The organism is Vibrio sp. RW (genome assembly GCF_027587105.1).
In the GTDB taxonomy this organism is placed as follows: domain Bacteria; phylum Pseudomonadota; class Gammaproteobacteria; order Enterobacterales; family Vibrionaceae; genus Vibrio; species Vibrio toranzoniae.
Window position 1 is genome coordinate 1 of record NZ_JAPPTM010000012.1, and the last position, 56,867, is coordinate 56,867.

Annotated in this window: 56 protein-coding genes and 2 pseudogenes (1 of these 58 running past the window's edge); 37 read left to right on the plus strand and 21 right to left on the minus strand. The window is 44.3% G+C overall.

The window, feature by feature from the left end:
* Positions 1-341 precede the first annotated feature (341 nt).
* Positions 342-1,103: a transporter substrate-binding domain-containing protein gene (locus OCT63_RS12230; RefSeq protein ID WP_017056974.1), complete on the minus strand. Its 762-nt coding sequence runs from the start codon at positions 1,101-1,103 to the stop codon at positions 342-344.
* Between the two features lie 310 nt (positions 1,104-1,413).
* Between OCT63_RS12230 and OCT63_RS12235 the strand changes: the two genes are divergently transcribed.
* The 7 genes from OCT63_RS12235 to OCT63_RS12265 all read left to right on the plus strand — a co-directional run bounded on the left by OCT63_RS12235 (position 1,414) and on the right by OCT63_RS12265 (position 7,837).
* On the plus strand, positions 1,414-2,247 hold the full coding sequence (locus OCT63_RS12235; protein WP_017631022.1) for an AraC family transcriptional regulator: 834 nt from the start codon (positions 1,414-1,416) through the stop codon (positions 2,245-2,247).
* 104 nt (positions 2,248-2,351) lie between these two features.
* On the plus strand, positions 2,352-3,080 hold the full coding sequence (locus tag OCT63_RS12240) for an AzlC family ABC transporter permease (protein ID WP_269983816.1): 729 nt from the start codon (positions 2,352-2,354) through the stop codon (positions 3,078-3,080).
* Positions 3,081-3,082: 2 nt separating this feature from the next.
* Positions 3,083-3,412 carry an AzlD domain-containing protein gene (locus OCT63_RS12245; RefSeq protein ID WP_269983817.1) on the plus strand — a complete coding sequence of 110 codons (330 nt, stop codon included), beginning with the start codon at positions 3,083-3,085 and terminating at the stop codon, positions 3,410-3,412.
* An 81-nt stretch (positions 3,413-3,493) separates the two neighbouring features.
* Complete coding sequence (locus tag OCT63_RS12250; protein ID WP_269983818.1) at positions 3,494-4,276, plus strand: ribonuclease H family protein; 783 nt, start codon at positions 3,494-3,496, stop codon at positions 4,274-4,276.
* Between the two features lie 407 nt (positions 4,277-4,683).
* On the plus strand, positions 4,684-5,610 hold the full coding sequence (locus OCT63_RS12255) for a glycosyltransferase family 2 protein (RefSeq protein ID WP_269983819.1): 927 nt from the start codon (positions 4,684-4,686) through the stop codon (positions 5,608-5,610).
* Positions 5,611-5,626: 16 nt separating this feature from the next.
* Positions 5,627-7,063 carry a lipopolysaccharide biosynthesis protein gene (locus OCT63_RS12260; RefSeq protein ID WP_269983820.1) on the plus strand — a complete coding sequence of 479 codons (1,437 nt, stop codon included), beginning with the start codon at positions 5,627-5,629 and terminating at the stop codon, positions 7,061-7,063.
* 339 nt (positions 7,064-7,402) lie between these two features.
* Positions 7,403-7,837, plus strand: a complete 435-nt coding sequence (locus OCT63_RS12265) for a GNAT family N-acetyltransferase (protein WP_269983821.1) — start codon at positions 7,403-7,405, stop codon at positions 7,835-7,837.
* Between the two features lie 143 nt (positions 7,838-7,980).
* On the opposite strand, the gene OCT63_RS12270 is transcribed toward OCT63_RS12265, so the two are convergent.
* The 3 genes from OCT63_RS12270 to OCT63_RS12280 form a co-directional block, all read right to left on the minus strand.
* Positions 7,981-8,526 carry a glutathione peroxidase gene (locus tag OCT63_RS12270; protein ID WP_269983822.1) on the minus strand — a complete coding sequence of 182 codons (546 nt, stop codon included), beginning with the start codon at positions 8,524-8,526 and terminating at the stop codon, positions 7,981-7,983.
* Positions 8,527-8,641: 115 nt separating this feature from the next.
* Positions 8,642-9,967 carry an ABC1 kinase family protein gene (locus OCT63_RS12275; RefSeq protein ID WP_269983823.1) on the minus strand — a complete coding sequence of 442 codons (1,326 nt, stop codon included), beginning with the start codon at positions 9,965-9,967 and terminating at the stop codon, positions 8,642-8,644.
* A gap of 236 nt (positions 9,968-10,203) precedes the next feature.
* Positions 10,204-10,590 (minus strand): thiol-disulfide oxidoreductase DCC family protein, encoded by a 387-nt coding sequence (locus OCT63_RS12280; protein ID WP_161753173.1) that lies wholly within the window; start codon positions 10,588-10,590, stop codon positions 10,204-10,206.
* A 161-nt stretch (positions 10,591-10,751) separates the two neighbouring features.
* Here OCT63_RS12280 and OCT63_RS12285 point away from each other — a divergent pair, with 161 nt between their 5' ends.
* From OCT63_RS12285 to OCT63_RS12300, 4 genes are all read left to right on the plus strand, one after another.
* Positions 10,752-11,309 carry a DUF1439 domain-containing protein gene (locus tag OCT63_RS12285; RefSeq protein WP_060468094.1) on the plus strand — a complete coding sequence of 186 codons (558 nt, stop codon included), beginning with the start codon at positions 10,752-10,754 and terminating at the stop codon, positions 11,307-11,309.
* 142 nt (positions 11,310-11,451) lie between these two features.
* Entirely contained in the window at positions 11,452-11,892 is a 441-nt protein-coding gene (gene soxR, locus OCT63_RS12290; RefSeq protein WP_060468093.1) for a redox-sensitive transcriptional activator SoxR, read from the plus strand.
* A gap of 143 nt (positions 11,893-12,035) precedes the next feature.
* The gene (locus OCT63_RS12295) at positions 12,036-12,416 is read left to right on the plus strand and encodes a VOC family protein (RefSeq protein ID WP_060468092.1); all 381 of its coding nucleotides are present in this window, start codon (positions 12,036-12,038) and stop codon (positions 12,414-12,416) included.
* Between the two features lie 137 nt (positions 12,417-12,553).
* Entirely contained in the window at positions 12,554-12,967 is a 414-nt protein-coding gene (locus OCT63_RS12300) for a globin (RefSeq protein ID WP_060468091.1), read from the plus strand.
* Between the two features lie 23 nt (positions 12,968-12,990).
* Here the strand turns inward: OCT63_RS12300 and OCT63_RS12305 are convergent.
* Positions 12,991-13,104: pseudogene (locus OCT63_RS12305) on the minus strand (LacI family DNA-binding transcriptional regulator); the annotation flags it as partial.
* On the minus strand, positions 13,105-13,590 hold the full coding sequence (locus tag OCT63_RS12310; RefSeq protein ID WP_060468090.1) for an Lrp/AsnC family transcriptional regulator: 486 nt from the start codon (positions 13,588-13,590) through the stop codon (positions 13,105-13,107).
* A gap of 121 nt (positions 13,591-13,711) precedes the next feature.
* On the opposite strand from OCT63_RS12310, the gene OCT63_RS12315 reads away from it, so the two are divergent.
* Positions 13,712-14,311, plus strand: a complete 600-nt coding sequence (locus tag OCT63_RS12315; RefSeq protein ID WP_161686207.1) for a LysE family translocator — start codon at positions 13,712-13,714, stop codon at positions 14,309-14,311.
* A 117-nt stretch (positions 14,312-14,428) separates the two neighbouring features.
* Here the strand turns inward: OCT63_RS12315 and ahpF are convergent, their stop codons facing one another.
* Both ahpF and ahpC read right to left on the minus strand, forming a co-directional pair.
* Complete coding sequence (gene ahpF, locus OCT63_RS12320) at positions 14,429-16,021, minus strand: alkyl hydroperoxide reductase subunit F (RefSeq protein ID WP_269983824.1); 1,593 nt, start codon at positions 16,019-16,021, stop codon at positions 14,429-14,431.
* Positions 16,022-16,249: 228 nt separating this feature from the next.
* Positions 16,250-16,807, minus strand: a complete 558-nt coding sequence (ahpC, locus tag OCT63_RS12325) for an alkyl hydroperoxide reductase subunit C (protein WP_016798107.1) — start codon at positions 16,805-16,807, stop codon at positions 16,250-16,252.
* A 468-nt stretch (positions 16,808-17,275) separates the two neighbouring features.
* On the opposite strand from ahpC, the gene OCT63_RS12330 reads away from it, so the two are divergent.
* Both OCT63_RS12330 and OCT63_RS12335 read left to right on the plus strand, forming a co-directional pair.
* Complete coding sequence (locus tag OCT63_RS12330) at positions 17,276-17,767, plus strand: VOC family protein (RefSeq protein ID WP_269983825.1); 492 nt, start codon at positions 17,276-17,278, stop codon at positions 17,765-17,767.
* Between the two features lie 362 nt (positions 17,768-18,129).
* Positions 18,130-18,582, plus strand: coding sequence for a septal ring lytic transglycosylase RlpA family protein (locus tag OCT63_RS12335; RefSeq protein ID WP_269983826.1), 453 nt, complete (start codon positions 18,130-18,132; stop codon positions 18,580-18,582).
* Between the two features lie 75 nt (positions 18,583-18,657).
* Here the strand turns inward: OCT63_RS12335 and OCT63_RS12340 are convergent, their stop codons facing one another.
* Positions 18,658-20,352 (minus strand): amidohydrolase, encoded by a 1,695-nt coding sequence (locus tag OCT63_RS12340; RefSeq protein WP_269983827.1) that lies wholly within the window; start codon positions 20,350-20,352, stop codon positions 18,658-18,660.
* Between the two features lie 124 nt (positions 20,353-20,476).
* A complete protein-coding gene (locus OCT63_RS12345; protein ID WP_167514255.1) occupies positions 20,477-20,653 on the minus strand; it encodes a hypothetical protein in 177 nt (58 codons plus the stop codon).
* Between the two features lie 52 nt (positions 20,654-20,705).
* Between OCT63_RS12345 and OCT63_RS12350 the strand changes: the two genes are divergently transcribed.
* Both OCT63_RS12350 and OCT63_RS12355 read left to right on the plus strand, forming a co-directional pair.
* The gene (locus tag OCT63_RS12350) at positions 20,706-21,668 is read left to right on the plus strand and encodes a helix-turn-helix transcriptional regulator (RefSeq protein WP_269983828.1); all 963 of its coding nucleotides are present in this window, start codon (positions 20,706-20,708) and stop codon (positions 21,666-21,668) included.
* Positions 21,669-21,854: 186 nt separating this feature from the next.
* On the plus strand, positions 21,855-22,373 hold the full coding sequence (locus tag OCT63_RS12355) for a lipocalin family protein (protein WP_269983829.1): 519 nt from the start codon (positions 21,855-21,857) through the stop codon (positions 22,371-22,373).
* Between the two features lie 100 nt (positions 22,374-22,473).
* Here OCT63_RS12355 and OCT63_RS12360 read toward each other — a convergent pair whose 3' ends face one another.
* Both OCT63_RS12360 and OCT63_RS12365 read right to left on the minus strand, forming a co-directional pair.
* A complete protein-coding gene (locus tag OCT63_RS12360; RefSeq protein ID WP_060468082.1) occupies positions 22,474-22,848 on the minus strand; it encodes a hypothetical protein in 375 nt (124 codons plus the stop codon).
* A 73-nt stretch (positions 22,849-22,921) separates the two neighbouring features.
* Positions 22,922-23,227 carry a monooxygenase gene (locus OCT63_RS12365; protein WP_269983830.1) on the minus strand — a complete coding sequence of 102 codons (306 nt, stop codon included), beginning with the start codon at positions 23,225-23,227 and terminating at the stop codon, positions 22,922-22,924.
* 174 nt (positions 23,228-23,401) lie between these two features.
* Between OCT63_RS12365 and OCT63_RS12370 the strand changes: the two genes are divergently transcribed.
* Complete coding sequence (locus OCT63_RS12370; RefSeq protein ID WP_060468080.1) at positions 23,402-24,298, plus strand: LysR family transcriptional regulator; 897 nt, start codon at positions 23,402-23,404, stop codon at positions 24,296-24,298.
* A gap of 22 nt (positions 24,299-24,320) precedes the next feature.
* Here OCT63_RS12370 and OCT63_RS12375 read toward each other — a convergent pair.
* A pseudogene (locus OCT63_RS12375) lies at positions 24,321-24,419 on the minus strand (TetR/AcrR family transcriptional regulator); the annotation flags it as partial.
* A 655-nt stretch (positions 24,420-25,074) separates the two neighbouring features.
* Here OCT63_RS12375 and cyoA point away from each other — a divergent pair.
* The 6 genes from cyoA to OCT63_RS12405 all read left to right on the plus strand — a co-directional run bounded on the left by cyoA (position 25,075) and on the right by OCT63_RS12405 (position 30,849).
* Positions 25,075-25,971 carry a ubiquinol oxidase subunit II gene (cyoA, locus tag OCT63_RS12380; protein WP_161679112.1) on the plus strand — a complete coding sequence of 299 codons (897 nt, stop codon included), beginning with the start codon at positions 25,075-25,077 and terminating at the stop codon, positions 25,969-25,971.
* Positions 25,972-25,976: 5 nt separating this feature from the next.
* Positions 25,977-28,058, plus strand: a complete 2,082-nt coding sequence (gene cyoB / locus OCT63_RS12385; protein WP_123923863.1) for a cytochrome o ubiquinol oxidase subunit I — start codon at positions 25,977-25,979, stop codon at positions 28,056-28,058.
* Positions 28,048-28,665 carry a cytochrome o ubiquinol oxidase subunit III gene (gene cyoC, locus OCT63_RS12390; protein ID WP_016786087.1) on the plus strand — a complete coding sequence of 206 codons (618 nt, stop codon included), beginning with the start codon at positions 28,048-28,050 and terminating at the stop codon, positions 28,663-28,665. Before cyoB ends, cyoC begins: the two co-directional genes overlap by 11 nt.
* On the plus strand, positions 28,665-28,976 hold the full coding sequence (gene cyoD / locus OCT63_RS12395) for a cytochrome o ubiquinol oxidase subunit IV (protein ID WP_010439794.1): 312 nt from the start codon (positions 28,665-28,667) through the stop codon (positions 28,974-28,976). Before cyoC ends, cyoD begins: the two co-directional genes overlap by 1 nt.
* 8 nt (positions 28,977-28,984) lie before the next feature.
* Positions 28,985-29,854: a heme o synthase gene (gene cyoE / locus OCT63_RS12400; RefSeq protein WP_161748745.1), complete on the plus strand. Its 870-nt coding sequence runs from the start codon at positions 28,985-28,987 to the stop codon at positions 29,852-29,854.
* A 128-nt stretch (positions 29,855-29,982) separates the two neighbouring features.
* Complete coding sequence (locus tag OCT63_RS12405; RefSeq protein ID WP_161686193.1) at positions 29,983-30,849, plus strand: DMT family transporter; 867 nt, start codon at positions 29,983-29,985, stop codon at positions 30,847-30,849.
* Between the two features lie 81 nt (positions 30,850-30,930).
* Here the strand turns inward: OCT63_RS12405 and OCT63_RS12410 are convergent, their stop codons facing one another.
* A complete protein-coding gene (locus OCT63_RS12410) occupies positions 30,931-31,425 on the minus strand; it encodes a peptidylprolyl isomerase (protein WP_060468075.1) in 495 nt (164 codons plus the stop codon).
* 328 nt (positions 31,426-31,753) lie between these two features.
* Here OCT63_RS12410 and OCT63_RS12415 point away from each other — a divergent pair, with 328 nt between their 5' ends.
* Positions 31,754-32,710, plus strand: coding sequence for a glycosyl transferase family protein (locus tag OCT63_RS12415; RefSeq protein WP_136980092.1), 957 nt, complete (start codon positions 31,754-31,756; stop codon positions 32,708-32,710).
* Positions 32,711-32,817: 107 nt separating this feature from the next.
* Here OCT63_RS12415 and OCT63_RS12420 read toward each other — a convergent pair whose 3' ends face one another.
* Positions 32,818-33,114 (minus strand): hypothetical protein, encoded by a 297-nt coding sequence (locus tag OCT63_RS12420; RefSeq protein ID WP_136996546.1) that lies wholly within the window; start codon positions 33,112-33,114, stop codon positions 32,818-32,820.
* A gap of 418 nt (positions 33,115-33,532) precedes the next feature.
* Between OCT63_RS12420 and OCT63_RS12425 the strand changes: the two genes are divergently transcribed.
* From OCT63_RS12425 to udp, 4 genes are all read left to right on the plus strand, one after another.
* Entirely contained in the window at positions 33,533-33,949 is a 417-nt protein-coding gene (locus OCT63_RS12425) for a CBS domain-containing protein (RefSeq protein ID WP_060468072.1), read from the plus strand.
* A 142-nt stretch (positions 33,950-34,091) separates the two neighbouring features.
* On the plus strand, positions 34,092-35,552 hold the full coding sequence (locus OCT63_RS12430) for an MATE family efflux transporter (RefSeq protein ID WP_269983831.1): 1,461 nt from the start codon (positions 34,092-34,094) through the stop codon (positions 35,550-35,552).
* Between the two features lie 154 nt (positions 35,553-35,706).
* Complete coding sequence (locus OCT63_RS12435; RefSeq protein WP_269983832.1) at positions 35,707-38,058, plus strand: zinc/cadmium/mercury/lead-transporting ATPase; 2,352 nt, start codon at positions 35,707-35,709, stop codon at positions 38,056-38,058.
* 300 nt (positions 38,059-38,358) lie between these two features.
* Positions 38,359-39,117, plus strand: coding sequence for a uridine phosphorylase (gene udp, locus OCT63_RS12440; RefSeq protein ID WP_269983833.1), 759 nt, complete (start codon positions 38,359-38,361; stop codon positions 39,115-39,117).
* Positions 39,118-39,310: 193 nt separating this feature from the next.
* Here udp and OCT63_RS12445 read toward each other — a convergent pair whose 3' ends face one another.
* The gene (locus OCT63_RS12445; RefSeq protein ID WP_161673457.1) at positions 39,311-40,477 is read right to left on the minus strand and encodes a DUF1887 family protein; all 1,167 of its coding nucleotides are present in this window, start codon (positions 40,475-40,477) and stop codon (positions 39,311-39,313) included.
* Between the two features lie 195 nt (positions 40,478-40,672).
* On the minus strand, positions 40,673-42,664 hold the full coding sequence (locus tag OCT63_RS12450; protein ID WP_060468068.1) for a methyl-accepting chemotaxis protein: 1,992 nt from the start codon (positions 42,662-42,664) through the stop codon (positions 40,673-40,675).
* Positions 42,665-42,941: 277 nt separating this feature from the next.
* On the opposite strand from OCT63_RS12450, the gene hinT reads away from it, so the two are divergent.
* The 7 genes from hinT (at position 42,942) to OCT63_RS12485 (ending at position 49,411) form a co-directional block, all read left to right on the plus strand.
* Positions 42,942-43,292, plus strand: a complete 351-nt coding sequence (gene hinT / locus OCT63_RS12455) for a purine nucleoside phosphoramidase (protein ID WP_004736268.1) — start codon at positions 42,942-42,944, stop codon at positions 43,290-43,292.
* 196 nt (positions 43,293-43,488) lie between these two features.
* Positions 43,489-44,880 carry a COG3014 family protein gene (locus OCT63_RS12460; RefSeq protein ID WP_161673455.1) on the plus strand — a complete coding sequence of 464 codons (1,392 nt, stop codon included), beginning with the start codon at positions 43,489-43,491 and terminating at the stop codon, positions 44,878-44,880.
* Complete coding sequence (locus OCT63_RS12465; protein ID WP_017057019.1) at positions 44,880-45,263, plus strand: YcfL family protein; 384 nt, start codon at positions 44,880-44,882, stop codon at positions 45,261-45,263. Before OCT63_RS12460 ends, OCT63_RS12465 begins: the two co-directional genes overlap by 1 nt.
* 114 nt (positions 45,264-45,377) lie before the next feature.
* Entirely contained in the window at positions 45,378-45,968 is a 591-nt protein-coding gene (gene lpoB, locus OCT63_RS12470; RefSeq protein WP_017057020.1) for a penicillin-binding protein activator LpoB, read from the plus strand.
* 155 nt (positions 45,969-46,123) lie between these two features.
* Positions 46,124-46,978, plus strand: coding sequence for a phosphotransferase (locus OCT63_RS12475; protein WP_161686184.1), 855 nt, complete (start codon positions 46,124-46,126; stop codon positions 46,976-46,978).
* A gap of 111 nt (positions 46,979-47,089) precedes the next feature.
* Complete coding sequence (ycfP, locus tag OCT63_RS12480; protein ID WP_161679121.1) at positions 47,090-47,629, plus strand: alpha/beta hydrolase YcfP; 540 nt, start codon at positions 47,090-47,092, stop codon at positions 47,627-47,629.
* Positions 47,630-48,121: 492 nt separating this feature from the next.
* Complete coding sequence (locus OCT63_RS12485) at positions 48,122-49,411, plus strand: NAD(P)/FAD-dependent oxidoreductase (RefSeq protein WP_060468063.1); 1,290 nt, start codon at positions 48,122-48,124, stop codon at positions 49,409-49,411.
* A gap of 111 nt (positions 49,412-49,522) precedes the next feature.
* On the opposite strand, the gene OCT63_RS12490 is transcribed toward OCT63_RS12485, so the two are convergent.
* From OCT63_RS12490 to OCT63_RS12505, 4 genes are all read right to left on the minus strand, one after another.
* Complete coding sequence (locus OCT63_RS12490; protein WP_161686182.1) at positions 49,523-50,068, minus strand: GNAT family N-acetyltransferase; 546 nt, start codon at positions 50,066-50,068, stop codon at positions 49,523-49,525.
* Between the two features lie 132 nt (positions 50,069-50,200).
* Entirely contained in the window at positions 50,201-50,968 is a 768-nt protein-coding gene (locus OCT63_RS12495) for a peptidoglycan binding protein CsiV (protein ID WP_161686180.1), read from the minus strand.
* A 63-nt stretch (positions 50,969-51,031) separates the two neighbouring features.
* Positions 51,032-54,493 (minus strand): transcription-repair coupling factor, encoded by a 3,462-nt coding sequence (gene mfd, locus OCT63_RS12500; RefSeq protein WP_161686177.1) that lies wholly within the window; start codon positions 54,491-54,493, stop codon positions 51,032-51,034.
* Positions 54,494-54,499: 6 nt separating this feature from the next.
* Complete coding sequence (locus OCT63_RS12505; protein ID WP_060468059.1) at positions 54,500-55,069, minus strand: hypothetical protein; 570 nt, start codon at positions 55,067-55,069, stop codon at positions 54,500-54,502.
* 227 nt (positions 55,070-55,296) lie between these two features.
* Between OCT63_RS12505 and lolC the strand changes: the two genes are divergently transcribed.
* Together lolC and lolD are read left to right on the plus strand one after the other, a co-directional pair.
* Positions 55,297-56,505, plus strand: coding sequence for a lipoprotein-releasing ABC transporter permease subunit LolC (gene lolC / locus OCT63_RS12510; protein WP_161679126.1), 1,209 nt, complete (start codon positions 55,297-55,299; stop codon positions 56,503-56,505).
* Positions 56,498-56,867, plus strand: partial view of a lipoprotein-releasing ABC transporter ATP-binding protein LolD gene (gene lolD / locus OCT63_RS12515; protein WP_269983834.1) — the 5' portion only. 323 nt of this gene lie beyond the right edge of the window; 370 of the gene's 693 nt are visible here — the first part of the coding sequence; it begins with the start codon at positions 56,498-56,500; its stop codon lies off the right edge, out of view. The genes lolC and lolD overlap by 8 nt, the downstream gene beginning before the upstream one ends.

A 56,867-nucleotide genomic window follows, 5' to 3' on the forward strand; every position in this document is an offset into this window, starting at 1 on the left:
AATAGAAATTTCAAGCCTATTAATGACTTTATACACTATATGAAGAATAAAATTGATTACCTCTAACATATACTATTTACCATTAGATAGAGTGAACGGTGTATTAATCGAAATTTTTTAATTCAGCTGATCTTAGGCTCCTTGACCGCAGTGGATTCTAGTTCAGTGGCAATCAATTTAGATGTACTCGAATCATGGTTGACGCACCATTTGTAAGCAGCATATAAAAAGCCGCTTTTATAAGCGGCTTTTTGCTATCTTTAGCTTCTACGATACTATCTATTCAAAGCTAATCAAGAAGTGTAATCAACCATTTTTTGCATCATTTAAATGTCATCCTGCTAATCGTAAATACTGTATGTAAAATATTTACTCGCGATTTTTTGATGTTGACCATTGTCGATAAGCTTTTGTATGCCACTATCGATAAGGTCTTTTAGTTCGTTATCTTGCTTTCTGACTGCTACACCAATACCACGACCAAACCATTTCTCTTCTGTGAACTTAGGGCCTGTAAAGTGGTAGTCCTTGCCTTGTTCTGTTTCAAGGAAACCAGCATTTAGTCCTATTGAACCACCAAACACAGTATCGAGACGACCATTCAACAAGTCTGTAAATGCTTCATCGAAGGTACCGTAGCGGCGAATATCTATATCCGGGTATATCTCAGAAAGGTACTTATCACCAATTGTTGCACGTTGAACTCCGATAGTTAGGTCATTCAAGCTGTCGTCACTCATATTGATCTCTCGATCTTTCTTCATCACGAAACGAGTTGGGACTTTGGCGTATGGAATGGTGAAGTTAACTTTCTTTTCACGCTCTTCGGTAATCGTCATGGCTGCAATTATCGCATCGTTCTTACGACTCAATAGTGAAGGGATAATACCGTCCCAATCTGTTTTGGAGATGATGCACTTTACCCCTAATTCGATACACAGCGCGTTGGCTAAATCGACCTCAAACCCCTCTAGTTTTCCGTCCTGTGTTGTCCAACTGAACGGTGGGTAGGCCCCCTCAACAGTAAAGCGAATTTGCTGCCAATCTTTGGCGTATGTGAGTGCAGAGAATACACTGACGAATGCAACGAATATCCATTTCATTTTTATTTCCTTATAGTAATAATGGCTGTAGATAGTTAACTACTTGTTAATATTTATCAATGCGGATGAACATCGATGTGAACTAAGGCATAAATGTATAAACGATGGGTCTGATTGACTCTCTGATTTGCCAATTTTTCGTCAACCACTTATATCAAGCTCTCTCCTAATCAGAAGTGGTTATCGAGCACTCGAAGCGCACTATAAAAAATTGTGTTAATGACCAAATGCGCAATTTTGTACAAAAGCTGAAAGAGCCTATAGAGTAGACTGATAAGTCGCTCGATACTTAACAGGCTTGGGAATTGTTATGGAGAACAAGAAACGTTCTAAAGAAAAGGCCGAATATAAGATCACAGAAGAACTCGGTGGCCTTGAAATCCTGAATGCTGAATATGAAAAGCAGAACTTCTCACGCCATAGCCACGAGGGTTACACGCTTGGTGTTATTGAGCAGGGTGCTCAACGTTTCTATCGAACGGGCGGGCATCATGTCGCACCACAAGATGCCATTATCTTGGTAAACGCCGATGAAGTGCATAGTGGACACTCCGCCACTGAAGGTGGTTGGGCGTATCGCGCCATGTATCCACTTCCTGAGCAACTTGCCAAAATCACTCAAGAGCTTAACTTACCCAATTACGGCGCGCCTTACTTTCCAAGAGCGGTGGTTGAAGACCCTGAACTCGCTAACCAATTAAGGCTAGTGTTCAATGCGATTGATGAATCGGATAATCGTTTGTTACGTGAAACCTTGATGTACGGGATGTTAGTTAAGCTGATTAGTCGACATGGTAAATCAAGCCTTAAACCTCAATTAGATGGCAAAACTCAGCGTCAGCTTGTTTTGGTGAAAGAGTTCTTAGATGATTTTCCACAAGCTGATGTGTCCTTAGAAGAGTTGTCTAAACTGGCGGCTTTAAGCCCGTTCCATTTAGTGCGTTCTTTCCAAAAAGAGTTCGGTCTTCCGCCACACGCGTATCAGATCCAGTCTCGGCTGAGGCTATCTCGCAAGTTATTGAAGCAAGGACATACTATTTCTGATACCGCTCAAGAGTGTGGCTTTCACGACCAAAGCCATTTTCATCGACACTTTAAAAAAGCCAATGGTTACACGCCGGGTCAATACATCAAAATGCTCTAAATCAGACACGTTAATTCGGTTTTTAAATCGAGCAAGTTTGTACAATCGAACTCACCCAGGTGTTTTTACATTGAATAGCCAATGTGAAGAGAGAAAAGAATAATATGGATAATCAAAAGATGGATAGGCGTACTCAGTTATGGAAGGGCGTTTTAGCTGGAATACCGCTGAGTATTGCTGTGATCCCATGGGGGATTCTTGCGGGCTCATACGCAATAGATGCCGGATTGAATCAGCTTCAAGCACAAGCGATGTCAGCGATTCTGTTCGCAGGCTCAGCACAATTGGTCGCGGCTGGCATGTTTAAAGCGGGTATTGGCCTCGGCACTATGTTATTAACCACCTTTTTCATCACCTCAAGGCACTTTTTATACAGTGTATCGATGCGCGACAAAATCAGTCATCTTCCTACGCGTTGGCGTTTGTTGCTCGGCTTTTGGCTCACTGACGAACTGTTTGCGATATGCAGTGGGCAATCTCAACAAGAGTTTGAGCGTTGGTACGCGGCGGGCGTGGGTGGCGGTTTTTATCTGGTTTGGAATATCGCGAGTTTCGTTGGCATAGTCGCAGGAAGCCAAATCCCGTCACTCAATGAAATCGGTCTCGACTTCGCGGTAGCTGCGACGTTTATCGCGTTGGTTTTTCCATTAATCAGAACATTGCCTGTTGTCGTGTGTGTTGTGGTTTCATTGGTTACTTCGGTTGCTATGGCGGTCAACAACGTTGAAGGTGGACTCATGATTGCAGCGATTGCTGGCATGTTAGCGGGCTTTTTCAGTGAGTCGCTTCAAGAGCGACACAATGGCAACAAGCCAGCAGTGGAAGGGAAATAGAGATGATTTGGTTAACGATATTACTCATGACGGCGATTGTGTTCTTTAGCCGGTATCTGTTTCTTGAGCCTGCAATCCCGCTTCGCTTAAATCAAACTGCTCGACGTTTGCTACGTTACTCAAGCCCTGCGGTTCTGACTGCGATTTGGGGACCAATTGTTTTCGCACCAGAGCAAATATTTTGGCCAAGCCTAGAGAACCCTTACTTGATTGGCGCGGTGGTGACAGGCCTGTTGATATGGAAAACAGGCAATGTACTACTAACGATCGGTGTCAGCATGGCGGTGTTCTTGTTCTACAATCTTGTCGCGGTTGAATATCTTTTTAATTGATTGACCTTGCAACGCATGGCGTGGTGACTTCTAATGTCTTTATTCACTATTTGTGTATTTAGGTTTTGGTAAGGAGTTAATTTGGCTAAGAAGTATTATGTGGTTTGGAAAGGTCGTAAACCGGGTATTTTTACCACTTGGAACGAGTGTAAAGCTCAGGTTGATGGCTTTACAGGCGCGAGATATAAATCGTTTCCAACACTAGGCGAAGCAGAGTCTGCTTTCGGTGGTAAAGCGTCTTCTGCATCTCAATCGAGTTCAGGTGCTAAGCCTGCATTTTCGAAGCCACGTACAGCCACTAAAGCGAAGGTTCCGCCTCTTTCTCAGCAGCAAATCGCTGAAATGCCTTTCGATATCAAGATATATACAGATGGGGCTTGTGAGCCAAACCCTGGTGAAGCGGGTACAGGCTTAGCGGTCTACTTGAAGAATGAGCTAACCGAGTTGTGGTATGGCTTGTATCAACCAATGGGTACTAATAATACCGCGGAACTGCAAGGTTTGAAGCAAGCACTCATCCTTGCAAAAGAAAAGCGGCAAGCGGGTTTGTCAGTTGCGATTTATTGTGACTCGAAATACTCGATCGACTGCATTACTAAGTGGGCATCAGGTTGGGAGAAAAAGGGTTGGACGAAGTCGGGCGGTGAGATCAAAAACCTTGATATCATTAAGCCTGCTTATGCACTTTACCAAGAACTCGCATCTCAAATTACCATCCACCATGTTAATGGTCACGTAGGTATCGAAGGCAACGAACTGGCCGACCGTATGTCTATTGTGGCGATTTCTTCTAAAGAGCAAAACTTGAGTCGATATTCAGAAACTGACGACCTTACTGAAATCTTAGCTCTGCGAGCTGGTTAAGAAGGGTCGATAATTAAAATATAACTAACCAAGCGCTACAGTTTTCTTCAATGTAACGCTTGGTTTTTTGTTCCTATCTATTTATTAAGGCTATTCACCAATCTAATAAGCTGGGTTCTCTATTCTGTGAGATAACGCTTGTGCTTGCTTAAATGAGTTGAAGCTTTGCTCGACTCTTGTTCTTGCCTTCATCCCATTTCTGTTTCTGAGGTCTATCACCTGGATACTCGTCATCTTTTCAAAATGGTAATCAATTTGACATTGTAAGTTTATTTACTATTTGTCTTCTTCGTCATTTTGCGAATCGGTACTTAGATGGCTGATATTATTGTGATTTATTCACTGGAGCTGTACGGCACAGAACATGCAACGTTAGTGGTATAACGTGTAAATATGAGAGCGTCATCATGGTTAAAGTGAGTGTCATTATCCCGACCTATAATTGTTTAGACTACCTACCGAAAGCGATTGGCAGTGTGCTTAAACAGACATATCACGACGTTGAGTTGATCATTATCGATGATAATAGCAATGATGGAACGTCAACGTATCTCGCGTCGATAGATGATGAACGCATTATTACTATACCTACTTTGGGCGTTGGGGCACCTCAAGCGAGAAATCTTGGTATTGAGAAAGCGACCGGAGAATACATCGCTTTCTTAGATGCGGACGACTTCTGGTTTCCAGAGAAAATTGAGCGCCAACTTGAGTTTCATCAGCGATACCCTGATCTGGCGATGAGCTTTACCAATTACGAACACCTAACTGAAGATTACGACGTCATTGTTGACTGCTTTAGTTATTGGTCACAATTTCAAGACCAAGACGAGTTGTTCATCAATATAGAAAACCCTTTAGAGTTTATCATCGAAAACAACGTGATTGGGACCTCGACCGTTATGGTCAAGGCTGAGGTGTTTGCTCAAACTGACAGTTTTAATGCAGACATCAAGTACGGTGAAGATTGGGAGTTATGGCTCCGAATGAGTGAAAACCATCAGGTAGGTGTGTTGAATTCGGTGCAGGTTGGTTACTTAATGAGAGCGACCTCGGTAACCCAAACTGAAAACCTCAAACTTAGGAACTTGCAGTCAATAGAATCCATTCTCCAACGCTATCAAGACGATAGCGAACGTTGGAACCTGCCACAATCTAGCTTCAATATTGCCAAGGCGAGAATACTTGAAGGTTATGCTGACTATTATCGAGGTTTACAGCAGAACAGACAGGCTGTGGCATATAGCTTCCGTTCTTTGGTCATGTCACCTCAAAAACGAACATTGCGACACCTAATTGGAGACTGTAAAAGTTTCCTAAAGCTAGCTTGGTAAGGAATAGGTGACGACTATGGGTTCATTAAAGCAGTCGGCTTATTACGCCATCGGAATATTGATGATGAAAGGGATCTCATTGGTAATGATCCCGTACATTACGCACAATATGACGTTGGCAGAGTATGGTTCCTTAGAAGCCATTGTCTTGCTGGCAGACATTGGGACGATATTGTTCAGCTTCGGCATTGTCGATGCCATGTATCGTTATGTAGGTGTCGCCAAAGGTGATGAAAAGCGAAAGTTGGTCTCGAACTGCTTCACATTGAGTGTGTTGGTTTGCGTGCTTGGGGGCGCCTTGATTGCCCTCAGTATGCCGTTGTTAATCTTAATGTTGCCTGTTGAATTCCAGCCTTACCAGATACTGCTTCTGCTTATTCCTACCATGCTCGATGGGGCTATTTCTATCCCGCTGACGCTGATGCGAATGAATGCGATGGCGAAACGTTTTTGCATGCTCAATGTGTTGAAAGCGGGCGTTCAAGCCATCATGACTTTTGTTTTGCTTGAGGCTGGATATGGTATTGATGGTGTGTTGATCTCAGCTGCGGTATCCAGTGTGTTGCTGATGGTTTGCTTAGTGCGTTATCAATGGCAAGAGATGGGATCTTTTGGTTGCTTCAAATACTCCGCGAAGATCTTAAAATTTGGACTGCCCGTTTTGGTTGGCGGGGCATCAATGTATATGATCATGGGGCTCGACCGCTGGGTGATGGCAAGCTTCGTCGGTGTCGAAGAACTCGCGATTTATGCGGTTAGCGGCAAGTTCGCCTTGATTCTTGGTTTGTTGCTACAGCCTTACGCGCTTTGGTGGTTTCCAAACCGCGTCGCTATGCTTCAACAGCCGGGTGGCAGCAAAATGTGTGCAGATAGGGCGTTAGTCGGAGTGAACCTCGCCATTGTTTTAGGTTCGTTGATGATTCTAACGGTACCCGGATTTATATCTCTCATTTTACCGAGCAGTTATCACTACGCGGGGACCATTGTTGTCTCGCTGCTTGCGATTAGCGTTATCAAAAATGCAGGTGATTATTTGAATCTGGGTTGTTTTAGCGGTGACTCAAGCCAATCGCAAATGTGGATTCAAAGTGGATGTGCGATCTTGGCGGCCATTGGCTATTTTACAGTGACGCCTATTTATGGCGTGTGGGGTGTTGTCGCGGTTCTGTGCGCAACTTATATTGTGCGGCTCATGCTTCTGTATTTTGTCAGTCAAACGATGGAACCATTACCTTATGAACACAGTAAGTGGGTAACCGCAGTCAGCATCGCACTCGTGGCGATAGCGAGTGATCAACTTCTGGGATTGGTGTTGGTTGATGTCCATGGCTTTATCCTTGGAACGGCTGTTGGTCTAATTACGCTGGTGGCCTTTGTGAAATACTCGGTGATCGTTATTCCTCAAACTCTGCTTGATAAATTGACGCTCGGCAAGTGTTCGCATATCAGCTAAAAGCATGTCATTCGGGCTATTCAGTGTTTCGTTAAGCGAGAAAAAGCCGAATAACCACAATAAAATGCTGTGTATAACCTTTTGGATTAGAACGTATTTATAGGTTAACTATGGAAAGAGGTATGAATAAGTAGATGTTGCTCCTTTCTCATTTTCGTGAAGCTTTAGTAAAGCAATTAATAGTCATGAAAAGCTGGATCATAATATAAGTCACGAATATATTAGTCGCGCGTAACAACCCTGAGGCTTCAAAGTACAGCCATTGATTAAGAGTGAAACTACTAACTTGGTTGGCTTCAGTTGAAGGGTGGTTGTAGTCAAATCGATTAAGGTCTATCTATGAATATTACTTGTGCGGAAAAACAAGAATTGGCTGATATTTACCAGCTTGAACATGCTTTGTTTGGCGATCATGCTTATCCATTGGTTTTCTTTCGTCAGGCATTTGATTGCTGGGGAAAGGGCTTGTTGGTAGCGAAACAGGAGTTACAGGTTGCGGGTTATGTATTAATGACACCAACGAACAAACCACAAGAGTACTGGATTCTGTCATTGGCCGTTGAGAGTCACTATCGAGGAATGGGAATAGGTCGTTCATTGATGGATCAGGCGATAGCTGAATTGGATCAAGACTCCAAGGTAATGCTCACCGTGGATCCAAATAATGCATCGGCTTGTGCACTCTATGCATCGATGGGGTTCTCTACTATCACACAAGAAGAAAACTACTTTGGTGATGATGAGTCAAGGTTGGTGATGCAGCTCATCACCTAGGTTAAAGGCTCACAGATCTAGGTCAACATCACGATAGCGTGCATTAACACGACGCTAAATAAGAACCGACATCTTATGTCAAGGTAGCTATTGGGCCCTTGGCCAGGTATTACGGGGTTAAGTTGTCGCCATGTAATTAGAACTCATAGCTGCTGCTCAATTGCATTTTTGAGTGTCGCGCTCACGGGGGATGTTGAGCTAGGGAAGGTTGCCACCACTTTGCCTTCTTTGCTTATTAGGAATTTGTAGAAATTCCATTTGGGCGTCACACCTGCTTGCTGCTGTATTTCTGCAAACACTGGGTTAGCGCTACTGCCAGATAGTGATGCTCGAGCCATCATAGGAAAGGTTACACCGTAGTCGAGGTAACAGATTTTGGCCGACTTCTCCTCGCTTCCTCTATCTTGGCGAAAATCATTACTTGGAAAACCGATAACCGTGAAGCCTTGGTCTTTGTAGGTTTGATGAAGCTGCTCGAGTTGTTCAAACTGTGGTGTGAATCCACATTGGCTCGCGGTATTAACCACTAAAAGAGTTTTGCCTTGAAATTCATCACACAAGGAGATTTCTTCGGTTGAGTTTAACAAGCGTTGTTTGCCATTAAGTATCTCGGGGCAACTCGCTGCAAAAGCGATAGAGCTTGTTAGGCTGGTAATCAATACGGTTAAGCAAAGTAGTGAACATTTCATAGGTTTGGCTCATTTTAGTTGGCGTAATGGTTATTACTCTTGAGCACGTTGAAATGATCACTTTGCTCATTATTTACTGTCGTTTTTACAATCGTTTTCACTATCTTTTTTGGTATCACTTTTGCTCATCTGCGATGAGATATGGAGCGACCAAACGACTGATGTTCACTTTCGCACCAAGGCGAGCGGCTAACAGGTACATGCCACCGATTTTACGGTGTAGGAACAGCGCATCGGCGGGAGGTGTATGCCAATACTCTTGCTCCATGCTCAATATGGTGCCAGCTTCACGAAGTCGCTGTGCCAAACCACTGGCTTTGAAATCGTACTCTTCGTCAACCAACATCGGCTCACAGGCCATCTTTACGAGGTTTAGAATCGCTTGGCGTTGATCGGGGAGAATCGTCTCGCTAAAGAATCCAATTTGCTCTAACGCTTGGTTGAGCTCTTGTTCATCGAGATTGATCACAGAGGTAAAGGCTAAGCGATAACCCTCGCTGAAGCGGTCGCTGTATTCACGGGTTGCTCCAAAGTCTAGCAGTCCAATCTGTCGGGTGCTTTCAACGTAGAGGTAGTTGGCAAAATTGGGGTCGGTTTGCACCATTTTGAAATCGAACAACTCTCTGAACAGAAGCTCAAGCAAGCTATGCATCACAAAGTCACGGGTGCTTTGGTCGTAACTTTCTATTTGTTCTATCGAGACGCCTTCGATGAAATCCATGGCGAGCACCGATTCTGAAGAGACTTGCGGATGAATCTTAGGTACCACGAAGTGAGAATGCGCTTTTAACGCATCATGGTAACGAGTCGCGTAGTCAGCCTCTCGAGCATAGTCCGCTTCATCGTGGAGCTGTTTCTTTGCCTCTTCTAACAAGCCTTTGTAGTCGACCGACTTTGGTATCAAGCCAACAATATTGAGCAGTGTGCCTACGTTATCTACATCACTGTCGATGCTTTTTCGAATGCCTGGGTATTGGACTTTGACAGCGAGTTTGTCCCCCGCATCACTGTAGGCTTGGTGAACCTGGCCGATGGAGGCACTGGCAATCGGTTTAAAGTTGAAGGAAAGGAATTCGGTTTTCCAATGGCTTCCGAGCGAGCTTTCTAACACTTGATTGAGCTGCTTGGTTGGCAGTGGGTCAGCGTCGGAGCGCAGACGAGACAGAATGTCAGCGAGTTCAGGTTCTAGGACATCGCCCGCATCCATTGACAGCATTTGTCCTAACTTCATCGCCGCGCCGCGCAGGTGTGCGAGTTGATCGGTCAAGCGAGCAATGTTTTGTGGTGTGAGCAGTAAGTCTTTTGTTTTGGGCCTGTTGCCTTGTGCGATTTGCTTGGTGCCTTCCGTTAGCACGTTGCCCGCAACCCTTGTCGCCAGTGAGGCAAACTTACTGAGTCTTGAAATGCGATGGGTAGGTAGATTTCTTTCTTTTGCCGACATAAAGGTTCTCACTTAGTTATCAAGACTCACTACAAAGTTCTATAAATCATTACCCAACCGAATGTTTTGTTGTGGTAATTTGTCTCGCGAAACAGTAAACAGAATTTAAAGGACAAAACATGAAGTTTATTTGGTTAAAAGTCGCGGTTACCGTTTTAGTTTTTGCTGCTCTGTTTGGTGTGGTGTATTACAAAGTTGCGAGTGGTATGTCTTAATTCCAATGCAATTTAATACAGCTATTTAGTGCAGCTGTTACCGTCGCAACGTGACTTTCCGGTTAGCCAGAATGAAATTTTATATCGATTCTTGGCAAACCGTAGATAGCACCAATCTGCCATTGGCTTGAAAATCGTCCAACGTAACGGAGCATACAGCCACCCTTTGCCAACCAGCTTCCATGCTTGGTAGGTTACGTCTAAACCGAGCAGCAGCTTTCCGTTTTCGTCCAGTGCATGCAAAATCGTATTGGCTGCCTCAGCATCTATTTGCGGGTAGTTTGAAAACGCTTCACTGTAGATATCGATGGTCTGGATTTGATTTTTGGTATCAGATTTAGTCAGTGCTGCCATCTCTTTTGCACAAAGTGGACAGCTTCCATCGTAAAATATCGTTAATGCAGTCATTGCTTGCCTTACTAATTTTGTCTATATCAATCTATACGACATCACCATTTAGGTGGATCATTCTACACAGCTATCCGACACTGTCATTGTGACAACTATTTTACAGTGTCTTTTCGAGTAACATCCGTTTCATGCATTTACAAATTAAGAGCTTATCTCTAATGACAACAAAGTTAACGAACCGTTTGATTATAGCTGTAACTGCCCTGATGCTCAGTGGTTGTGTTAGCTACAGTATTACTGAGCAAGACATGACGAAATATCTGCAAGACTCAGTGATGTTAGAGCAAGAAGTTGGTGTTGAAAGCGTCATGTATGCACAAGTGGCCGTTGATGATCTAGAAGTTAAAATCGGGCGAGCAGAGAGTCAGCGTGTTTCTGTTCTGGCGAATACCAATGCAAAAGTTCAGGTGTTTAACATGCCGAATATGGGGTTGGATCTTGATATCGAATTCAGTGCGACTCCCGAATACGACAAAGAGAGTGGCGAAGTGTACTTAAAATCGCTGCGGCTAGAGCGCTTTGATGAAAAAGGGCGGCAGCTTTCTCCTGAAGTCGAGAAACTACTTAAACCTGCGGTGTCTATGATCGGTTTTGCCTTGTCTCAGTTACCCGTTTACAAATTGGATAGCAACAAGGTGCAAGAGCTATTGCTCAAATCATCGGAACCTAATCTGGTGATCAAAGACAATAAGTTGATTATCGAACTATTTGACTAACTTTTTCTAAATTTATCTAAGCTGTTTTTTATTGTGTTTGCTTCCAAAGTTTTGGACTCTTAATTGGTGGCAATCAGAACCTATCTTTATTATGAAGTTAAAGTGAACTTAATCTATTGGTGACTTCAAGGATATTTTAACAATGAAAAACATTATATACCTAACGATTGGTCAACTGTCGGACCGTAGTGGTGTCGCACCTTCAGCCTTACGCTTCTACGAAACTAAGGGATTAATTGCGTCGATTCGAACCAATGGTAACCAGCGTCGCTATCAGTCTGCGATGCTTAGACGAATAGCGCTGATACAAGTCGCTCAGTCGATAGGTTTCACGCTTGAAGAAATCACCGATGAGCTATCGACGTTACCGATGAACCATACGGCGACTAAACATGATTGGGAGCTTGTGGCTAAGAAGTGGCAAGGGCAGCTCGATAGTAAAATGGCGCAAATTAAGTCGTTACAAGAGAACTTAACCGGTTGCATCGGTTGCGGCTGTTTGAGTATGCAGAAATGCCAATTACTAAACCCTGAAGACATCCTGCATGACCGAGGGCAGGGCGCTCAGCGTATTGTTGATTAGCTTTTATTTCGCTTGGGATATCGAACCAAATTTGAGGCTTTTATCAATAAGTTGAGCTGTGATGGTAAAGAGTGTCTCGTGTAGACAAATAGGAATTAAGGGTCTAGTTTAGGACGTTCTTTCACTATAAGAAGAGGTTAGTTATGTTCAGCCATGTTTTTCTCGGTACCGAAGATATTGAACGCGCGAAGTCTTTCTATGACCCAATTATGAAGGTGCTTGGTTACAGCGAAGGTTCTGTCGATCCTAAAGGGCGTTGTATTTACGTGAGCCAAACCGGTGTACTGGGTTTAACTAAACCGATTGATGGCCAGCCTGCCACGTATGGCAATGGGATGACGATAGGTTTTCTAGCAACCTCACCAGAAGTCGTCGATGAGTGGCATCGTATTGGTGTAGAAAACGGGGGGACAAGTATTGAAAATGGTCCAGGAGTGAGGGGAACCGATGAGCGCCGCCTTTACTTGGCTTACTTACGAGACCCTGATGGAAACAAGATCTGCGCCACTCACTTTATGCCATAGTTCACCTGATGCCATAGTTCACTTTATGCCACGGTGGCGTATTATTAGGTTATGTTGATTGTTCAGAGCTTGTGAATTATGGCTCTGAACTTGTCTGTTTCACTGAAGACTCACAAATATTGCAAAGGATCTGCCAGATGACACCAAATGAACTGTTTTATGAGAGTTTTGAACGTTGCCGGATCGACCAAGAGTTTCTGGAAACATTTTTGGCCGATTTCTGTGAGCACAACCCTAGGTTTTCAGAACGTTTTGAAAACATAGGGTTAGAGCAACAAACTAAGATGCTCAAAGCCTCGATCATCTTGATTTACAACTCTTCTGGTTTACCGAGTGTAAGAAACTCGGTTAAAAAGCTTGGTAAGCGACATAAAGATTTGGGGATGGATATCTCTGAACAAGAGCTTAACGAATGGTTTAACTCATTGCTGAATACAGTCAAAAAATACGATCCCCTTTACGATGAAAGCGTCGAGCAAGCTTGGGCCCAGACTCTTGAACAAGGGCTAAATATCATGAAAAAAGAGTGTGTAGTTAAGTCAGAATCATAGACATTTTCTTATCTGGAATCTTTTTACTTAATTTTAAGCATGGTATGACGTTCGACAAATTGAACTGGAACTACGAGTTTTACAAAGCTCGTCTCTTGCTCTTGAATTTGGCTTACGACAATTTTTACTGACTCACGCTATTCTTCTAGAGGAAGTTGATAACTGTTCTTCAATTCTTTCACTGATATGTTGGATTGAATCGCACTCACACCTTTTACTCGTCTTATTGAGCTAATGCGCTCAAAATACTCTTCCAAGTCTCTGGCTAGCACCTGAACCATGTAGTCTGCACCACCTGCAATGCAGTGACACATCGGAATCCAATTAGTCACCTCGACAAACTCTTCAAACGGTTCTGTGTTTTCAACTTCGTGGTTGCCCAACGTCACTAAGGTAAAGCCAGCTACATGAAAGCCAAGTTTCTTGCGGTTTAGCTTGGCGGCGTAACCATCGATATAGCCTGTCTCTTCCATGCGTTTCCAACGGCGCCAACACGGGGTTTCGCTGAGGTTAACTTTCTCGGCGAGCTTACTGTTGCTCATACGTCCGTCTTGTTGGATGTGTCCTAAGATGGTGATATCTGTATCATCCAACACTTCACGAGTGGATTCTTTCTTTTTCATGGTCAATTTGAAGAAATTCTGCTCAAGTTTGGGCTAATAGTAGCCTATATAGCAATTTAATTCCTAATAGAATCTGTAAACTCTCTCCCTATCAATATTTATCTACTAGGAGTGAGAGGAAATGAGCTCTCAATTAATGCTGGCGTTCTTGCTATTTTCAACGTCGATTGCAATTACACCTGGGGCTGGCAATATCGCATTACTTGGGATTTCAAGTCGTTATGGGTTTGCCGCAACTTTGCCTTTTATCTCTGGAAACGCTTTTGGCATCATCATCGTACTGGCGGGTTCTAGCGTCGGTTTGGTGAGCCTATTCACTCTTTACCCTGAGCTATACAACATTTTGAAGTACGCGGGCGCGGCTTATTTGCTGTTCATGGCATGGTCGATTGCGAATATGCAAATCGAAGAGAGCACCACCGATAATCGTTCGGGCTTTGTGTCGGGTGTGTTGGTTCAGGTGTTAAACCCTAAAGGTTGGATTGCTTCGTTAACTGTGTTTTCTCAGTTCATCACTCCGAACGCAGACTATCTGATTCAAGTGGTGACCATTATTGCTGGCATGGTGATCACGGGCGTACCGTGCATGTTGGTGTGGGCGTATTGCGGTACGATGCTTAAAAAGCTGCTTCAATCACCAAAACAGATGATGGTGGTAAACCGTTGTTTGGGCGGAAGCTTAGCGATGGTGGTTGCTTTCATGCTTTATCAACCGGCGTAAATCACAAAGAAAAAAACCACTCCTAAATCCATAGGAGTGGTGTCTAAAAATCGACTAAGTGGTTAACAATAATTAGTAAGTTAACAAGAACGTTTTAAGGAATGTTTGCTTAAAAGATTAAGCGGTTTCAGCCTCTTTAACCGGAGCTGAGTTACGGATTAGGTGGTCAAACGCACCTAAACTTGCTTTAGCACCTTCACCCATCGCAATGATGATCTGTTTGTAAGGTACGGTTGTTACGTCACCTGCTGCGAATACACCTTTCATTGATGTTGCGCCATGGGCGTTAATCTCAATCTCACCGCGTGGTGATAGCTCTACCTTCGTTCCCTTCAACCATTCGCTGTTTGGCATTAGGCCGATTTGAACAAAGATACCCGCGAGTTCGATCTGTTTCAGTTCGTCTGTGTTGCGGTCTTTATATTCCAGACCCGTTACGCGATTTCCATCACCCAATACTTGTGTGGTTTGAGCCATCTTGATGATTTCGATGTTTGGCGTTGCGTTCGCTTTGTCGATAAGCACTTGGTCAGCGCGCAGTGTATCTGCAAATTCAAGCACGGTTACGTGTTCCACGATACCTGCTAGGTCGATAGCGGCTTCAATACCTGAGTTACCACCGCCGATAACCGCTGTTTTCTTGCCTTTGAACAACGGACCGTCACAGTGTGGGCAGTAAGCAACGCCTTTGTTGCGGTACTCTTGCTCACCCGGAACGTTCATTTCACGCCAGCGTGCACCTGTACTTGTGATCACCGTACGAGCTCGCAGTGTTGCGCCGCTCTCTAGCTCAACGTGGATGTAGCCGTCTTCCGTGTCTTCTGCAGCAATGATGTTCGCAGCGCGCTGCTCAGTCATTACTTCAACACCGTACTCTTTTACGTGCTCTTCTAGGCTAGCCACTAGCTTAGGACCCGTCGTTGCTTTCACTGAGATAAAGTTCTCAATTGCCATGGTATCCATTACTTGACCACCGAATCGGTCAGCAACTACACCCGTGCGAATGCCTTTACGTGCTGCGTAGATAGCTGCTGAAGAACCAGCTGGGCCACCACCTACAACTAACACATCAAACGGTGCTTGTTGGTTTAGGTTTGCTGCTTTCTTTTCAGCTGCACCTGAATCAACTTTGTTAAGGATTTCAGCCAATGACATACGACCTTGACCAAATAGCTCCCCGTTAATGAACAAGCTTGGCACTGCCATGATGTCGCGCGACTTCACTTCTTCTTGGAATGCAGCGCCGTCAATCATGGTTGTCTTAACCAGAGGGTTAATCGCCGACATCATGTTGAATGCCTGAACCACTTCTGGACAGTTTTGGCACGATAGTGAGATGAAAATCTCTACATTCAGCTCTTGATCTAATTCTTGAATTTGTTCGATTACATCAGCTTCAAGCTTGATAGGGTGACCACCACTGTGAAGCAGTGCCAATACCAGAGATGTGAACTCGTGACCCATTGGTAAACCCGCGAAACCGATCGCAGTGCCTTTTTCTTGGTTCACGACCTGCATGATAGGGCTTCGAGTGCTTGCGCTATCATCGCGAGTCACTTCAATTTTGTTCGTTAAAGACGCGATATCGTTCGCTAGGTCTTGGAGTTTGTTTGCGGTATCGCTGTCATCTAGGCTCAGCACTAACTGAACATTGGTTTTTAGGTTTTCTAGGTATGCTTTTAGCTGCTGCTTCATTGCTTGATCTAACATAATCGTGCCTGCTCTTAAATTCTGTGCCTTGGTATTGACCAATACCTTCTTGCTGAAAAAGGAAAATAAAAAGGGGGCGCAAGTCGGCAAATATTGTGGTGTTGATGGTGTGAAAGGGTGGCGCGCAACTGCCCTTTAGGAGGGGGGCCGAAGCGCGCCTGTAGAACCGTTTAACTGTTCTGCTTTATTTGTTCTTTCTTAGCTGTTCTTGTTTGAACTAGGCTTAGATTAAATCTTACCTACTAGGTCTAGAGATGGAGCTAGAGTCTCTTCGCCTTCTTTCCATTTAGCTGGGCAAACTTCACCTGGGTTAGCGGCTACGTATTGAGCTGCTTTAACCTTGCGTAGTAGGTCTTCAGCGTCACGGCCAATACCTTCAGCAGTGATTTCCATTGCTTGGATAACGCCTTCTGGGTCGATTAGGAACGTAGCACGGTCTGCAAGGCCTTGACCTTCACGCATAACGTTGAAGTTGTTTGTGATGTTGCCAGTTTGGTCACCTACCATGAAGTATTCGATAGTGCCGATTTTGTCAGAAGTATCGTGCCATGCTTTGTGAGAGAAGTGCGTGTCTGTTGATACTGAGTAAACTTCTACGCCGCGAGATTGAAGCTCTGCGTATTTGTCTTGTAGGTCAACTAGCTCAGTTGGACATACAAACGTGAAGTCTGCTGGGTAGAAGAAGAATACAGCCCACTTGCCTTTAACGTCTTGCTCAGTGATTTCTACGAATTCGCCGTTTTTGAATGCTGTTGCGTTGAATGGTTTGATTTCTGTGTTGATCATGTTGGACTCTCTTTCTGATTTATCGTGTTTAACGCTATCCCGCGTCGATGGAGATATATTGCATTCGCATCGGAAATTAGTGAAATCGGACATTTCTATAGATTCAATAGGCAAATCCTATCTTTGATAAAAGAAAGCTATCGATAGAAGCTATCAACAAAAACTATTCACAAGAGGCATCAAACATCAGCATCACCCATTTGAGGAGCTATGCTCTTTAGGTTGTTCTCTATTTGGACTTATCTCAATTCACGTAAGCCTCTATGTATCTATGTAGGCAAGGGCTGGTGTGGCTTCTTTAAGGGAGACGAGATATCTGTAAATTTTTAGATAACAAAAAATTATCATTAATATAATTTATGATAATTTCAGTTGATTATCGTATCTCCATATACTCTCTCCATCGAAACGAAACATCGAAGCCAGTCTTCGAAACACACAGAATTAAAAACGAATTTGGAGCAAGTTATGAAAATGAATCACGTAGGCATTATGGTTGGCGACATGGACCAAGCAGTAGAGTTTTACACGAAAGCTTTAGGTCTAAGAATCGTAATGAACAATACCAAAGTAATGGAAGAGCGCGAATCAGCAATCGGCCGTATGTGTATCGCAGTATTTGGTGAAGGCTTCAAGGGCTTCAACATTGCACACCTAGTCACATCTGATGGCATCGGTGTTGAGCTGTTCGAAATGAAAGAGCGCCAAGAGCGTCACGAAGTTGATTTCTCTCGCCTAGGCATCTTCCACTTCTGTCTACAGCTTCCAAAAGAACAGTTTCATTCAGCTATTAAGCGCGTTGAAGAGTTTGGCGGTAAGGTACGTATGGATATTCACCGTTACCACCCAGAAGACGAACTAAAACAAGCACAAATGGTTTACCTAGAAGACCCGTTTGGCAACCTATTCGAATTCTACTCGCACACATACGAAGATACGTACGCGACTGATTACGAGTAATAGCGTTACTGCCTTCCATAAGGTAGAAAAACGAAATACCCCGAAGAAGGATTGGTAGAGATACCAGTCCTTTTTTGCAATTACTTTGGGGGAAGGGAGAATGCACTGACGTCGATGTGCGGCAAAAATAATTTGGCCTTAAGATGTTCTCTTCAGTGTTTATTAGTATGGATGGTCAATAAATAGATAACTTGAATGTGTTGCTAAAGTTGACGTTTTGACGATAAAACCTTTCATGAATATGACGGAATAAAGCGTTGTTCATGAAAACATTGGAAATCATACCGAATGGTAGTTTTGTCTGGGCAGTGACTATACTCAGTACCATACGGCCGAACTAACAATAACGAAAACAGAGAAACATGCAGAGATTAACGCCCCCAAATCACATTAAAAAACGACATATTATCTTTACTGCGCTTGTTCTTATGGTACTAGCCGGATGCACCTCAACGTCGGCTGTTGGCAGTTCTAAAACAAAGGATTATGCCAAGTCACATGCTCTTGCTGGTAAAGCTTCTTGGTATGGCGATAAGTTCCATGGAAGGCTCACAGCAAGTGGTGAAACGTATAACATGAGTGCGAATACTGCAGCTCATAAAACCTTGCCATTCGGCACTATCGTGAGAGTGACCAATACAGACAATAACAAGTCTGTTAATGTGAAAATTAATGACCGAGGCCCTTACGTAAAAGGCCGAGTGATCGACCTTTCGCACAAGGCATTTGCAAAAATCGGCAACGTTAAGCAAGGCACTGTGCCTGTAAAAATTGAGATTGTTGATGACAGCAATACCTTTAGGTACAAACACTAATCATTTCCTAACCTCCTTTTTTAATCTACCTCTGAGATCTGTATCTCTTCACGCTTTTCGGTGCGCTTGTGAGCCTTATTTCTCGTAAACCACATCCCCACGTAATACCGTCAGCAAAACCTGAGTTCTGGCGATTTCTCTTGCTGATACGGTGGTGATGTCGCGGTCGAGAATGGCGAAATCTGCTGACTTACCAACTTCAATAGAACCTGTTACGTCTTCAATTCCAAGGCTCTTAGCTGCATTGAGCGTGTAAGCATCGATGGCTGTATAGATATCGGTTAGGCCTGTTTTACCCATGATTAAGCTGTTCGCGATGCCGACCAATGGATTGATGTTGTGTACGTTCCAATCACTACTTAGAGTGATGTTGGCGTCGGTTTTGAGTATCGCGTCTAGGTTCATCATGGCTTTGGCTCGTCGAGCCCCAAGGAAAGCTTCGGCCCATTGGTGTTGATGCCTTGCGATGTAATCAGACCCCACTTGGAAATCCGCTGAGACATTGAGCTGTTTGAAGCGGGGAACATCTTCATCACTGATTAACTCAACGTGAGTTAAGGTGTAAGGCTTTTGCGAACCTTGTTTACGCACGCTTTCTATAGCGTTAAGGGATTCACGAACGGCGCCATCACCAATTGCATGAATGTGCGCACTAAAGCCGATTTTATCGAGTGCGCTGAGCCACTCTTTCATCTGTGCTGGTGGAATGTAGTTCAAGCCGTTCGGCGACTGTGGCAGGTAAGTATCCAAGTAGGGGGCGAGTGTTTTTGCTGTGCCATTAATGAAGATGCCATCGCTGTACATTTTGACCTGATCGATCAGCAGCAGACGGCTTTTGTCATCGGAATACATCTTCTCGAATACCTCAAGCTGAGAAGGCATCGCCATTGATGGGTAAACCCAAGGGCGTAATGACACGCGAGCAGTCAAATCTTGGTTTTGCTCCGCTTCTAGCCAAACATCATACCAACCTCGTTTCCAATACATTCGGCCGTCACCTATGGTGGTAATGCCGTGTGCAGCGGCTTCTTCAAGACCGAACATTAAGCCTTGGTAGCTTTGCTCAAATAGCTCGCTTTGGCTGTTCCACGCCATCTCCATGATTTGGTTGCCAGCGTTATCCAATAGAATGCCGTTAAGCTTTCCGCTATCAGGATCCTTTAGATAAGCGCCGCCTTGTGGGTCTGGAGATTGTTGGCTGATTCGGGCGATTTTCAGCGCCTTTGAGTTGACCCACATCGAGTGTGAGGTTTGCTCCATGACCACCACGGGGCGGTCTGGGAAGACACTGTCGATGATCTCAAGTGGTGTGTATTCAGAATCGCTATCGAGTGTCGATTCCAAAGAGAAACCATAGCCCATCAACCAACCCTTGCCATTGCTTTCAGCATTGATTTTACAAGCTTCTAAGTAAGGAATTTGTTCTTCGAGTGTGGCTTCAGAATCCAGCTCGCAATTGCCACCCAGCTCTGAGGCAGCTTCGAAAACATGGTTGTGATTGTCAATAAATCCCGGTAAGACAAAGGCATTTTCCAAGTCGATGACATCGGTCTTATGCCCTTCAAACGATTGCGCCAGTTCGCGTTCTCCGATGAAGATGATCTTACCTTTATGGGTGACGAGCGAGTCTGACTCACGATGCCCGTAGATGTCGGCATTGGTAAATATCTGGTCTGCGACTTGGCTTTTAGCGACAGCCGATGGCCCGGCGCTTAAACTAGCGAGTAATGCAATCGATGCAATACGTGTAAAAGTGAGCTTGTTGTTCATTATTATATTTTCCATGTTCCACTGTTAAGTAAGTATAGAAAGCGAGTGGATGGTTTGAAACTCTACATGACTGGCAAATAAAAACGATGACTAATCAACAAGCTGTCACTTGAATGACCTTTAATTACGACTCTTGTCTTAGGCTTTTACGCAGATCTTTTTTGTATTCGTCATAAGATTTATAGCCATAGAGTTTCCAAGTGTGATCACCCTTAATGTTGTGGTTGTAGGTGATCTCGCCGATCCACTGCTGACGTGTGGCAAGAATCATATCGCGAATTTTTAATAATAAAGTGTCCATAGTTGCTCTCCTAGTTAAGTTCACTTGCAGTATATTTAGCGGTGACAACCGGATGAGTATTGTTAGTGCAGTTTTAAATACTTTTCAGTCAAAACTCTCATTTAGATGGTTTGATACGTATACTTTCAATATTAAAAAGTCACTGAGTATTGCAATGAAGGGTTACTTGGAAAAAGTGCCACAACGAATTGGCACGTCATGGCGTTACAAGAAAATTATTGAGAACAGTAAAAGCTATGGTTGGCACCGACATGAAGAGTATGAGATAGCGATTCATCGTCACTTTTCTGGTCATAGCCTTGTTGGGCATCACCAAAGTAATGTGTTTCACAACCACATGATTTTGGTTGGTCCAGATCTACCTCATGCCATCTATTCGGACGAGAACCCTGATGACTCGCGAGTCTGTGAAACGCATGTTATTTGGTTTCGAAAAGACTGGATAGAACAATTAATAGCCTGCTGTCGGGAGCTAGAACCGCTGCGTACACTGCTGGAAGATTCAAAGAAAGGGCTACAGTTTTCGCCCGCTACCGCAGAAAAAGCAACAGAACTGTTGAATAAGGTGATGGTTCAGTCGCCACATCAACAACTGCTTACATTATTCGCTCTGTTTTCGTTATTACTTGATGATCAAGACGTGGTTCAGTTGATCAACCCTGTCTTTAATGCGGGAGACGAAGATGAGGTCAGCGATAAGCTGGATAAGATTGAAGCCTTCTTGGTGAATAACTTTATCCGCAATATCTCGGTTAACGACTTAGCCAGTCACCTGTACATTAGTGAGAGTAGCGTTAGGCGGCTATTTCAAAAGCATTACAACGAGAGTTTTAGTCAACGGCTAAAGAAAATTAGGCTCAATGTGGCATGTGATTTATTGATTAACACCTCATTACCAGTGAGTTTGATTTTGGAGAAAGTAGGGTATGACAATCAAGCCAATTTCAATCGTCAGTTTAAATCGTATAAGCAGGTGACACCGACTCAATATCGAATGGCAATGAAGCGGCATTGATTAATCGATTCATAGGTTTAGATATTTAGAGGCTAGAGGTTTTTTGGGGGGCAGCAATTCATATAAGCTTATGAATAGTTTACCGTTATATGAACCATATAAGCGGATTTAACGTATTATCAAGGATGTAAGTTAAAGATCTAACATGACTTACTCGAATTACTATGAAAACAAATCGAGGTTAGGATGAAGAAAATACTATTGCTGCTGAGTGTCATTCTATTGGGTGGATGCGTGGGCATGCCTGAAACTGTAAAGCCCGTTCAACAGTTTGAATTAGATAGATACTTGGGTAAATGGTACGAAGTGGCTCGCTTAGATCACTCTTTTGAACGTGGTCTCAATAGCATCAGTGCCGAATATAGCCTGCGTGATGATGGTGGCGTGAAGGTGATTAACCGCGGCTATTCGGATGAAGATGGCGAATGGAATGAAGCGGAAGGCAAGGCGTATTTTGTCGAAGGCAGCGATCAGGGTTATTTGAAGGTGTCGTTCTTCGGACCATTTTACGGCGCTTATGTGGTGTTTGAATTGGACCAAGAGAATTACCAATACGCGTTTGTTTCAGGACCAAATACCGATTACTTGTGGCTGCTTTCTAGAACCCCAGAAGTCTCTTCTGAGGTCATGGAGAGGTTCAAAGCGATGTCTAAAGAGCGTGGCTTTAACACTGACGAGCTGATTTTCGTGGAGCATAATAAATAAGCTGAATGCGCTAGGTTAACGACAGTTGATTGAGAAAAAGGAATAGATGATGAGTGCATCTGTTCCTTTTTTATTGGTTTGGTTTGGTATTCTGTATGAACTAGCCTTGTTGACGAACCTGCAACACGCTGAGCACCGATAGTGAAAGGAAGAACGCAGGGTCACTCCAACCAAAGCCAATAAAAATTCCTGTAAACGCGGCATACAAGGTAATGATGGCACCCAGCATATTGGCCACAACCAAACCTTGTACGAGCTTTTTGGCACTGACTCCGGGCTCAATATCTCGTAGTAACCATGTTATCGCTGCAATACCACCAAGGAAGATACTGGTGTGTTGAGAGAGAAAGTAAGCGTACTTATCATTAATTTCTACGCCGTATATAGGCCACATCACCGTTGGTAGGAAAAACAACGCGAAGGCAAACCCTGCGTAAATGATGCCGTGTAGGCTTAAAAACGTTTTATTGTTCATTATGTCGATCTCTCTTTCAACTTAGTGATATCGCTAATCAGTCTTTTTACTCAATACTGGAATGAGCGATGCGTTAAGCGTTGATTGGGCCTTTGTTAATGGTAGTTAATGGCTGATTGACGTCAAAAATTACGCCACGTACTTCCTGTACACCCATCTGTTGCAGGCGAGCGGCATGCATCGCTAGGTAAGTCTCTGCACTGATCTGGTCTTCGAAAAGGTATACACCACCGCCCAGTTTTTCAGTTTCGTTTTCCGTCCAGATTTTCCAGATCATACCCGGTTCGTTGTTAATAGACTTTGCTAGGCCAACGAGTGCGTTCGACATCTCTTCACCAAATGGGCCGCTAAACTCAAAATCGACTTGTAATAATTTCATGGTTATTTCTCCAAACAGTTACTTGGTATTGCGCTGAGACTCATGGTCATTTCCAAAATATAGAAGGCTTGATTACCCGTTGTGTTAGGTATTACCTGTTGAAATAGATATTACCTGTAAAAAATAGACAGAAAAGTTCATAATATAGTTAGTAACTGTCAGGATTTTAGACCGATGAGATTGAAAACCACCCTCGACCAATGGCAAACCCTTTACGAGATTGACCGTGCAGGCAGTATTCAGGCAGCGGCGCTGCAATTGAACAAGAGCCACACCACGCTGATTTATGCTTTGAGAAAGTTGGAGGATCAATTAGGCATGACTTTAGTGCAGGTCGAAGGTCGTCGTGCTGTGCTGTCGGAAGATGGAAAGTCACTGCTGCGCCGAGCGAGTAGTATGCTGGAACAAGCCAGAGAGTTGGAGTTGATCAGTGAACAACTGGCGAAAGGTGTAGAGTCTGAAATTGTGGTTGCGGTTGATCACTTATGTTGTCTTGAACGCCTTTATCAACCGATGGCTACATTTTTGGCGGAGAACAACACCACATCAATACAAGTGATTGAAACATCATTGTCTAAGACGACGGAAATGGTGACTCAAGAACTGGCCGATGTGGCTATCATCAACCTGCCTATTACTAATTACTCAGCAGAAGCCTTTGGTTTTACGATGATGGAGCCTGTCGTTGCTTGCTCGAACCCATTAGTTAAGGCATCGTCTGTATCGCTTAATCAGTTATCGTCGCTACCACAAATTGTGGTGCGAGACTTAGGATCGGTAGGAAAGCTAGCTGAGAAAAAGGATGTAGGGTGGTTGAAGTCGAGTCAGCGTATTACGGTCGATAACTTCGATCATGCGTTTGGCGCGGTAGAGCAGGGCGTGGGTTATTGTCGATTACCAAAGCACATTGTTGAAAGTCGAGTAAGTGACAAGCTCACGGTACTCAATGTCGAAAATGGCAGTGGATATCACGTTCCGCTTCATCTTACTTTGCCAAAAGGGGCAAAGACAGGCCCTGCTGCAAAACGGTTCTACGAATTACTGCTAGAGTCAGCTCCTCCTGCTAACTAACCCTAATTCATTTGGGGTCAAACTAGCGAGGTTGGTTGCTGTTTAAGAATAATGCAACACATCCACGCGTGTAATTCAGTCTTTCATTATCAGACTCGCCGTTGTCGTGTCCGAAGAATGCACTCAGATCTTCGTGTTGACATCTTTGCCAGTTTTCTGCTGAGTATAGCTGACATGATTATCATAAAAAGCAAGATGTTATTTAAATACCTTATGGGTATCTGTCTGAAGTGATATCTTTTAAAAATACCATTTAAATAGTATGTGATTTCATTAACGTGATCTTCGTCATGTTTTCATTGATTCGCACTTTCTAATATGCCTCGATCTTACCTTGTGCTTTGGTGGGAGGTACTTGTTCATACATCTCTCTTTAAGCCCTTACCAGCATTGGCCTAATTCATGTAGCACGCAATTGTCGCGCGTCAAAATTGCGTTCTCTTTCTTATATTCTGCCTTTATTAATGAAAGGTTAGTTTCCAAGTTTGTTTGGTGAGCTTTCCATTTCAACTCTTCATAATGCGCCAAATGTAACAATACATTTCAAAGCGTAACAATTAAGTCATGTTTTTTGTGTGGTTTTAACCGTGCGGCAATGTTTCGGCTGCGCAGCACTGTCGTTTTAATTTGGCAGTTTTGACTATGCAGAAATGGGTTTAATTCAGTTTCGCTTTGAGATGCGTCGTTTCACATGCTCAACACATAAATATTCTAATGACCATGACAACCAGTACTCGGGCGTTCGTTCTGAGGCTGGATAACCATCGAGAAAGTTAATGGAAGCTTCAAGATATAAACGCATTTTATCGAGAGCAAATCTGTCGAGGATTGGTTTGGTGGGAACCGTCCTGATGCTCGAAGGATGTAACTCCGCATTGCTCGACCCAAAAGGTAGCGTTGGCGTTCAGGAAAAGGAGCTGATTATTACGGCTCTGTTGCTGATGCTGATTGTCGTCATCCCCGTGATCCTGATGACCATCTACTTTGCTTATAGATACCGCGAAAGTAATACCACAGAAGAGTATGCACCTGACTGGGCGCACTCAACCAAGATCGAAGTGGTGGTATGGACGATTCCAATCATCATCATCGCGATTCTTGCCACCATCACTTGGCGTTCAACACACGAACTAGAGCCCTCCAAGCCTCTGGAAAGTGATGTTAAGCCTATGGTGATCGAAGTGGTCTCTCTGGACTGGAAGTGGCTATTCATCTATCCGGAGCAAAACATTGCAACGGTCAACTATGTGGCGTTCCCGAAAGATGTGCCGGTGACGTTTAAGCTAACTTCAGACAACATCATGAACGCGTTCTTTATCCCGCGTCTTGGTTCGCAGATCTACGCGATGCCGGGAATGGTGACCAAGCTGAATTTGATTGCTAACCATGAAGGTGACTTCAAAGGTTTTGCATCGAACTACAGTGGTAAAGGGTTCTCTCAAATGAAATTCACCGCATCAGCCATGCCTGATCAAGTGGCGTTTCTAAACTGGGTGGAAAAAGTGAAAGCTAGCCCAGACCGTATTGAAGATTGGGAGCAGTTCCGTTCATTGGCTGCGCCAAGTGTGGCTGAACCCGTCACTCTGTTCTCCAGTATCCCACCATTTTTATTCACCGATGTCGTGACCCAGCACCCTGGTTCAATGAACTGTTTGCCGGAAACCCAAGGATAATCGTCATGTTTGGAAGATTAACTCTAGACTCAATTCCCTACCACGAACCCATTATTTTGTTCACGTTAACCATGATCGCTTTAGTGGGCGGTTTAGTGGTGTATGCGGTAACCAAAGCCGGTAAGTGGCAATACCTTTGGAATGAATGGTTTACTTCTGTAGACCACAAAAAATTGGGCTTCATGTACATTGCTGTGGCAATGGTAATGTTAGTTCGTGGCTTTGCTGATGCGGTCATGATGCGTAGTCAGCAATTGCTTTCTGCGGCCGGTGAGACGGGCTATTTACCTCCGCATCACTACGACCAGATCTTCACGGCTCACGGCGTGATCATGATTTTCTTCGTCGCGATGCCTTTGGTTATCGGCCTGATGAACATCATCGTGCCGCTGCAAATCGGTGCTCGTGATGTTGCATTCCCTTACTTGAATAACCTGAGCTTCTGGCTGTTTGTGGTGGGTATCATCCTAACCAACATGTCGCTTGGCTTAGGTGAGTTTGGCCGTACGGGTTGGTTGGCGTATCCGCCGCTGTCTGGCATTGAGGCGAGCCCGGGAGTCGGGGTCGATTATTGGATATGGGCGCTGCAAATATCCGGTGTGGGTACCACATTAACGGGTGTGAACTTCTTCGCGACTATTTTGCGCATGCGTACTCCGTCTATGCCAATGATGAAGATGCCAGTGTTCACGTGGGCGTCTCTGTGTGCCAACATCCTAATCATCATCTCTTTCCCTATCCTAACGGTCACCATCGCGTTACTGACTTTGGATAGATACATCGGCACGCACTTCTTCACCAACGACCTTGGTGGCAACGTGATGATGTATGTGAACCTGATTTGGGCATGGGGACACCCTGAGGTGTACATCCTGATTTTGCCTATCTTCGGTGTGTTCTCTGAAGTGACGGCAACCTTCTCACGTAAAAAACTGTTTGGTTATACCTCACTGGTATGGGCGACGGTGGCGATCACTATTTTAGCGTTTGTAGTTTGGCTGCATCACTTCTTTACCATGGGTTCTGGCGCCAATGTGAATGCCTTCTTCGGCATCGCGACCATGATTATCTCTATCCCAACTGGGGTTAAGATCTTCAACTGGCTGTTCACCATGTATAAAGGCCGTATCCGCTTTACCACGCCAATGATGTGGACGGTGGGCTTCCTAATCACCTTTACCGTTGGTGGTATGACGGGCGTGTTGATGGCGGTACCGGGCGCAGATTTCATTCTGCATAACTCGGTATTCCTGATTGCGCACTTCCACAACGTGATCATCGGTGGCGTTGTATTCGGTTGTTTCGCTGCGATTGGTTACTGGTTCCCGAAAGCGACTGGTTTCACTCTGAACGAGCTTTGGGGTAAACGCGCATTTTACTGCTGGATCATTGGTTTCTTGATGGCGTTCTTGCCGCTTTACGCTCTGGGCTTTATGGGCATGACGCGTCGTTTGAGCCAAGACATCAACCCTGAATTCTTCCCTCTACTGGCGGTTGCGGCTGCAGGTACGGGCGTAATTGCGATGGGTGTGGTGTGTCAGTTCGTTCAGATTTACGTGAGTGTTCGTGACCGCGACCAAAACCGAGATCTAACCGGTGACCCATGGGGTGGACGTACATTCGAATGGGCAACGTCTTCACCACCGCCGTTCTACAACTTTGCAAAATTGCCTAAGGGCGATGAGATCGATTCGTTCTGGTATCAAAAGCAAAGTGGCGAGTTTGATCCAACTCAGGAAGAAGAATACGAACGTATTCACATGCCGAAGAACACACCAACAGGCATTTATGTGTCTGCATGGGCGTTGGCATTTGGCTTCGCAATGATCTGGTACATCTGGTGGCTAGCGGCTGCAAGCTTAGTGGGCATCGTGGTGACGTGTATTCAACACAGCTACAACGACGATGTGGACTACTACGTGGAAGTTGAAGAGATCAAAGCGATTGAAGCAGCTCGACGTGCACAGCTTGAAGAAGCGAAGAAACAGTCAGTGAAAGGCGACAATTCTGGTCGTGGTAACAGCGCTGACGGTGACAGTGATAACAACAAAAATAAAGATGATTTGGAGACGACGTATGCAAGCTAATACTCCGTCACACACTTATGATCTTGCACACTCGCATGATCATCACCACGAAGCCGCGGGCAACAAGTTATTTGGTTTCTGGGTTTACTTGATGAGTGACTGTGTCCTGTTTGCCACGCTTTTCGCGACTTATGCCGTGCTTGAGAGTGGATCTATCGCAGGCCCTACAGGCAAAGACATCTTTGAACTGCCGTTCGTGTTTGTCGAAACCATGATGCTGCTGTTCAGTAGTATCACCTTTGGTTTTGGCATGATTGCAATGAAGCGCAAAGATGTTTTAGGGCTGAAGCGATGGATCAAAGTTACTTTCGTATTGGGCTTAGCCTTTATCTGTATGGAAGTGTATGAGTTCCATCATTTAATTGCAGAAGGTTATGGTCCTCAAGAGAGTGCGTTCCTTTCAGCGTTCTTTACCTTGGTTGGTACACACGGTTTGCACGTAACGTTCGGTCTTATCTGGATGGCGGTGGCGTATCACCAACTTTCAACCAAAGGCTTGAACGACAACATGTCGATGCGTTTCCAGTGCTTGAGCTTGTTCTGGCACTTTCTTGATATCGTTTGGATTTGTGTATTTACCATCGTGTACTTAATGGGGGTGATGTAATGGAACAGCATCTAGACAGCGGTGCAACGGATTACGTGAAAGGCTTTATTGCGTCACTGATTCTGACCATTATTCCGTTCTACATTGTGTGGTCACATGCGCTACCAAGTACGGAAACTTACGTGATCTTGTTCGGTTGTGCGCTGGTACAAATCTTTGTCCACTTTAAGTACTTCTTACATATGGAAGCGAAATCTTCCGATGGGCGTTGGAACTTGGTGTCACTGATGTTTACCGCCATTGTTGTATTGATCCTTATCGCTGGCTCGGTATGGATCATCTACAACATGAACGTCAACATGAAGTTGTAGGCTAGGGTATGCTGAAAAGTTATTTGTCTATCACCAAACCGGGCATCATTTTCGGCAACCTGATTTCTGTTGCGGCGGGGTTCTTCCTCGCCGCAAAAACAGAACCAGCCAGTGCGATGTTGTTACTGACGACATTAGCGGGTGTAGGGCTTGTGATTGCATCAGGTTGCGTGGTGAACAACATCTTTGACCGAGATATCGACCAGAAAATGAAACGTACCCAGAACCGCGAATTGGTTCAGGGCAACATCAACACAGACGTGGCATTTATTTATGCGTTAGTCATGTTGTTGGCAGGCACGGCGCTGCTGTTTCAATTCGTTAATCCGATGTCTGCGGTGGTGGTGTTGCTCGGTTATGTGTTCTACGTCTTTTTCTACACTATGTGGTACAAGCGTAATTCCGTTTATGGCACCTTAGTGGGCAGTATCTCTGGCGCGGTTCCACCGCTCGTTGGCTACCTTGGCGTGACGAACTACCTGAGCTTAGAAGCCGTTTTGCTGTTCACCATGTTCTGTTTATGGCAGATGCCACACTCGTATGCGATTGCGATGTTCCGAATTCAAGACTACCGCGATGCAGGCATTCCTGTTTTACCGGTGAAAGAGGGCGTCGACAAAGCACATCAACACATGAAAGCGTATGTAGTCGCATTTGGCGCGGTTGCTCTGGGGCTATTTTTGCTCGGAGAAGCGGGTTATGAATACCTAGCCGTGTCGGCGGCCGTTTGCTTTATGTGGACCAAAGTGACATTCCGTAAAGTTGATTGCCTCAACTACATTCAGTGGTCAAAGACCGTGTTTAAGGTCTCTCTGCTGGTGGTCATGAGCATCAGCGGTGTACTCGGGCTAGAACTGATTCCGTTGCCTTTTTTGTAACTTCAATAGAGATATAGCCCAAAGGACTTGGTATATTGAGTAATGGATAGTATCTTGATCCTGTTGAATTTTTTATAAAAGCAACCTTGCAGAGTAAGGTTGTTTTTTTTGTTATCGGACGATTGAAAATGATGAACGTGAAATCGATGCGTGGAGAACTTTACCTCCTATTTGCCACCCTGCTAGCTGGGGTAGGGTGGATCGCATCTAAGTTGGTAGTATTGGAAATGCCGGGGCCAGTGTTCATCGGTGTGCGATTTTTTGTTGCAAGCCTTATTTTATTGCCATTCTGTATTCATCATATTCGCCAGCTCTCGATTAAGCAGATCTTGTCTCTTTGCGGGGTGGGGTTGTTGCTGTCTGCCTCATTGCAGGTATGGGTATTTGCGGTTTCGGTAACCGAAAGCTTGTCTGAAGGGGCCTTTATCATGAGCTTAGCCATGATCATTGCGCCGTTTGTTTCTTGGATTCTGTTTCGAGTTAAGCCTAATCGTGCGTTTTGGATGTCTTTCCCAATTGCGATCATCGGCATGTTATTACTGACCTTAGGCAATGGCTGGAATGTCGAACAGAGTCAGATCTATTTCTTATTGGCGTCGATGCTGCTCTCGATTCATTTTGTGATGAACAAGCGTGTGATTACTAACATCAAGCCAATTGCCTCGATCTGTATTCAGCTTTTCGTAGTCGGAGTCAGTGGTTTGGCGTTTGCGTCTATGACGACCCAGCCGGAATTTGAAATCACTAAAACGTTAGTGTTCTGGTTCATTGTGTCTGCGGTTGTTGCGACGTCTATTCGCTACCTATTACAAACGGTAGGCCAGCACTCTGTGAACATGGAAGTGGCGGCGCTGATCATGATTCTAGAACCAGTATGGACACTGTTACTGAGCGTTGGGGTGCTAGGAGAAAGTGTTGAAACGCAGAAGCTGCTTGGTGGTACGGTGATTATTGCTTCACTGTTTTGTTATATCAAATGGTCGAGACGAAAATAAAAGCCTGCGCGAATTAGGGCTGTGACAGGCTCAGTTCTATATTAGTGTTAGTCTCGCTTCGTCTTTATGTTTCCGTGATAACTATTCGTTGATGCTGACTTTAGTGATCACGATATCTTCGCAAGGCACATCTTCATGTCCCCAACGTATGGTCGTTGGTGCGGCAGCGATTTTGTTGACCACATCCATGCCCGCAGATACTTTACCAAACACAGCATAGCCCCAGCCTGCATTTGTGGTAGAGGTGTGGTCTAAAAAGTCATTGTTATCAAGGTTGATAAAGAATTGTGCTGTCGCAGAATGTGGTGAGTCTGTACGAGCCATCGCCACAGAGCCAATTACATTCTTCAAGCCACGGTTTGCTTCGTTGACGATGGGTGCACGAGTAGGTTTTTCTGTCATGTCGATAGTGTGTCCACCTCCTTGAATCATGAAACCTTCAATAACACGGTGAAATGTGGTGCCTTCGTAGAAACCATCTTGGCAGTATTTAAGGAAGTTTTTAGAGCTGACAGGTGCTTTCTCAAGGTTGAGTTCAATTTCGATATCGCCAACGTTGGTGCTCAGAATGATCATAAAGGTGCCCAATATTTGTGTCTTACAGAGTAGTGAATGTTTCAATAGGGTGCAGTATATGAAAAATCACGGCAGATGCCAGTGGTGGATTCCACGCTAGGTTTATATTTCTTTTAGCCCAATGTTTTACCGCCATTTAAAACGACTCCGATGTTGCGGGTTGTATTGCTTGTCTCGTTTTACTTCAGGCCGCTTACTTATCGATCATTAATAAACTCACTTGTAGTTATTACTATAGGCTCGAATCGCTTTGCAATGCGCTATGAGTGACATAGAATCGAAAACGTAATAAATTTTATTGATATCTACGGAAGAGAATTAACAGTCAATGAGTAGTATTTTAGAGTGTATTCGTACTGTTGGACGAGGGGAAAGAGGGCGTAAGCCTTTATCGTTCGAACAAGCCTATCGCATCATGGATGAGTATTTAAGCGGAAAGGTCGGTGACGACCAAATGGCGATGCTATTGATGTTAATTCGTGTACAAAATGAAACCAACGAAGAGATAGCTGGCTTTGTAAAAGCATTCCAATCACGAGTGCCTGACTTGGGCGCTGATATCGATTGGCCTTGCTACGCCGGTAAGCGGAACGATACCGCTAGTGGTAAACCGTGGAACTTACTTGCTGCGAAGATATTGGCAGACAATGGCTATAAAGTCTTGATGCATGGTTATATGGATAAGCCAAGCGGCCGTACACACGTTGAGACTTATTTAGATCTCGTTGGTGTTCGTAGAGCGGCCGATCCACAAGACGCGAAACAGATCCTAGAAGTTGATGGCATTGCATATCTACCTCTAGTGAATTTTGCTCCAGAAGCTCAAACTATGATTGGTTGGAAACACCGTTATGGGTTGAGGACGCCAATCAACACTGTAGTTAGAGCATTAAACCCAGGTGGTGGCCGTTTAGGGTTACGTGGCAGTTTCCACCCTGGTTTTCCTCAGTTGCACGCTGAAGTTGAGCATGTCATTGGCAATAAGTCCCACTCGGTAATTTCATTCAAAGGCATGAATGGCGAGTCGGAATATAACCCTAAGGTTAGCCAAACGGTTTGGATGAGCTCACCTGAAAAGGTGGAGTCTTTCTATTGGGAAGGGACCATGAACGCAGAACTGCCTCTGCCTTCCGAATGTGTCTTGGGTACTCCGGAAGATGAGATGGAGTTAATGGCGAATAGTGTGGTTGACAGTATGACGGCGATTTTATTTGCAGAAACACATGACAAAGCTGAAGCCTATGCAAAAGCATTGCATCTTTGGGAAGCTTATTGTGAAAGTTAGCGGCAAACTAACGACATAAAATGAGAGAAGGTCAGTCGTCGTTGCTGGCCTTTTTTGTGCCTCATTTTCTAGCACAGGTATTTCGGTAAATGATTAAGTTACAAAGGTTATTTAACTCGCATCAGTCGATGCATCTTGTCTTCAAACTGAATCTCAATCACTTGCGAGACTTTCATCTTATCTACACGATCAAGCATTTTTCCTTGATAGTCACGCTTTTTCATCCACTCTAATGGCTCTTTAAAGCCATCTTCGTTAATCACAAACGATTGGTCGGTAATGGAGCCTTCAAAGATATGCACAACCCAAATACGCGATTGGAAGTCTAATAATTCATTGAAGTAGGCTTTTAGCCTTGATAAATACTTAGATAGAGGAGTCTGAGAAGAGGTTGATAAAGGCATAGTAGACCGTATTTGAGAAATGAAAGTAGTAAGAGCAAAGTTCACACAACCAGCGCTCCAGTGAACGAAGTGTATCGATTTAAGCCTCCACCATTGTCAAATAGTTTACCCGCTTAAAAACTCGCTACAAAATACGATATCGATACATTAATAACAATGCTGGTTAGCTTTGTTCGAGACAATATGTGTATGAATCCGCTATTTAATGAACAGGCTGAGGGTGATTTCTTGTGCTCTAATGTTTCTTTTTTGTGATGTTAAAACACGCTCAAGCCTTTTGCGACCTCGCATTTTTGTCTTAGTAGGTTTTACCTATCAATAAAATTGTTGAAATCCATTTAGTAAAATCAAGATTTTAGACAACAATTAACTTAACAAGACGGAAAAGACATGACGAAAAGTATTTAGGGAGAACATAATGCATTCAATAAAAGTGAAAGATTACATGACGAAGCAGGTTGTGACATTCACTCCTGATATGCCTTTAAGTCTAGCGTTAGATAAAGTGATGCGAAGTCCTCATATGGGCGGACCTGTAATTGACGATAACGAGCAAGTTATCGGTTTCCTCTCGGAACAAGATTTATTAGACAAACTGGTCAAGGTTAGCTACTTCTGCCAAGACACACACATTGTGCGCGATTGCATGTACCAAGAGGTGTTATCGGTATCGCCTGAATTGTCCATTATTGAATTGGCAGACATGATGCAGGTTGGCAAGCCTAAAGCTTACCCAGTGATTGATAATAAAAAACTGGTGGGCATGATAACAAGATCGGATGTTTTAAGAGCAATAGGCAAGAATTTAAATGAATGCTTCAAACATCAGGTATAGTCGCGTAATACGAAAGATTATATTTTCCAATATTCTAGGTTAAAAAAGGCGCTTTGGCGCCTTTTTTATTGGTAAAGCTGTTCTTTTTAGAGCTTTACTTTGTCGATCGTTAGCTTGTGGTATTTCAGCTTTTGGAGGTTTCATGTCAAATCAAACTGCAAAGTTTGTGGAAGGTTCAACGATGCGCCATATATTGATGATGTCGGGAGCCGGCTCTGTTGGTTTGATGGCGTTATTTGTTGTCGATTTACTCGATATGTTGTTCATCAGTATGTTGGGGCAGGTTGAATTGGCTGCGGCAGTTGGTTTTGCAGGGACACTCACTTTTTTCGCCACTTCAGTTTCGATTGGTACTTCAATTGCCATGGGTGCCCTGGTATCGAAAGCGATAGGCTCCAAAGGCAGAGACCAAGCTCGAAACCTTAGTGCTAGTATTATGTTGACTGCGTTTGTCATTAGTTCGACGGTGGCTACGGTTATGTTCGTTTATATCCCAGAGTTGCTGACTGCCATTGGCGCCAAAGGCGTTGCGGCAGAACGGGCTCAAGCTTACCTACAGATTTTATTGCCAAGTGGGCCATTTCTAGCACTGGCGATGGCGGCAGGTGCTGGTTTAAGAGCGGCAGGTGATGCAAAGCGTTCGATGTGGGCGACTTTGTCAGGCGGGATCGTGAACGCGATCTTAGACCCTCTATTTATCTTTGGTTTTGGCTGGAACATAGAAGGGGCAGCAATTGCTTCTGTCATTGCACGTTTTTCGGTTCTTTTCTTTTCGCTTTATCCTCTTATTCGTAGTCATCAATTGGTTGCTCTACCTTCTTTAGGGCAGTGGCGTATTAATATTCGCCCTATTTTGACAATAGCAATTCCAGCCATTATTGCTAATACAGCAACGCCGATCGGTAATGCGATCGTGACGACTGGTATCGCACAATATGGTGAGGATTTCGTTGCTGGTTTTGCGGTCATTGGTCGTTTAACGCCTGTTTGTTTTGCCGCTATTTTTGCATTATCCGGTGCCGTGGGACCAATCATTGGCCAGAACTTCGGGGCTGAAAGAATGGACCGAGTTAAAGAAACATTGAATAACTCTTTGTTAGTGGCAACGATTTACACCATTGCTGTTTGTATTGTGTTGTATTTAGCTCAGGGCTACGTGATTCAAGGCTTTAGCCTTCAGGGAGATGCGGCCATTATTGTTGCTGCTTTCTGTACTTATGTTGCCTTTACTTTTACCTTTAATGGCGCGTTATTTGTAGCGAATACTTCTTTTAATAACCTAGGTAAGCCACTTTACTCAACGGCGCTTAACTTAGGTAAAGCGACATTAGGTACTCTGCCATTCGTGTACTTGGGTTCACAATGGTATGGCGCGTTAGGCGTGTTGTATGGACAGGCATTAGGTAATATTTTGTTTGGATTGTTGGGGATCTTGGTTCTTCGTCATCATATTGCTGAGCTTATGCAGGGACCTGAAGTGGATCATGGTGAAGAGGATGTATCGGTAGTCAGTTTGAATACCCCGCCATTTTGTTCTCATGATGCTGTTCTGATCGATGATGTGTCGGCGAATCGGGAAGAATGTAAAAAATTCAAATCATGATAACACCGACGTTCTAATATAAGGTTCATCGGTTTGTAAATTTCGTCTTGACCTTGGAGCTACCTCTAAGGTTTATACTTTTGGTGAACTTAGGGTTCAGTTGTTATCAGTCAGCAACTGCCTCAAGGCTTTTTGAGTATTAAGGAGATACAATATGTGCGCAAAACATGCAGTGTGCCGCTCAACAAAAGTGGACGTTCAACCTCAAGCGGCAGGAGCAAGTTGCTCTAGCCCTAAAATTTCAAGCATTACCGCAGCAAGTACTTCATCTGTATGTTGTAGTTCTGATGCTGCGTCTTCGTCGTCTGGAGATGATTGTTGCGGATCGGATAGTGGAGAGGAAGACAGTCACTCCTCAACCTTATCTCTTGATGCCAAATTCTCCAAAAGTTGGCTGGTGGCCGGAATGGACTGTCCAGCTTGTGCAAGAAAAATAGAGAACGCGATCAGTAACATTGACGGTGTGATTCAAGCGAAGGTTCTTTTTGCTACCGAAAAGTTGGTTGTGAAATTCGAAAAAGAAAGTCTCGTCGACACCATTGAACAAGTCTCTATCAAAACTGGCTTCCCACTAACCGAAGTGGGGGCGAAGAAAGAAAAACAACAACCAGAGACGTTTGGGCAAGCTCATATCCAACCTAATTTACAAATCATAGCGATTGCAGCCTCAATGCTGATCGCTGCTCTTCTGAGAAACTCGTTCCCTCAATTCAGCGAAGGCTTATTTATCGCAACCTGTTTACTTGGCTTATATCCAGTAGCGAAAAAGGCGGTTCAATTAGCGCGATCTGGGACACCTTTCGCGATAGAAACTTTAATGAGTGTAGCTGCTCTTGGTGCTCTATATCTTGGTGAAACCATTGAAGCAGCCATGGTATTACTGTTGTTCTTGATTGGTGAGCGTTTGGAGGCTTTTGCTTCATCAAGAGCAAGAAGTGGTGTGCAAGCCCTAATGGCACTGGTGCCAGAGAATGCGACTAAAATTATCAACGGCGAACGGACTGAAGTTGCAGTGAGTGAGCTGGTACCTGGTGATGTTATCGAAGTTTCTGCAGGATCTCGTTTACCCGCTGATGGTCAACTGATTACAGATTCCGCGAGTTTTGATGAAAGTGCATTGACTGGCGAATCTGTCCCTGTTGAACATATCGAAGGCAGCAGCATCATGGCTGGCGCTGTTGTTGTGGATAAAGTCGTTCTTATCACTATCACATCAAAGCAGGGTGAGAATGCGATCGACCGTATTCTTCATTTGATTGAAGAGGCGGAATCTCGTAAAGCACCACTGGAACGCTTCCTTGATAAGTTCAGCCGTTGGTACACGCCATTAATGATGTTGGTTGCCTTGTTGGTGATCATCACGCCTCCACTGTTGTTCGCTCAACCTTGGGAAACCTGGGTGTATCGTGGCTTAGCCTTGTTGTTGATTGCTTGCCCTTGTGCCCTGGTTATCTCAACGCCGGCTGCCATTACTTCTGGTTTGGCTGCTGCGGCAAAACGTGGTGCGCTAATTAAAGGCGGTGCGGCACTAGAACAACTTGGCAAAATTCAAACGATTGCCTTCGATAAGACGGGTACATTGACTGAGGGTAAACCTCAAGTCACCGACATTCAGGTGTTATCGGGTTGGCAGCAAGACGTAATGTTACGCGTAGTGGGTGCTATTGAAGTCGGTTCTACTCATCCATTGGCGCAGTCGCTGGTGGCGAAAGTAAAAGAGCTGAAGATAGACATCCCAGAATCACATAATAAGAAGGCGCTGATTGGTAGTGGTGTCGAAGGTGATGTCGATGGCATTAAATACCAAGTGTTGGCTCCTTCTAAAGTCAGTTTCGATCTTGATGCTGATGTTGTGTCTCAGGTAGAAGCTCTAGAAGGCGAGGGTAAGACGGTTGTTATTGCTTTAGAGCTTAAGCATCAAGAAGAATCAACAAATCAAGTGACACCTATTGGATTGATTGCGTGGCAAGATACGTTACGCAGTGACGCTAAGGTTGCGATTGAACGACTTAACGACTTGGGTATTCAATCTATCATGCTGACGGGTGACAACCCACGCAGTGCGGCTGCTATAAGTAGCAAGATTGGTATGCAATACAAGGCGAGCTTACTTCCAAGTGACAAGGTGTCTTATGTTGAAGAGCTTTCTCAACAATCGCATGTTGCGATGGTCGGGGATGGTATTAATGATGCGCCAGCGATGAAAACCGCGAATGTGGGTATCGCGATGGGCGGGGGGACTGATGTGGCCTTGGAAACGGCGGATTCAGCACTGACTCATAACCGCTTAACGGAATTGCCGGCGATGATTGAGTTATCGCAAGCAACCATGAATAATATTCGTCAAAACGTGGCTCTAGCGCTTGGCTTAAAAGCCGTATTCTTGGTGACCAGTTTGCTTGGGATTACTGGTTTATGGGTTGCGGTGTTGGCTGATACTGGCGCGACCGCTCTAGTTACACTGAATGCTCTACGTCTGCTTCGATTTAAATCCAAAGCGGATTAAGTTCGGATCGCTTATATAGAACACTCTTAATTTAAGCAGCGCCTTTAGCGATAGTACGTTATTCGCGATAATGCGTTACAGGCGCTCTTGTCTCATTAATATGCAACATAGACTTACGTATTGCTTGTTTTTTGTGATGCCAATCGGTTTTTCGTGAAACATTGAACTTTGTTGCGATCATTGGTGTGATGGGTGTCACTTCATTTTGTAGTGAGCTTGGTTAGAGTGTGTGCGTACCCCACGAATTTACTATGAGCTTAAATAAGGGTAAAAAGCCCAATAAGCCAAAAGGAGCGAACTATGTCTCAAGCTGTTTTCCATTTAGGTGTTACTGAAGCAGATCTTAACGGTGCTACTCTTGCGATCATCCCTGGTGATCCTGCTCGTGTACAAAAAATTGCAGAAGAGATGGAAAATCCAGTCTTTCTTGCTAGCCACCGTGAATACACACTTTACCGTGCAGAGCTAGACGGCAAGTCAGTTGTGGTGTGCTCAACAGGTATTGGTGGTCCATCTACTTCTATCGCAGTTGAAGAGCTTGCTCAACTTGGTGTTCGCACCTTCCTACGTGTTGGTACGACGGGTGCTATCCAACCACACGTAAAAGTGGGAGATATGATTGTTTCAACGGGTTCTGTTCGTCTAGACGGTGCTAGCTTGCACTTCGCACCGATGGAGTTCCCAGCGGTTGCTGACTTTGACGTTGCAACGGCGATGAAAGCGGCAGTTGAAGAATCAGGTGCAGACGTTCACATGGGCGTAACCGCTTCAAGTGATACTTTCTACCCAGGTCAAGAACGTTACGATACATTCTCTGGTCGCGTTGTTAAGCGTTTCCAAGGTTCTATGCAAGAATGGCAAGACATGGGGGTTCTAAACTTTGAAATGGAATCAGCCACACTACTAACAATGTGTGCAAGTTCTGGTTTGAAGGCGGGTTGTGTTGCTGGTGTCATCATCAACCGTACTCAAAAAGAAACGCCTGATCACGACACTCTAAAAGTGACTGAAGCACGCTCAATCAAAGTCGTTATAGAAGCTGCCCGTAAAATGCTTTAAGCGTTACTTTATGCTTTAGTTTTAGATGAACTAAAGTATCAGAAAGATTTTGAAAATGGCCGAATCGGAAGATGCGGCCATTTTTTATTAAGATAAATAAAAGTAAACGAGCACAAAAAAGGCGAATGACTAATTAAGCCGTTCGCCTCTTTCTTTACTTAGTGATGGACCGAGTTGCTCAATTTTCTTCAGATTAGCACTCTAAATCTTCGTTACCACCAGCCGCTGTAAACCATGCTTTTAGGTGTGTTTTGAGATCTTTCAATTCTTCAGGGCCAATCAATGCTAATCCAAGGTCTTCAGCACGAGTGATATCATTATGACGGAGAGGACGGAAGCTCACCAACATTGCACGTGCTTGCAGGCCACCCAATAAGTCTCTTAGCGATTCCAGTTTATATAAGGTGTCATCACCATCATCGCGCATGCCTTTGGTCTTACATTCGATTATGTGCAGTTTATTGTTCACCACTGACGCAACATCAAGCTCGTTTCGAACCTCACGTTCACCGAGTTGACGGTATACTTGAACATTCAACGAACGGTCTTGTATTGTCGGCATGTCATCTTGGATTTGTTTCACGGTACTGTGAACCAGAGTTTCCAACCATTCACCGTTTGAGAAGCGACGCGCATCTTCATTGGCAAAGGTCAAAATACCATTATCGTAAGTCGCAATCTTAGCTTCAACCAGATCGTTCAACAGCATGTTCAGTTCACGGTAGCCTTGTTGTTTCTCAGACAGTCCAACATCAAGCTTCTGTTCTTTACGGCAGGTCGTTGCTAGATAGTTTAATGTCGCAAGGCCAGGGCCTAATTCTAGTGCATTGCTTGCCCAGCGCTCACCCAGTTCATAAAGTTTCTGATCAAGTTGAGGAGACAGTTTTACGTCGCTGAATTCACCACGAGCACCAAATACCGTCAGGTAGTCATCGATAGTAATACGGTCTTGGACTTGTGTATCATCTTTGCCGTTTGGGTAGAGCCAGCACAGTTTGTCGCTGTTTGGTTCAACGACAAAAATGGGCCAATGATAAGTGCGAAAGACTTCGTAAACGGAAAGTAATCGGTGACGTAGGCCGCAGCTAGCGTTGAGCTTGACTTCTTGGCCACGTGCCTTGAGGTCTTCAGCTAAGCTTTGGATAGATTCCTTAATAGCCGACGTGTTTACGATCGTCGGGATTTCGAAAAACTCACTCGTAATGTCGCGTTTTTGCAAAACGTTGTGCAAGCGTTGATACATGCTTGCTTGGTTCTTGTCACCGATAAACACAATATGAGTGCTGGTCGTTCGGTTATCGAGTAGTGGGGTGATCAAGCGAATGGGGTCTTGATCGATAATACCAACATGAACAGCCATATAAATTCCTTAATAGCGGCTCGCTCATAAAGGGGAAAGAAAACGAAAAGCAGCAAGCCATAGTAATCATATAATGACAAAGCTCATGGAAAACAAGGGCAACCCTTGATAAAAGTTGCCCTTGTTCAATTAGTTACCACTATTGGGTAGCAAGTCTCTAGAATCGCAGTAAATATCTATCGATTCTTTGTTTATCTATAGCTTGAATTGATGAACCAAATCACCCTGTTGATTCGCCAGAATCGTTAGGTTTTGACTCGCTTCAGCAATCGATGACATCGCTTGGTAGCTTGCATCTGCGATGTGGTTGATGTCCTCGATGTTGCGCGCGATATCGCCAGACGTTTCACTCTGCTCAGCAGCTGCTTGAGAGATGTGTGTGCTCATATGGCTGATTTCCATTATTAATGCTTGAATCTCTTCCATCGCACTATTGGCACTTGAAGCTTGTTCAACCGACATGTCCATATCATTCATGCAGCTTTCAATTACGTTGCTAGCCGCTTTCGAACTTGATTGCAGGTTACTGATCATGGTTTCAATTTCAGACGTTGATTGCGTGGTCTTTTGTGCCAGTACTCGAACTTCATCTGCTACTACCGCAAAACCACGCCCTTGCTCACCCGCGCGTGCCGCTTCTATCGCCGCATTCAATGCGAGGAGGTTAGTTTGCTCGGCAATGCCACGAATTACATCCAGAATCGAACCAATCTTGCTGCTCATTTGCTGCAGTTCACCCACCGCACTGACAGATTCAGTCAGACGAACTTCAAGTTGATTGATGGTGCTGATGTTAGTGTTCATTATCTGACGACCAGATTCAGAAGCTGATTCGACTTGTTGAACCATGCCTAATGAGCTTTGCGCACTGTTCGCCACTTCTTGCACAGAATGAGACATTTCTGTCATCGCTGTCGCAACGGTTGCAGTTTGTTCGCGTTGGCTGTTCAGTTGCACCTGCGTTTCAGAAGACGTCTTTTGGTTCACGCTTGCGGTCTTCGTTAAGTCATCTGAAGCATCATTCAGCTTCACAAGAATATTGTGTAGGTTGTCGGCCAAGGTGTTGATGTGACGGCTCACGCGGCTGAATTCGTTGTCGTAACGAATGTCGATACGTTGAGTCATATCGCCTTCAGTTAGGCCTTCCAATGTCCCTAAAATACGTGTTAATGGCTCTCTTACACTGTGTGCAATGTGGTAACCGATTGCTGCAGCGAATACTGTTACAACAATACCAATCGCAATCGCGTTAAATAGGCCTTTGTCGTAAATGCTGCTCGCGTCTGCCAGTGAAGCGTTAAGTTGCTCTTCTGCGGTCACGTTGAATGAATCTAACACGGCCATCGCTTGGTCAATTTCCACCGCAAGGTTAGCGATGTTGACGTACAGCGCTTGTTTTGCTTGCAGGTAGTTGTTGTGTTTGTCTAGTACGCCACCTTTCTGGCCAACGTCTTTGGTGAACTTTTGAACCGACTCATCGAAGACATTTTTAAGTGCAGGTAGTTGTGTTGATAAGCCGCGATAAGCGTAGTTGAGGTGAGTCACGGCCTTTTTATTTTGGTTTACGGCTTTCTGTACGAAGGCAACATCAGAGCTAGCGAGGGCATCAGAGGTGATGACTTCTGCGTCTTGCAGTTTAATGAAGTAGCTCTTTGCCATCACTTTTACAGAGATGCTTTTTTGGTCGGCAACGTACTCTTTCATGCCAACCGTTAATTCTGAATGTAGGCGTTGGAAGTCACGTGATGCTTTTTGTACTTGTTCTTGTGCTTCGAACATCGCCAAGTAGTTGTTCATGGCTTCAGCTGCTTCTGCAAAGTAGCGCTCTTCCATTGCTCTTAGCTGTGTAATACGGTCTACGAGCGCCGCGTTATTGCCGCTTGCTACAGAGAGTCTTCCGAGTACTTCAGAAAAAGCATCTTTTGATGCAGCAAATTCTGTACGCATCGCAGACATGCGCTCTGTATTTTGGGTGGTTAAAAAGTCTTTAAATGATTTATCAGCTGAAAGCAGTTGAACACTCGTTTGATTTGAAAGTGCAACAAGCGGTAATGAGGTTTCTGAGACACTCTCGAAATTGCTGTGTATCTGATTCATGCTGTTCATCATAATGGTTATCGTGACGGCAAACATGATGATGATCAGTGCGAAGCCAGCGTACATACGCTTGATCACAGATCCCTTCATGGCTTTCTCCCTAAATTAAAATGCAGACCCAATGTCAGGTCAAAGTAAAACTAACAAAATTATCAGCATTCTATTCAGCTAAGCGTACGCATTTTATGACGCACACGTCAAAAATAACCCTCAGTTATAACCAATATGCCATTCTTGAGATCTAAAGCTCGTTTTCTTTGATTTGAACGGTGTTTTTTATTAAGCTTTAAAGCGGATTTATTGTGGTTTGTTGCGGCATAGCGCATACTCAAAACATTAAAAAGTAAATGTTTTATCGGAGAAAAACATGGCTGAAGAAACCATCTTTAGTAAGATCATCAATAAAGAAATTCCTGCAGATCTGCTATACCAAGACGACTTAGTAACGGCGTTTCGCGATATTAACCCTCGCGCTCCTAGCCATATTTTGATTATCCCAAACAAGCTGATTCCAACAACCAACGATGTTGAAGTCGAAGATGAAGCGATGATGGGGCGCATGTTTACCGTTGCTCGTAAGTTAGCAAAAGAAGAAGGTATCGCAGAAGATGGCTATCGTCTTATCGTGAACTGTAATTCTCATGGTGGTCAAGAGGTTTACCATATTCACATGCACTTAGTGGGTGGCCGTCCGCTTGGTCCGTTGCTTATGAGCTAACCAAAACAAGTTGATGAGTTAGTGAAAAAGCTAATGAGCTAACGAAAACTCGCCAATTAGTTGATTCACACAAACAGCTAGTTGGAAAATTTGTAGTTTATATGCCAACTTTAAGTTTTATCTGTGGTCTGAATATCGGTATCACCTAAGCAAAGCCTAACAAAGTTGGCATTTTAAACATGCACGGAGACGATAAGTGAAGCAACAGTTTAGATTCGCTTCCATTGCCCTGTTATCGGCGTTGACCGCGGGATGTGCAAGTATGTCTGCAGGCAGCCTGTTCAGTCATTACAGCGCACAAAACAAAGCTATCTATCAAGCGGTGAAGTCTGGAGATTATTCAGAGGCTCAACAAGAGTTACCAGATTACGCGGCAGGCGCCATCCTTGATAACTTTGAAAGAGGCAGAATTAATCTGCTCGATCAAAAGTACCCTGAGAGTAAGTCTTCGTTTGAATTGGCCGATCAGGCCGTAAAAGAGCAACAAAACAAAGCCGTGATCTCTATTTCAGACAGTGCGACCAGCGTGGGTGCGTTGGCTGTCAACGATAATATTACCGAGTATGTGCCGCCCGATTACGAGTTAGGCTTTCTGCATCTTTATCTTGGCTTAAACTACCTCAAGAAGAACGATCTAGAAGGTGCGGTGATCGAAATGCGTCGTGCCAACCAAGTTCAAGAACAAGCAAAGAAGCAACGTGAAGCTGATCTAGAAAGAGCAGCCAACGATGCGAAGAAACAGGGCTTATCAGCCAATGTCGGTAGCATTCTTGCCAATTATCCCGATGCGGGTAAAAAGTTGCAGTCAGTTCAGAATGCGTATTTGATGTTTTTGTCTGGCCTGCTTTATGAGGCTTCAAATGATTTAAACAGCGCTTATGTTGATTATCGACGTGCTTTAGCGGTTATGCCAGAGAACCAAGAAGTCATCGATAGAACGATGGCGACAGCCGCTCGTTTAGGAATGAGACAAGATCTTGCGACACTTGACAAGCGTTACAAGCAATCGTCTAAGCTTGGCAACGGTCAAGGCCGTGTGATTGTGCTTCAGGAGCAAAGCGCTGTTCAAGCTATGGACAGTTGGCGATTGGATTTACCTATTTATGACAGTCGAGATCAGGGAGCGGTATATTCTCTGGCGCTGCCATATTACCCAAGTCAGAATGTAGAGCGTTTTCCAGCCTTACGAATCAGTGGGCAGCCGTTGCAAGAACACTTGCTCACGGACGTAAACGCAATGGCTCAGAACGATTTATCTGAACGCCTGACGACTATTGTGATTCGTCAGGCTTTGCGTGTTGTGGCAAAAGATCGTATCCGAAAAGAAGCAACTAAAGGCAACGACGTTGGTAATATTTTGTTCAATGTGTGGAATGTATTCACCGAACAACCAGATACTCGTAGTTGGCAATCGTTACCCGCTGAGATTAAGAGCAGCACGTTTGTAGCAAGTAGCGGTCAATATACGTTAGAAGCGGGCGTGAAAACGTATGACTTTGATATTCGAGAAGGGCAGACCACTGTGGTTTGGATTTCTCGACAAGGGAACAACGCAACAATGTGGCATAAACAGCTAGGGAGGCTGTAATGAAAAAGTGGTTAGTGAGCTTAGCAGCGGTTATAGCTCTAGCTGGTTGTGCTGATAATACAGCTGGCGTAAGGGTTGATAGCCTGACTCAGAACGTATTCTTTGGTGACAAGGTATTGGGCAGCCGTTTAATGGTTGAAGATATTCGCACCGACCAAATTGATGGTCATACACGAGGAATCGTTCGTTTAAACAGCAACTATAAAGGCGATCAACATATCCTCTATCGTTTCTATTGGTACGACGATGCAGGGCTTGAGGTCAACCTAAAACAAGGCCCTTGGAAGCAAGCGATTGTTCGTGGCTTTGAAAGTATTTCGTTGTCAGAAGTATCGGTAAATCCGAAGGCAACTCAGTTCCGAGTTCAGTTCCGAGAGCAATAACTCATCAGAACAAAGTTAAAATAAACAGGGATCAAAAAGAAGAACTATTGATTCGCTACTACAAGAATTTAAGAGTGAGGGTCACCCCACTCAGTGATAAGTTAAGGAAATAACATGAAAAAGAGTGTCATTGCGTTACTAGGTTTAGCGGTTATTTTAGGTGGTTGTTCAAACAAGGTAAGCTACGGTGATGCACAAGCAGTAGAAACCACGACAATCGATTTCGGTTCAACTGACCTTCAAACCATTGCGGGTGAAATGGTCGATAGCATGATGGCTTCTGGTTCTGTGGCTTACATCACTCGTGAGCAGCGTCCAATCGTGTTCGTAGAGCGAATCAAGAACAAAACCAGTGAGCACATCGATACAGAGTCAATCACTGACACAATCAGTACTAAGATGCTGAACTCTGGCAAGTTTCGCTTCGTTGATATGGACCGTGTAGAGTCTGTTCGTGACCAATTGAATTTCCAAAATAATGATGAGCTGGTAAACCAAAGCTCAGCAATCCAGTTTGGTAAAATGGTCGGTGCGCAATACATGTTGTACGGCAACCTATCAAGCATTGTAAAGAAAGACGGTAGCGATGGGGATGTTTACTACAAAATGACGATGCGTCTAATGGATCTTGAGTCTGGTTTGATTGAATGGGCAGATGAGACTGAAATCCGGAAGCAACAATCTAAGAGCCTACTGGGTCTTTAATTTCGCTTACTTGTTAACTCAACGCAGCCAGTATTGACAGTGTTTAGCTTGGCCATACGCCAATACAACAGATCAAATGCTGTTTTATGAAGAGACACTGGCTTTTGGTCAGTGTCTTTTTTGTAAGAACTGAAGACGTTTATAGGGAATAAACAATGGCAATTTTTTCTTGGTCTGAGGCTAAGCTTCTTGATACCAGCCTGAGTTCGCTTGATGGCTACTTTTCTGAGCCACCAATCAGGGCGCAGACCTTAACAGGCGGTTTGACTAATCGATGTTGGAAATTAGTTTCCGCAGACGAGAAAGCGTATGTTTGGCGCCCGATTACGCCGATCACTAACGCTTTTTTTATCTCTCGTCATGAAGAGTACCAAGTATTGTCTACCATAGAACGTCTTGGTATTGGCCCAAGCCCAATACTGGTTAATCAGCACGGGTTACTAGTCGAGTGGGTAGCAGGCGATACGTTATATGAGGGGCTAGACCTATATCACCTCTTAAAAACACTCACATCGGTGCATTTAGTTAATACCAAGCGACTACCACTTCAACCATTTAGCTTCACCGCACGAGTTGACCATTACTGGCTTCAACTTGATGATGCACACAAGGACGAAACCTATACTACTATTTATCAAGAATGGCGATCAGCTCCGAACATCTCAAGTGTTGGTTTATCTCTGTGTCATTTTGATTTTGGTGGTTATAACCTCGTGAAGAGTCGCGACGGAATTAAAATCATTGATTGGGAATACGCAGCGTTGGCAGACCCAAGACTAGACTTGGCTTTAACCATCTCTATTGCCGGTTCGTCTGTCACTGAAGCCGTTCATCAGTATTGTCAGCTGCGAGACATCCATGATGTGCAGACTTGGGTGGACGGGGTAGAGCAATGGTTACCACGCTGTCGAATGATGGCAATGCTGTGGTATTTATTGGCACATCAGTTATGGGGTGACGGTAGCTACGTAGAGGAAGCGGAAGATCTTAGCCGCACTTTCTGTAATTAGGATCACGTTTAGGAAGTGAAAAAAATCTAATTTTATTTCTCTTTACTTTAAAACCTTACTTTTCATGTTAGATTAATCTAAGCGTACCAGTATTCAATAAGGGAGGTACAAATGATTATTTACCTGCATGGCTTCGACTCTACGAGTCCCGGCAATCACGAAAAGATATTGCAGCTGCAATTCATTGATGATGATGTTCGTTTTATTAACTACAGTACTTTGCACCCCAAACACGATATGCAACACTTACTTAAAGAAGTGCATAAAGTGATAGAGCAATCCGATGATCCACATCCAATCATTTGTGGCGTGGGTCTAGGTGGTTTTTGGTCGGAGCGTATTGGTTTTTTGTGTGGGATCAAGCAGGTATTGTTCAACCCTAATTTGGAACCTGAGATCAACATGGTTGGCCGAATAGATCGCCCTGAAGAATACGAAGATATCGCAACTAAGTGTGTTGCTCAGTATCGTATGAAGAATAAAGGACGTTGTTTAGTTATACTTTCTCGTGCTGATGAAATTCATGATAATACAAAGACCGCAGCTGCGCTTGAAGACTACTACGAAGTTATTTGGGATGAGAAAGAGAGCCATAAGTTCAAAAAAATTTCTCAGCACCTTCAGACAATAAGTGCTTTCAAAAACGCTTAATCACTCTATTCTATTTTCTAAAAAAGCAGTACTTAATCGAGTGCTGCTTTTTTATATCTAAACTATGAGGGACTCTTTTTCTAGATGTTGATGTATGTTTGATTATGAGCTGTTCAAACGTTAGCTCATTCGTTGCGAATCCTCATTAAGGTTAAGGATTATTGTTGCGGTCATCTTTTTGCTATATATAATGTTCACAAGAAAAATATTTTGACAAATATCAAAAAAAATTGAGAGCGAGTGAAAAACTTGCCCATTATTTGTGTTCTTCCTCGAAGGTCGACACCTTTTAGTTTTACCCACGTGAGCAGAATAACAGAAATGCATTTGTTATTTGAAACCCCTCTAACTACTCGTGAGCTGTTGTCAGCCATTATCACAGTTATCAAATAAGCCGTAACCTTTGAAGGTAGGCCGAGTAGACATATAGAATTTATCGGTTGGAGTAATCGAGCCGAACCCCATTTATTCATTTTGTAGAGGATTGTCATTGTGACAAAAATTATCGTAGTAGGCGGTGGTGCTGGTGGTTTAGAGCTAGCAACGAAACTCGGTCGTACCTTAGGTCGTAAAAAACGTGCCCAGATTACCTTGGTAGACCGCAAAGCGAGTCACCTGTGGAAGCCATTACTTCATGAAGTAGCAACTGGATCGTTAGATGAAGGTGTTGATGCATTGAGTTACCGCGCGCATGCAAAAAACCACTACTTTGACTTCCAAATGGGCAGCCTGAACGACATCGATCGTGAGCGTAAAGTCATTGCTCTAAGCGAGTTTAAAGATGATCACGGTGAACTGCTTATGCCAAGCCGTGAGCTCGAATACGATATCCTAGTGATGGCGCTAGGATCCACGTCAAATGATTTCAATACTCCAGGTGTTCGTGACAACTGTATTTTCCTTGATAGCCCAGAGCAAGCTCACCGTTTCCGTACAGAGATGAACAATCAGTTCTTGAAGCTTCACGCTAAAAACGGTCAAGGGACCGTTGATATTGCGATTGTTGGTGCGGGAGCGACAGGCGTAGAGCTTTCTGCAGAGCTACACAATGCGGTTAAAGAGCTTCGTACTTACGGCTTTGGCGACCTAGACTCAAGTAAGTTGAACGTGAATCTTATTGAAGCGGGTGAGCGCATTCTCCCTGCTCTTCCTCCTCGTATTTCAAGTGCTGCACACTCTGAGCTAACGAAGCTTGGTGTAAACGTTCGTACTAATACTATGGTGACGCAAGCGGATGCTGATGGCTTAACAACCAAAGATGGTGACAAGATCCCAGCGCAAATAATGGTTTGGGCTGCAGGTATCAAAGCACCAGATTTCATGAAAGATATTGGTGGTCTTGAGACGAATCGTATTAACCAATTGGTTGTAAAAAACACTCTGCAAACTACGTATGATGATAACATTTTTGCTATCGGTGACTTGGCACAATGTACACAAGCCGATGGTTCATTCGTTCCACCGCGTGCACAAGCAGCCCACCAAATGGCAAGTTGTGCATTCAGCAATATTATTGCCAAACTAAATGGTCGTGACCTGAAAGATTACATCTACAAAGATAAAGGGTCGCTTGTTTCATTAAGCCGTTTCTCTACGGTAGGTAGCTTGATGGGTAACCTAACCAAAGGCTCTATGATGGTTGAAGGTCGTATAGCTCGTATAGTTTATATATCTTTGTACCGTATGCATCAAATGGCGCTTCATGGATTAATCAAAACATCGTTGATGATGTTAGTTGGCCGTATTAACCGTGTACTTCGTCCAAACTTAAAGCTTCACTAATCAGATAAGCCTTCTAAGGGCATTACGCTGATAATAAAAAAGAGCTCTTCGGAGCTCTTTTTTGATCGTGTCAGTTTAGTGATATCTACGCTTATCACTGAGTTATAACGGTTAAGCCGCTGGCGGTAATACCGAGTAAACCACGCCATCTTTCGGCTTTCCATTAAAGATAAAGCGATTCTTGGCGATGGTTTCTCGTTCGGCGCCACATTTCTCAATCAACCTTTGACTTGGTAGGTTTTCTGTATCACAGACGATTTCTAGGCGAGTTAACTTCAATTGTGCGAAGCAAAACTCAAACAGGGCTAGTATGGCCTCTTTGGCTATCCCTTTCCTCTGAAAATCGTCACCCACCCAATAGCCTACACTCGCCATATTAAAGGTGTGATAAAGCTCATTGATCGCAACCATACCGACTAACTTATCGCTTCTTCGCTCAAAGATACCAAATCCAAACGCCTCTGCTTTGACCCAATTTAAGCGAGTTGCCAGAATGAACTTCTCGGCTTCGACGATAGAAAACTCATCGTGGCACCAGTCTACCCATGGAAGCAAGCTAGGGGAGGACTTTACCAGCTGAGAAAATTCTTGAGCATCTGAGGCTTCAATGATTTTGAGGTTAAGGTGCTGTGTATTGATCTGAAAATCAGGGCTCATAAGAAGTACCGAAGAATGTGTAAATGTTAGGTAAGGGCAGTAAGTACGTGTGAATATGGGTTGTACTTAATAAAACGCCCTCACAATGGAGGGCGTATTGAATTAATATAACTTAAGTTATTTTACATCGACTTATTGTGCTACACGTCGAACTTGAATCACCATCCCAAGAAGTGGGTGGTCAAGGTAGTGAGTTTCGGTACTGCGCATACGACGTTTTTGATCCATGCGGTAGCTCTTAAGGAATTCTTCTACTTCAACAGTCGGAGAGATCTCGGTGAGGTTACCGACTTGAACATTGCTCTCTGCACCACTTACTGGTGAATCTAGCTCGATTTGTTGTTCTTGCAGCGTCACTTCACGAACGCTTGGCGCTTTTAAATCCAGCGTCGTTTCAGCATATAGATAGTGCTGTACGTAGATTTGTAGCTTGCCATCTAATTCGTAAAGCGGCTTATCAATGGTTTCTTCTTGGAAGCCATCTGGGTTTGATGCAGTGACCGCACCTTTCTCAGAGCCGTCGGCATTAAACTGTTTAGAGAAGTCTTTACCTGCTTGAATATGGAAAACAGGTGCTGAGCTCTTACCTTGATCGCCTTGACGCCAAGCAGTATGCATCAGAACTTCAAAGCCTGCGTGTTTACGTAGCTTATCTTTCTGAGGTGTTAATTTGTACTCCGAGTAAGGAAGCATCTGCACGCCTTTCTTCGCTCGGTATTGGGTATCTTGAAATGAACCAACGCGCTCAAGTGAAATCTTAGTCTGTGTGTTTGGCCAAGATTCATTTACTTTTTCTGCATCAACAGCGCGCTTAAAAATGATCACTTCTATATCAAATTGTCTCTGTGCCAAACTTGGCAGTGAGACGAACAATAGTAGCAGCGGGATCAGTCTTTTCATTTTTACTCCGTCTTCCAGCCGAAGTACCGGCTGGATAATTTATATGTGCAAGTGGATTGGGTCTTATGTTGAAGGCAGCAAGTTCTGTCTGAATTCGCCCAATAAATCACTAACAAATTGAATTCGTTTCCGTCTGTCGACCAATGGTATCGTAAACTTGAACTTAGTTGGTCCTTCCATTGAAAACTTTTGCGGTTGAGATTGCAACATTTTAACAAGGTAGGCCGGGTTTATGTCAGCATCCGGGTAGAATTCTAAGAATCCGCCCTTATCGTGAGCCTCAATTTTCTTTGCTTTAATTGACGCAGCCGCTAACTTAAGCTCAGAAACTGACAATAAGTTCTTGGTGGCATCTGGAAGAATACCGAAGCGATCGATCAACTCAACTTTAAGCTCAGCCAACTCATCGGTATCACTCACGCTCGCAATACGTTTGTAGGTCGATAGACGCGTGTTGATGTCTGGAATATAGTCATCTGGCAATAGAGCAGGCAAGCGCATTTCAATCTCAGTTTGCTCACGCAATAGGTCATCAAGTGAAGGCTCGCGACCTTCTTTCAATGCCTCTACTGCTTGCTCAAGCATCTCCATGTACAATGTAAAGCCAACCGACTGAATCTGACCACTCTGCTCATCACCCAATAGCTCACCTGCACCACGAATCTCTAAATCGTGAGTTGCTAAGGTGAAGCCCGCGCCCAAGTCTTCAAGTGAAGCAATCGCGTCTAGTCGCTTAATCGCATCTTTGGTCATTGCTTTCGGATGTGGCGTTAGTAAGTAAGCATAAGCTTGGTGGTGAGAACGACCCACACGACCACGCAATTGATGCAACTGTGCCAAACCAAGGTGATCGGCTCTGTCCATCAATATGGTATTTGCTGTCGGAACATCAATACCGGTTTCGATGATGGTTGTACACACCAGAAGATTGAAGCGCTGATGGTAAAAGTCATTCATGATGCGCTCTAGTTCGCGTTCACGCATCTGGCCATGAGCCACGGTGACTCTCGCTTCTGGAATCAGTTTTTGCAGTGACTCAGCCGTCTTTTCAATCGTGTCGACTTGGTTATGCAGGAAGTAAACTTGACCACCACGCATGATTTCACGAAGTACCGCTTCTCTTACGATGGCATCATCACTCTCGCGGACGAAGGTTTTTATCGCCAAGCGTCGTGCTGGCGGTGTTGCGATGATTGACAAGTCGCGCATACCGCTCATTGCCATGTTCAATGTCCGTGGAATTGGCGTTGCGGTGAGGGTTAGGATGTCAACATCGGCACGCATCGCTTTCACTTTCTCTTTCTGACGTACGCCAAAGCGGTGTTCTTCATCGACAACCAGTAAACCAAGGTCTTTGAATTTAATATCGCTCGACAGTAGCTTGTGAGTGCCAACCAAGATATCAACCTTACCGTCGGCGACATCTTGCATGATCAATTTCTGTTCTTTCGCTGACTTAAATCGAGACAGTACTTCGACACGTATCGGTTGGTTCGCGAAACGGTCGCGGAAATTTTCAAAGTGTTGCTGAGCAAGTAGTGTTGTCGGTACCAATACAGCGACTTGTTTGCTGTTATCGGTACACACGAATGCCGCGCGCATCGCCACTTCTGTTTTACCAAAACCAACATCACCACAAACCAAGCGATCCATGGCTTTTGCTTGGCACATGTCAGACATAACCGCATTGATTGCCATCGCTTGGTCGTCGGTTTCTTCAAACGGGAAGCCAGATTTGAAGGTTGCGTATTGACCGCGATCCAATACAAATTTGTAGCCCGGTTTCAACTCACGCTTGGCGTAAACATCAAGTAGTTCTGCTGCAACGTCACGGACTTTCTCTGCGGCGCGTTTACGAGCTTTTTGCCACGCTTCGCCACCGAGTTTATGTAGCGGTGCAGAATCTTCAGCGCCACCAGAGTAGCGCCCAATTAAGTTCAAAGACGCAACAGGCACATATAACTTGGCATCGTTTTGATACTCAAGGGTCACGTATTCGGTTTTCATGCCGCCGGCTTCAAGTGTTTGCAGGCCGATGTAGCGACCAATGCCGTGGTCAATGTGAACAACAGGCTGACCCGGTTTAAGTTCCGCTAAGTGACGGATTACGGTGTCGCTGTTTACGCTTTTCTGATCTTTCTTACGACGCTGTATAACGCGATCGCCAAGTAAGTCGCTTTCACAGATAAGCGCGATGTTTTGCTCTTCATGGATAAACCCGTGTTCAGCTGAACCTAATATAAGACTGAATTTGTCTTTGGCTTTAATCGCTGCATCGAGGTTTTCGACTTCGCTTGGCCGTACTTTAATGCCACGAAGTAATTCACTAAGCGCTTCACGACGACCTTCAGATTCAACCGAAAAGACCACTTTGCCTTCAAAGACTTCGGTGAACTTCCTGAGGTTAGATAAAGGTTCTTTATTTTGATGTTGAACGCTGAGGTCTGGCAGTGGCACGACCGGCAAATTGGTGCGGCCGGCTTTCTCGTCAATCGGCTCTAAGCTCAGGTTGACTTGTGGCTTCTGTTTGAAGTGTGCGAACAGTTCGTCTTTCTTCAACCAAAGCTGTTCTGGTGTCAGTAATGGTCGAAGTGGATCAACACCGCGTTGCTCGTATCGGTGAGCAACATCTGTGAGGAAAGTGTCGACAGCTGCTTCTACGTCACCAAGTACCAAGAGTTGCGCTTCATCGGCAATGTAATCGAACAAGGTTTCGGTGTGGTCAAAAAACAGCGGTTGCCAATATTCAATACCAGCAGGCCATGTGCCTTTAGATACTTGCATATAAACCGATTCCGGTTCACGGCGCGCATCAAATTGTTGGCGCCAACGAATGCGGAAATCTTCAATCGCCGTTTCTGAAGTTGGGAATTCATGAGCAGGTAACAGGCGAATCTCAGAGATGTCTTCGATAGAGCGTTGATTCTCGGGATCGAAAGTACGAATGGTATCGATCTCATCATCGAAGAAGTCGATACGGTACGGATCTTTACTGCCCATCGGGAACAGATCGAGAATAGAACCACGGCTTGCGTATTCACCTGGCCCGAATACTTGGTCAACATAGCGATAGCCGGACTTTTCAAGCTGCAGGCGCAGTTTCTCTAGTGAATAGAGGTCGCCTGTTTTGACCATTAGGGTGTGTTGCAGCAAAAAGTCACGCGGTGATTGACGTTGCAATAGCGTGCTGATCGGCACGATCGTAATACCATCTTTTAGCGTCGGTAAGGCATAAAGGCGTGCGATACGATCTGAAATGATCTCTTGGTGCGGTGAGAAGCTGTCGTATGGCAGTGTTTCCCAATCAGGAAATAGTGCGACTTCATGCGCTGTAAATTGTTCTATTTCAGACTGTAGCTTAAGTGCGACTTGTGGGTCTGGCACTGCAAGTACAGTATGGCTGTTGTGTTGCTCTGCGAGTTTAGCGATGGCTAGAGCGAGAGAGGAACCGACTAGGTTACCGATGTGCTTCTTGTCACCGGCTCCTTTGAGTGTAGGTAGTGTAAAAATAGATTGTTTGGTCATGTTAATTTACTTGTTATCTCGTTCTAGAGAGCGTTGACGTAAGAGCTTCTGTTGTTGATGAAGTGCAGCCTTGATCAGTAAGTCTTGGTCAGTATCGCGAAGATGAGCATATTTAAATTTGATTTCGAAGCCTGAATCTTTAGGTTCGCTGGCGAAGACTTCCGCGTAGCAATAAATAGCGGCGGCAGGGTGCTCGATAAATAGCTTAGCTTTAACTAAGCGACCTGCTTCGATATCTGTTTTGGAAAAACAAGAGAACTGACTCGCACCAAAAGAGTAGGTGTGTGTACGAAATTTCTCATCATCTTGCTGCGATAGCATAAAGCTCAACAAGAGGTTTAATTTAGAGTTTTGTGCATCCAATAAACTGGTGACATTCTTCAAGTCGCTGTTTTTCAGTTCTGCGCGAGCACTGTCGGCTAACAGGTCCAATTGGCTAAATTCACTCGCCACAACAAAAGGGGCAGGGATCTCGGATTCGAACTGAATTTGAGAGGGTAAAGTGAAGTTACTTTCCATTGGTTCTATATTAGCGGTAAGGCTGTGGTGAACGGTGAAAAACTCTTGTTCTGTCATGCGTTAGTTCCTTGAAGTGATCTATTGATTATCGCTATGTGGCCGCAGTAATCAAGGTCAGTTAATTGAAAGTCTTAAATAGTTGTTTGAAATATCACTATTTGACAAGGTTCTGTTTTTCAAGCCTAACTAATTGAGTTAATTCACTCTATATTTTCAATTACCCCCTACACAGTAACAGTAATACCCGTTACATTAACCCGCATCCCTTTTTGATGGTTCAAAGTATGTTTCATCCTATTTCAATGTTTGTTGGCCTGCGTTATTTAAAAGGCCGTTCAGGTGATCGCTTTAGCCGTTTTGTTTCTTATATGTCGACGGCGGGTATTACCATTGGTGTGCTGTCTTTGATTACTGTGTTATCGGTAATGAATGGATTCGAAGCGCAGTTAAAAGACCGAATTCTTGGCGTGCTCCCTCAAGCCGTCGTTTATGAGCAAGGAGGCACAACGTCACTTGCTGCTCAAGCCCCTAGCTTTGCAGAGCAAATGTCGCTCAATGGTCACGTTGAACCGATTGTTCGTAGTGAAGCGGTGATACAAAGCCCTGCTCAATTATCTGCGGGTCTGTTAATTGGCATTGAACCTAATTCAGATGACCCTCTTCAGAATCACTTGATTGCCGGTAGATTGTCTTCACTCCAAGCTGGGCAGTATCAGCTGTTCCTTGGTCATACTTTGGCGAGAAACTTGAAAGTCTCGATGGGCGATAAAGTTCGCTTAATGGTCACGAGTGCTAGTCAATACACGCCGTTAGGGCGTATTCCAAGCCAACGAAATTTCACGGTAGCTGGTATCTTTAATACGGGTTCGGATATTGATGCTCAGCTCATGGTCAGTAACATTCAAGATGCAGGTCGTTTGATGCGTTATAAGTCTGACACGATTTCAGGTTGGCGACTGTTTTTTGATGACCCGTTTGAAGTGGCAGAACTATCAAACCAATCGCTACCTGAAGGCTGGTTGTGGAGTGACTGGCGTGACCAACGTGGCGAACTATTCCAAGCCGTGAGAATGGAAAAGAACATGATGGGCTTGATGCTTGGGCTGATCATTGGTGTTGCTGCATTTAATATTATCTCTGCGCTGATTATGGTGGTGATGGAGAAGCAATCTGAAGTTGCTATTCTTAAGACCCAAGGAATGACCGACGGTCAAGTGATGGGGACATTCATGGTTCAAGGTGCAAGTAGTGGAGTGATTGGTGCGTTATCGGGGGGCGTGTTAGGTGTTGTATTAGCAATGAACCTCAATACTCTTTTAAAAGCGCTCGGTGTCGCTCTGTTCTCATTTGGTGGCCAGCTGCCAGTCATGATTGATCCAATTCAAATCGCCGTTGTTGTGGTATTGGCTATTGCACTTAGCCTAATTGCTACGGTTTTCCCTTCTTATCGTGCATCGTCTGTAAAACCTGCTGAGGCCCTTCGTTATGAGTAATTTTCTTCAATGTAATGATATCCGTAAAACGTACCGCGAAGGCTTGTTAGATACAGAGGTACTCAAGGGAGTGAGCTTCGAAATCGAAAAAGGAGAGCTGGTTTCTATTATCGGTACCTCTGGCTCAGGTAAGAGTACCTTGCTGCATATCCTAGGTGCGTTAGATGATGCTTCAGCTGGTAGTGTGAGCTTTCTAGGTCAGGACTTGTCGTCTTTGAGTTCGAATAAGCAAGCAAAACTTCGTAATCAACATCTTGGTTTTGTGTATCAATTCCATCATCTTCTTTCTGATTTTTCTGCGTTAGAAAATGTAGCAATGCCGTTGCTTATTGGTGGCGAGAAACCTGCGAAAGCAAAACAAG

Bases quoted from the DNA above. Each gene is read 5' to 3' on its own strand.
- OCT63_RS12230 (WP_017056974.1), bottom strand. From the start codon at position 1,103: ATGAAATGGATATTCGTTGCATTCGTCAGTGTATTCTCTGCACTCACA.
- OCT63_RS12235 (WP_017631022.1), top strand. From the start codon at position 1,414: ATGGAGAACAAGAAACGTTCTAAAGAAAAGGCCGAATATAAGATCACA.
- OCT63_RS12240 (WP_269983816.1), top strand. From the start codon at position 2,352: ATGGATAATCAAAAGATGGATAGGCGTACTCAGTTATGGAAGGGCGTT.
- OCT63_RS12245 (WP_269983817.1), top strand. From the start codon at position 3,083: ATGATTTGGTTAACGATATTACTCATGACGGCGATTGTGTTCTTTAGC.
- OCT63_RS12255 (WP_269983819.1), top strand. From the start codon at position 4,684: ATGGTTAAAGTGAGTGTCATTATCCCGACCTATAATTGTTTAGACTAC.
- OCT63_RS12260 (WP_269983820.1), top strand. From the start codon at position 5,627: ATGGGTTCATTAAAGCAGTCGGCTTATTACGCCATCGGAATATTGATG.
- OCT63_RS12265 (WP_269983821.1), top strand. From the start codon at position 7,403: ATGAATATTACTTGTGCGGAAAAACAAGAATTGGCTGATATTTACCAG.
- OCT63_RS12270 (WP_269983822.1), bottom strand. From the start codon at position 8,526: ATGAAATGTTCACTACTTTGCTTAACCGTATTGATTACCAGCCTAACA.
- OCT63_RS12275 (WP_269983823.1), bottom strand. From the start codon at position 9,967: ATGTCGGCAAAAGAAAGAAATCTACCTACCCATCGCATTTCAAGACTC.
- OCT63_RS12280 (WP_161753173.1), bottom strand. From the start codon at position 10,590: ATGACTGCATTAACGATATTTTACGATGGAAGCTGTCCACTTTGTGCA.
- OCT63_RS12285 (WP_060468094.1), top strand. From the start codon at position 10,752: ATGACAACAAAGTTAACGAACCGTTTGATTATAGCTGTAACTGCCCTG.
- soxR (WP_060468093.1), top strand. From the start codon at position 11,452: ATGAAAAACATTATATACCTAACGATTGGTCAACTGTCGGACCGTAGT.
- OCT63_RS12295 (WP_060468092.1), top strand. From the start codon at position 12,036: ATGTTCAGCCATGTTTTTCTCGGTACCGAAGATATTGAACGCGCGAAG.
- OCT63_RS12300 (WP_060468091.1), top strand. From the start codon at position 12,554: ATGACACCAAATGAACTGTTTTATGAGAGTTTTGAACGTTGCCGGATC.
- OCT63_RS12310 (WP_060468090.1), bottom strand. From the start codon at position 13,590: ATGAAAAAGAAAGAATCCACTCGTGAAGTGTTGGATGATACAGATATC.
- OCT63_RS12315 (WP_161686207.1), top strand. From the start codon at position 13,712: ATGAGCTCTCAATTAATGCTGGCGTTCTTGCTATTTTCAACGTCGATT.
- ahpF (WP_269983824.1), bottom strand. From the start codon at position 16,021: ATGTTAGATCAAGCAATGAAGCAGCAGCTAAAAGCATACCTAGAAAAC.
- ahpC (WP_016798107.1), bottom strand. From the start codon at position 16,807: ATGATCAACACAGAAATCAAACCATTCAACGCAACAGCATTCAAAAAC.
- OCT63_RS12330 (WP_269983825.1), top strand. From the start codon at position 17,276: ATGAAAATGAATCACGTAGGCATTATGGTTGGCGACATGGACCAAGCA.
- OCT63_RS12335 (WP_269983826.1), top strand. From the start codon at position 18,130: ATGCAGAGATTAACGCCCCCAAATCACATTAAAAAACGACATATTATC.
- OCT63_RS12340 (WP_269983827.1), bottom strand. From the start codon at position 20,352: ATGAACAACAAGCTCACTTTTACACGTATTGCATCGATTGCATTACTC.
- OCT63_RS12345 (WP_167514255.1), bottom strand. From the start codon at position 20,653: ATGGACACTTTATTATTAAAAATTCGCGATATGATTCTTGCCACACGT.
- OCT63_RS12350 (WP_269983828.1), top strand. From the start codon at position 20,706: ATGAGTATTGTTAGTGCAGTTTTAAATACTTTTCAGTCAAAACTCTCA.
- OCT63_RS12355 (WP_269983829.1), top strand. From the start codon at position 21,855: ATGAAGAAAATACTATTGCTGCTGAGTGTCATTCTATTGGGTGGATGC.
- OCT63_RS12360 (WP_060468082.1), bottom strand. From the start codon at position 22,848: ATGAACAATAAAACGTTTTTAAGCCTACACGGCATCATTTACGCAGGG.
- OCT63_RS12365 (WP_269983830.1), bottom strand. From the start codon at position 23,227: ATGAAATTATTACAAGTCGATTTTGAGTTTAGCGGCCCATTTGGTGAA.
- OCT63_RS12370 (WP_060468080.1), top strand. From the start codon at position 23,402: ATGAGATTGAAAACCACCCTCGACCAATGGCAAACCCTTTACGAGATT.
- cyoA (WP_161679112.1), top strand. From the start codon at position 25,075: ATGGAAGCTTCAAGATATAAACGCATTTTATCGAGAGCAAATCTGTCG.
- cyoB (WP_123923863.1), top strand. From the start codon at position 25,977: ATGTTTGGAAGATTAACTCTAGACTCAATTCCCTACCACGAACCCATT.
- cyoC (WP_016786087.1), top strand. From the start codon at position 28,048: ATGCAAGCTAATACTCCGTCACACACTTATGATCTTGCACACTCGCAT.
- cyoD (WP_010439794.1), top strand. From the start codon at position 28,665: ATGGAACAGCATCTAGACAGCGGTGCAACGGATTACGTGAAAGGCTTT.
- cyoE (WP_161748745.1), top strand. From the start codon at position 28,985: ATGCTGAAAAGTTATTTGTCTATCACCAAACCGGGCATCATTTTCGGC.
- OCT63_RS12405 (WP_161686193.1), top strand. From the start codon at position 29,983: ATGATGAACGTGAAATCGATGCGTGGAGAACTTTACCTCCTATTTGCC.
- OCT63_RS12410 (WP_060468075.1), bottom strand. From the start codon at position 31,425: ATGATCATTCTGAGCACCAACGTTGGCGATATCGAAATTGAACTCAAC.
- OCT63_RS12415 (WP_136980092.1), top strand. From the start codon at position 31,754: ATGAGTAGTATTTTAGAGTGTATTCGTACTGTTGGACGAGGGGAAAGA.
- OCT63_RS12420 (WP_136996546.1), bottom strand. From the start codon at position 33,114: ATGCCTTTATCAACCTCTTCTCAGACTCCTCTATCTAAGTATTTATCA.
- OCT63_RS12425 (WP_060468072.1), top strand. From the start codon at position 33,533: ATGCATTCAATAAAAGTGAAAGATTACATGACGAAGCAGGTTGTGACA.
- OCT63_RS12430 (WP_269983831.1), top strand. From the start codon at position 34,092: ATGTCAAATCAAACTGCAAAGTTTGTGGAAGGTTCAACGATGCGCCAT.
- OCT63_RS12435 (WP_269983832.1), top strand. From the start codon at position 35,707: ATGTGCGCAAAACATGCAGTGTGCCGCTCAACAAAAGTGGACGTTCAA.
- udp (WP_269983833.1), top strand. From the start codon at position 38,359: ATGTCTCAAGCTGTTTTCCATTTAGGTGTTACTGAAGCAGATCTTAAC.
- OCT63_RS12445 (WP_161673457.1), bottom strand. From the start codon at position 40,477: ATGGCTGTTCATGTTGGTATTATCGATCAAGACCCCATTCGCTTGATC.
- OCT63_RS12450 (WP_060468068.1), bottom strand. From the start codon at position 42,664: ATGAAGGGATCTGTGATCAAGCGTATGTACGCTGGCTTCGCACTGATC.
- hinT (WP_004736268.1), top strand. From the start codon at position 42,942: ATGGCTGAAGAAACCATCTTTAGTAAGATCATCAATAAAGAAATTCCT.
- OCT63_RS12465 (WP_017057019.1), top strand. From the start codon at position 44,880: ATGAAAAAGTGGTTAGTGAGCTTAGCAGCGGTTATAGCTCTAGCTGGT.
- lpoB (WP_017057020.1), top strand. From the start codon at position 45,378: ATGAAAAAGAGTGTCATTGCGTTACTAGGTTTAGCGGTTATTTTAGGT.
- OCT63_RS12475 (WP_161686184.1), top strand. From the start codon at position 46,124: ATGGCAATTTTTTCTTGGTCTGAGGCTAAGCTTCTTGATACCAGCCTG.
- ycfP (WP_161679121.1), top strand. From the start codon at position 47,090: ATGATTATTTACCTGCATGGCTTCGACTCTACGAGTCCCGGCAATCAC.
- OCT63_RS12490 (WP_161686182.1), bottom strand. From the start codon at position 50,068: ATGAGCCCTGATTTTCAGATCAATACACAGCACCTTAACCTCAAAATC.
- OCT63_RS12495 (WP_161686180.1), bottom strand. From the start codon at position 50,968: ATGAAAAGACTGATCCCGCTGCTACTATTGTTCGTCTCACTGCCAAGT.
- mfd (WP_161686177.1), bottom strand. From the start codon at position 54,493: ATGACCAAACAATCTATTTTTACACTACCTACACTCAAAGGAGCCGGT.
- OCT63_RS12505 (WP_060468059.1), bottom strand. From the start codon at position 55,069: ATGACAGAACAAGAGTTTTTCACCGTTCACCACAGCCTTACCGCTAAT.
- lolC (WP_161679126.1), top strand. From the start codon at position 55,297: ATGTTTCATCCTATTTCAATGTTTGTTGGCCTGCGTTATTTAAAAGGC.